This window comes from Peptoniphilus sp. oral taxon 836 str. F0141 (assembly GCF_000179335.1).
Classification (GTDB): Bacteria; Bacillota; Clostridia; order Tissierellales; family Peptoniphilaceae; genus Peptoniphilus_A; species Peptoniphilus_A lacrimalis.
Map to the genome: position 1 here is coordinate 1 of NZ_AEAA01000144.1, position 40,916 is coordinate 40,916.

Genomic DNA, 40,916 nt, shown 5'->3' on the forward strand with positions numbered 1-40,916 from the left:
TCCATCACCTGTTGAACCAGTTTCTTATAAGATATTCCACCAGTAGCTATAATAACTTTATCAAAACTATACTTACCATTAATAATAAATTTATCTTTTTATCTATGGTTTTGCATAAAGTGTTTAAGAAAATTTTTACATTTCTATCTTTTAACATTTTTTCATAAGTTTTTATAACATCAGAGGCTTTATCAGACATTGGAAAAACCCTATTACCTCTTTCGACTTTTAATTGTAAACCATAAGAGTTAAAAAGATCCATGGTCATAAAAGGGTCAAGAGAATAGATTGATGAATATACAAATTTTTTATTAGAAATAACATTTTTAAAAAAATCAGACGCATCGACATTATTTGTCAAATTGCATCTTCCTTTTCCTGTTATATATAATTTTTTACCAAGTTTTTCATTTTTTTCAAAAATAGTAACATCATGATTTGAAGCTGCTGCAAAAGCTGCCATCATCCCAGAAGGTCCTGCTCCTATTACTGCTATTTTCATTATTTTTTCTCCAAAACATAGACTATAGGTGGATTATTAATTTGATTGAAAAATTCTCTTTTTTTCAACAATAAACTTTTTTTGATCTAATGATTTTAAAAATTTTTCCAAAGAATCCCTTTCTTCTTGTGAATTTTCATGTCCCAAGTATGAAACAACAATAATGATTCCACCCTTATTAATTAATTGTGTAGCTTTCATTAAGGAAATAACAGTAGACATAGCCATTGTTGTAACACTTTTATCAGAACCTGGTAGATAACCCAAATTATAAATTGCCAAGTCAAAATTTTCTAATATGTCAATAAACTCATGACTTATTTTTAATATTTCTAAATTACTTATATTTTTGAATTTTTCCTTACAATAATTTATCGACTGGTCTTGTACATCAAAAGCAAAAACTTTTCCCTTTTCACCTACAACTTTTAAAAGTTTTTCAGTATCATTACCCATACCCATGGTAGCATCTACTGCTGATTTACCTTTAAAATCATTTTTTAAAATTTTATCTACAATTTCGTAATACTTTTCTTTTGCTATCATTTTAATGCCTTTAAATATTTAACTTCTTCATTATTTAAATATCTATAATTTCCAATTTCCAAATTACCTAATTCAATTTTTCCAATCGAAATTCTCTTTAGTTTTTTTACTTCATGACCTATATAAGAAAACATTCTTTTTACCTGATGATTTTTTCCTTCGTGAATACTTATCTCAATAATTGAATCCTTATCAAAATTTTTTAGAATTTTTACTTTAGCTTTTGAGGTTTTTAAATCTCTTAAACTTAGCCCATTTCTCAAAAGATTAAGCTCTCTTGCATTAGGTTTACCTTCAACTGTTGCAATATAAGTTTTATATATATTGTTTTTTGGATGCATCAAAATATTTGCAAGAGTCCCATCATTAGTTAATAAAACAAGTCCAGTAGTATCTATATCGAGCCTTCCAACTGGATAAACTCTTTTAGTTTCATCCACTAAATCAACAACATTTATCCTGCCTTTTTCATCTGAACTTGTAGTTACAACTCCAATAGGTTTATTTAAAATTATATAAATATTTTCATTCTCTAGGTTAAGTCTTTTACCATCGAGATATACCCTATCTTTATTTGGGTCAACTTCAAGTCCCATCTCAGTAACTATATTATTATTTACCTTTACTCTGCCTTCTTTTATAAGTTCTTCAGATTTTCTTCTTGAAGCAGCTCCAGCATGAGCCATAAATTTTTGCAATCTCATTAGTCTCTCCTTAAGTCTTCAAGACTTGGTAATTCTTCTAAATTTTTTATGCCAAATTTTTTTAAGAAAAAATCAGTCGTAACATAAAGATTTGGATGTCCAATTCTATCAAGTGTACCTGAAATTTCAATTAAAGAGCTATCTAAAAGTCCTTTAATTGTTGAATCGCAATTTACTCCTCTGATATCTTCAATTTCCATTTTAGTTACAGGTTGTTTATAGGCAATAATAGATAAAGTTTCTAAGGACGGCTTAGTTAAATTTTTCTCTGCAGATTCTCTGACAAAATCTTTTATAAAGTCAAAATTTTCCGGTTTTGTTGATAATTGGTAGGATTCATTAACCTCTATTAATCTTAAACCACTAGATTCAATTTCATATTCACTTTTCATCTGGTCTAATACCATTTTTAAATCTTTCTTATCAACTTTTAGACATTTCTCTATATCCTTAATTGAAATGGGATCACCCCATAAAAAAAGTAAAGATTCAATTATAGATTTCAATTTATCCTTATTCATCTAAATTCCTTAATTCAATAAAAATATCAGTAAAATTCTCAGTTTGCTTAGCAGATAAAATTCCATTTCTGATTAATTCTAAAAGTCCCAAAAATAAGCTAATTAGCTCCTCTCTTGAAGGATAATCCTCTAATAATTTTGTGAAATAAAATTTATTATTTATTAAGAGTCTTGATTTTAAAACATTTATAGCTGTTTCAACGGAAAAATTTTCTCTATAAATGCTTTTAACGACTTTATTTTTATTTCTTATTAAAATATTCATGAAGGCTTTAGAAAGATCATTTACTTTTAAATCTTTAAGCAAATCTTTATCAGAAAAATCAGGCATCTCACTTTTCTTTCTATAAAAAGCACGAGTTTCATACTCCTCATTTTTCTTTAATAATCCCGAAAGTTGTTGATATTTTTCATATTCCAACAATTTTTCTACAAGCTCTTTCCTAGCATCTTCTTCATCTTCTTCTTCATCAGCATCAAATTTAATTTTAGGAAGAAGCATTTTTGACTTAATTTCTAATAAAGTTGATGCCATTAAAATAAAATCAGATGTGAGTTCTAGATTAATTTTATTTGCTTTTTCCATATAATCTAAAAATTGTTCGGTTATTTCAAATATAGGAATATCATAAATATCTATCTCATTTTTTCTTATTAAGTCCAATAATAAATCCATTGGACCTTGATATCTTTCTAAAACAATATTATATTCCATATAATAACACCTAATTTTAAAATCTCTTCCATAATAAAATCTATAATAGGACCAATTACTTTTGAAACAGTCCCATTAAAAAGTAAAACAACAAGTATCAGATAAAAATATTTTTCGTATTTATAAAAATAATGATGATACTTATAGGGTAGAAAACTCAATAAAACTTTTGAACCATCAAGAGGTGGCAAGGGAAGAAAATTAAAAACTCCTAACATAATAGAATACCAAAAGATAGCTTCAAGTAAAGGTCTAATAAAAAGATTTTTGTAATAAACATAAACGAGAAAAATCCCTGCAATTAAACCCATTAAAAGATTCATACAAACTCCAGCTATTGAAACAAGAAAAGTGGATAATCTCTTATTTTTTGTGAAATTTGAAGTATTGATTGGGACAGGTTTAGCCCAACCAAATCTTAAAACCACCATACAAATAAGACCAATTGGGTCTATGTGCTTTAAAGGATTTAGGGATAACCTACCATCGTATTTTGCCGTGTTATCTCCACACCAATAAGCAACATAACCGTGACTTATTTCATGAGGTATAATTACTATCATTAACGCTAATATATTAATGATTATAGAGCTAAAATTAATGTTTGAAATTTGGAATTTCATTAATTATATTCTTTACAAGTTCTTGAAAGTTTGTTTCTACTTTTTTAGCAGATTCCATTACTTCTTTATGATTTAATGGTCTATCCAATATTCCAGAAGCCATATTAGTTATACAAGAAATTCCCAAAACCTTTAATCCTAAATGTCTAGCTACAATAACTTCAGGAACTGTACTCATTCCGACTGCATCTGCCCCCATAACTCTTGCCATCCTAACTTCTGCAGGAGTTTCATATGTGGGACCTGTGAAATACATATATACGCCAGATTTTAAATCAATATTTAATTTATTTGCACAATTTTTTGCTATCTCTTGTAAATTTTTGTCATAAGTATAAGTCATGTCAGGAAATCTAGGACCGTCATTGTCATCGTTTGGTCCAACTAAGGGATTAATTCCAGCGAAATTAATATGATCATTAATAAGCATCAAATCAGATGCTTTAAAAGATTTATTTACTCCGCCACTAGCATTTGTAACGATAAGATTTTTTATTCCCAGTCCCTTTAAAACCTTTGTTGGAAAAACAACCTTATCCATGCCCATTCCTTCATAATAATGTATTCTGCCTTTCATAGCTATAATATTCCTAGAAAGAATTTTCCCAAAAATAAGTTTTCCTTCATGACCCTTAACAGTTGAACTAGCAAATCCTTTTATTTCTTTATAGGGAATTTCAGTTTTGTCTTCAATTAAATCAGCAAAATTACCCAAACCTGAACCTAATATTATTGCTATATCAGCATCGGTATCAATTTTACTTTTTATTGCATCAACTGCATCCATTACATTTTTATCCATAATTAACCTCTTAAATTTTTGTACATTAATAAACCAATCATCGTCTTAGCATCGACAATATCTCCAAATTTAATCTGCTTTAAAGCCTCATCTAAAGTAATTTCTTCTACAGCAATATTTTCAAAATCATCTAATTTTTGTTCTTTTTTTTCTAAATCTTCAGCTAAAAATAAATATATTTTTTCATTACAAAATCCTGGAGATGTAAAAAATTCACCAATATATTCACATTTTTTGGCATAGTATCCAGTTTCTTCTTCTAATTCTCTTAAAGCCGCCTTGACAGGTTCTTCATCAACCTCAACAAGTCCGGCTGGTAACTCAAAAAGTTCTTGGTCTACAGGCTTTCTAAATTGCCTTACCATTAAGATTTTGCCCTCATCAGTAAGAGCTAATATACAGACAGCAGGATCATGTTCAACAATCTCTCTTTTTGTATATTTTTTCCCTTCCATTTCTACTGTGTCAACTCGTAAATTAAGAATTCTACCTTCGTAAATACTTTGGGAACTCATAGTACGCTCAATCTGACTCATCAATGTTTCACTCCTAACATTTCTTTTGCTGCATTTATTGCAGCATCTGTTATATTTATTCCCCCAACTAATCTTGCAAGTTCCATTACTCTCTCATCTTGATTAAGCATTTTTATTTTTGATATTGTCTTTTTATTTTTAATTTCTTTTTCTATTAACAAATGACAATTTGCTAATGATATTATTTGTGGCAAATGGCTTATTACAATAACCTGTCTATCTTTAGAAAGTTTTTTTATTTTGTTGCCAACAATTTGAGCAGTTTTACCACTTATACCAGTATCAATTTCATCAAATATCAAAGTTTCTATATTGTCCTTGTTTGCAATAATGGACTTGAATGCTAACATAATTCTAGACATTTCACCGCCTGAAGCTATTTTAGAAATGGGCTTATATTCTTCTCCTAAGTTAGAGGATATGAGAAATTCCACATTATCAATTCCATCATATGATAATTTTTTTGGACTTAACGAAACTTTAAATTTTGCATTTTTTATATTTAATTCCTCTAATTCATTAGAAATTTTTTTTCTTAAATCTTCAGCAAGCTTTCCTCTTGCTTGTGATATATTTTGTGCAAGATATAAGGCTTTTTCTTCCTTTTCTTGAATTATCTTTTTTAATTGTTCTAAATTTTTTTCTGAATTTAACAAAAAATCCAATCTTTTTTGGGTACTTTCAAGAAATATATCTATTTCATCTATACTTTTACCATATTTACTTTTAAGTCTGTTTACAAGGTCAAGTCTACTTTCAAGCTCATGTAATTTTTGTCCGTCAAAATTCAAATTATTCATGTAAGATTCTATGCTATTAATTAATTCTTTTAATCTAAACCTCACATCTTCTAGCTCATCATAATCATCTTTAAGCTCGTTATTATATTTTAATATAGAATTAACTTCTCCTATAGCACTGTCTAAACCATCTTCCACATTAAAACCCTCATAATTTGATTTTAAAATATTTATAGTTTTTGATAGAGCTTCAGCAGTACTTGTTACATTATTTAGTTTTAAATAATCTTCTTCAAGCTCTTTATCATCATAAGAAGTTAAGTTTGCCTCATTTATCTCATTTATCTGATAATTTAAAATGTCAATTTCCCTATCTTTATTAGTTGAAGAATCAAGCTTATTTTCGTAATCTTTTTTTAATTCATTAATTTCATGTACAAGATTTCTTAATAATAGCAGATTCTCTTTGTGTTTATTGTCACAAAAATCATCTAATAAATTCCTTTGATTATCATGATTCATTAGAGATATTGACTCATGTTGAGCAAAAACATCAATAATTTTTGGAATTATTTTTAAAAGATTAGAACTTGTTATAACCCTGTTATTTATCCTTGTAATACTTGGACCATTTTTGCTTATGTCTTTTGTTATAATAAGATAATCATCAACTTCAATACCCATACTTTCAAGCAGATCTTTTATATCTTTATCATATGTAGTAAATATTGCCTCAATATGGCAAAAATCTTTGCCAGCTTTTATTACATCTTTATTTGCACGTCCTCCTAAAACCATACCTAAGGCATCAATAATTATGGATTTACCACTACCTGTTTCACCAGTAATAACATTTAAACCTTTTTGGAAATTTATCTTCATATCTTCAATTATTGCATAATTTTCAATATTTAATTCCAATAACATAAAACACCTTTATTTCGTAAGTTTTACCTTTGCTTCATTTACAATAGCTTTTAAATCAAAACTCTTATTGTCTTCACTATAATTGTCCATATATATTAAAAACTCAATATTTCCTTCTGTACCAGTAATAGGAGAATAAGATATATCCCTTATACTTAAATTTAAAGATTTTACAAATTCATATATTTTTTCTAGTACTTGCAAATGAACTTTAGAATCTCTTATTATTCCACCCTTACCAACCTTGTCTTTACCTGCTTCAAATTGAGGTTTTATTAGAGCTACAAATTGACACTTTTCTCCAGCTAATTCCACAGCTTTAGGAAGAACGAGCTCTAAAGATATAAAAGAAACGTCTATGGAGATAAAATCAATATTATCCATGATTTTTTCTCTATCTAAAAATCTTATATTAGTTCTTTCCATGACTACAACTCTTTTATCAATCCTAATTTTATAATCGAGTTGATTATATCCCACATCAATTGCATATACTTTTTTACTTCCATTTTGTAACATACAGTCAGTAAAACCGCCCGTAGAAGAACCAATGTCCATACATATCTTATCTTTTAAATCTATATGGTGCTTTTGAATCATCTTCTTCAATTTATATCCGCCTCTTGAAACAAATTCAATTGAGTCTTTTTTAATGTGGATATTACTGTCAGGTTCTAAAAGTTGACCTGCTTTATCAATCCTATTAGTACCTACAAAAGCTTTGCCCTCCATAATGATCCTTTTAGCTTTTTCTCTTGAAGAAACCAGCCCTTTTTCAACTATTAATAGGTCTGCTCTGATCTTTGACATTAATATTCCCTCTTAATTAATGCAAGGCAAAAATCCTTTAAAATATCATCTTTAAATTCAATATCTTTTATGCTTTCAAGGCCTTTGTTAGTAAGAGATTTAATTTCATTCTCTATTTCTTCGGCAGAATAGAAATCAAGCATTGTTTTTTGTCCATTCTTTAAATCTTTATTCATATCTAATAGGTCATCTTTATACTGATATGCAAGTCCAATATATTGACCAAATTCCTTTAATTTAGTTATAATTTCACCATCACACCCTGCCATTATAGCACCTGTGACAATTGAAGCTTTCAAAAGAGCTGCCGTTTTTAAACTATACATATCCTCGCAAAGTTCTTCATTGTATTGTTCATTTAAGTAATCAATATCAAGCAGTTGCCCACCAATCATACCCAAAACTCCGGAAGAATTATAAATAAACTTTAAAGCTTTTATACACTTCTTTAATTCATCAATATCGTCAAGACTTTCCATGTACTTACTTATAACTTCCATAGACATATTTAGAAGACCGTCACCAGCTAAAATGGCCACGGCCTCAGAATATACTTTGTGATTAGTTGGTTTATCTCTTCTCAAATCATCATCATCCATCGCTGGTAGATCATCATGAATAAGAGAATAAGTATGAATCATTTCAAGGGTTGCTGCAAAGGGCAAAATCTTATCTAAAGTTGGATTTTCAGCTAGTTCATTATAAGTAATCATACAAAGAAGGGGTCTAATCCTTTTACCACCAGAAAATAAAGAATATTTCATAGATTCGTAAATTTTTGCTAATGAATCATCTACATAAGTAAAAGTATTACTTAAATAAGAATCAAGCTCTCCAATTATTGTATTTAATTCTTCTAAATTTTTCATATCAATCGCCTTCTAATACGTCTTTATTCTCTTTAATTATGGTTTTTACCTTACCTTCATATTCTTTAAGAACATTATCTAAGTATCTGTATAGTTCAATTCCTCTTTCATATTTTTTTATAGATTCTTCTAAACTGATATCCTTAGATTCCAAATCTTTAATAATAGATTCAAGTTCTTTTAATGAACTTTCATAATCTCTTTGCATAATTTTTCCCCTCAATATCTTTAATTTGAGCCTTAGCTACTCCATTTTTTAAATGAATATTTAAAAAATCTCCCTCATTAATCTGCCTTATGTCTTTTAATAAACTTCCATCTTTTAGATAAACTTTAACCTTATTAATATCATTGTATAAGGTGTTTAAATTATAAATTAAAGTATTTAACTTATTTCTTTCATTTTTGATTATATTTAAAGTGAGATTATTTAAAATATATTTTTTGTTATATAGATAATCTTTCTTATATCTAAAGTCTGTTTTAAAATCCATAACCTTAAGTCGTGATTCTAAAGCGTGTAAATATAAATTTTTTTTCAAAATCTCATCACTTACTTTATAAGTTTTCAAATAATATTTAAAATTTTTCAAACTTATAGAATTTGACCTAAGAAGTTGGAACATATTATAGTTAAGTAGCTTATAGTAGTAATTAAGTTTATTGGTTTCAATATTTATTTTTTGACTTAAACCGCTAACTAAGGTCAATTTTTTATCTTCTAAGTAAACTTTTCTCTCTTCAATTTTAAAATCATAAGATTTTATGGATTTCACTCCATATTCTAATATCTTCTGATTATTAAAAACTGAAGATTTTAGTGAAATATTTAATCTATTAAACCTATCTTTTAAATTATCTTTATTGACCAATATATCCTTTAAGGGGCAAAAAATCCTCAGCAAATTCCCATAATTAGCAAGCTTTTCTCTCATATCAAAAATAATTTTATTAAGCGAACTGTTCAAAAGTTCATAATTGCTTTTTAAATTTTCACTAAGCTCTTTTTTACTAATTATAGCAATTTCAGCGGCTTTTGTAGGAGTTGCTGCTCTCATATCAGCTACAAAATCTGAAATAGAATAATCAACTTCATGACCCACAGCAGAAATTATTGGTATATTTGAATTATAAATAGCTTTTGCAAGGTTTTCATCATTAAAACAGAAGAGGTCTTCAAAACTGCCTCCCCCTCTTCCTAAAATTATTAAATCAATATCTTCTCTATCATTGAAATATTTAATACCTTCTATTAAGTCACTAGGAGCATCATCACCTTGAACCAAAGACGGAAAAATAATAATATTAGCTAAATTATTTCTCATTTTTAGCATATTTACAATATCTTTAACAGCAGCTCCAGAAGCTGATGTAATTATCCCAATGGTTTTAGGAAAAGTTGGAATCTTAAGTTTATGCCCTGGATCAAAAAGTCCTTCCTTTGAAAGTTTTTTCTTTAATCTTACAAATTCAGCATATAAATTTCCTGATGAATGGCTAATAATTTCACTAATATATAAGGTTATCTGCGAATCTTTTTCATAATAATTTACAGACCCTTTAGCAATAATTTTTAACCCATCTTCCATTTTAAAATCTAAATTTATAGCGTTTTTATAGAAAATAATTGCATTTATACGGCTAAAATCGTCTTTTAATGAAAAATATAGATTGCCATTTTCATGTGCCTTAAAATTAGAAATTTCTCCTTCCACCGCAATATTTGAAAGAAGAAAATCCATAGATACAATTTTTTTTAGGTAGGAATTTAATTCCTTAACTTTTATCGCTTTCATCTTTTAAGTTTTTAAGTATAGAAGCTAATATACCATTTACAAACTTTGGCGATTCTTCCGAAGAATATTTTTTAGCAATTTCGACAGCCTCGTTTATGGAAACCTCAACTGGAATATCTTTTCTGTATAAAAATTCAAATATGGCAACTCTCAATATTTCCCTATCAACTGTAGCTAGTCTTGGTATAGTCCAACCCTGTAAATTATCAGACAAAACCTTATCAACAGAATCAAGATTATTGACAAGTTCAGAAATCACACTATTTATATAACTTTGTTCACTTTCTGAAAAATCATAATTTTCGAAAAATTTTTCTATGTTTTCTTGTGAAAAATCTTTATTTAATTCCATTGAATAGAGTAACTGCATTGCCCCTACTCTAGCGTTTTTTCTTCCCATTATGTTACGCCCTTAATTTCTCCTCTTTTTCTACAGCAATTCCTGAAACATGAACATTTACTTCAACAACTGAAAGATCAGTCATATTTTCAATCGCTTGTTTAACAACTCTTTGAACTTCCTTGCATATATCTACAATTTTTTTTCCATATTCTACGGTCACATATATATCAACAAGAGCTTCTTTTTCTCCCAAATTAACTTTGGCCCCTTTATTAAGGTTTTTTGCAGAAAAAATATCAGAAACTTGTGATTTTAAATTTGATTGCATTTTAACAACACCGTCAACTTTTTCAGCTGCAACAGATGCTATTGTTGCAATTACTTGATCAGAAATCTTTACATTTCCTTCAACGGAGCTTTCATCAATTAGATATTTATTGTCCATAAGCCCACCTCCATTTTTTCTATATTATATCAAATTTGCTTATCAATATCAATTTTAGACCTTTCAATAAAAAATACCCTGCATAAGAGGGTATAAAAAATTCATATTAAAATTTATATTTTTCTGGAAGAATGTTTAAATATTCTTCTGGAGATTTTCTTATATAATAGGGATCTTTAAAGAAATCTTTTGTCATAAGTAAAACAACTTTTGAAAGCATTATTAATCCAATTAAGTTTGGTAGTGCCATCAAACCATTTAGAGTATCAGATAAATTCCAAATTATTTGAAGACTTCCTGTAGCTCCTAAATAACAAGTTAATACATAAGCATATTTGTAATATTTGCCAATTTTTTCACCAACTAGAAATGAAAAACATTTCTCTCCATAAAAAGCCCAACCTAAAATTGTTGAAAAAGCAAATAAAACAAGACCAATTGAAACAATATATTTCCCACCTGTAAATCCACTTTCAAAGGCGGCTGCTGTCAAATCTACACCTTGAAGTCCACTATCCCAAAGTCCTGAAACAATAATTGTTAAAGCAGTAATTGAACAAACAACAATTGTTACTGTAAAAACTTCAAAAATTCCCCATAATCCTTGCCTTGCCGGGTGGTCAGTATTTGATGCTGCGTGAGCTATTGGAGCTGAACCCAGCCCTGCTTCATTTGTGAAAAGACCCCTTGCAATACCCATTTTTACAGTTTCTTTTAAACCAACACCAATTGCCCCACCAAAAGCAGCTTTTGGTGAAAAAGCAGACCTAAAAATTAAGGAAAAGGCAGCGGGAATTTTATCAGCTTCTATAATTAAAATAATAATTCCACCTAAAATATAAAACAGTGACATGAAGGGTACGAGTTTTTCAGTAACTTGAGAAATTCTTTGAATACCACCTATGACAACAATTCCTATAATCAAAACCAAAACAATACCAGTTAATTTTTCGTTTACATTAAAAGTTGTATGCAAAGTTTGAGAAATTGCATTAGATTGAGTCATATTTCCAGTACCAAAGGATGTGCATGCTGCAAATAAAGCAAAGGCACAGGCAAGCCACTTATTTTTTAGACCATTTTTAATATAATACATGGGTCCACCAGAATATTGACCCTTAGAATTAACTTCCCTGTAGGTAACAGCTAAAACCACTTCTGAAAATTTAGTGCACATACCGAATATTGCAGAAAACCACATCCAAAAAATAGCACCTGGTCCTCCAGTAGCTATAGCAAGTGAAACTCCAGAAATATTTCCAGTTCCAACAGTTGCCGCTAAGGCAGTTGATACCGCTTGAAAAGCAGTTATATCTCCCTCTTTTTTATCATTATCCTTAACAAATACTTTTAGCAAAGTATTTTTCATTGTAAAATTAAACTTTCTTATTTGAATAAAATTCAATTTTATAGTGAGAAATACTCCACAACCTACTAAAAGTATGATCATGGGCCAACCCCATACTATGCTGCTTAAAAAATTATTAATTGTGTCTAACATCTTCTAATCTCCCTTTATTTTTTTATATTTTTCGATTGTAATTTTAAAAATTTGCCCATAAAAAATATCCACTTAAAAAAATGGATATTTTTTAAGGCTTTTATAAGTCTATGATATTTTATATTTTTCAGGCAATATGTCAAGATATTCACTTGGATTATTGCGAATATAATCCGGATTTTTAAAGAAATCTTTAGTTAATATAACTACTACCTTAGATAATAAAATTAGTCCTACTAAGTTTGGAATAGCCATAAGACCATTTAAAGTATCTGAAATATTCCACAATAATTGTAAACTTCCAGTAGCTCCTAAATAACAAGTCGGCACATATAAATATTTATAGTACTTACCTATTTTAGAACCAACTAAAAATGTAAAACACTTTTCTCCATAATATGCCCAACCTAAAATTGTTGAAAAAGCAAATAACAATAAACCGATAGAAACAATATATCTTCCACCTGTAAAACCACTTTCAAATGCAGCAGCAGTTAAATCTGCTCCTTCAAGACCACTGTTCCAAAGCCCTGATGTCATTATCGTTAAAGCTGTTATTGAACATACTAAAATTGTATCGGTAAATACTTCAAATATTCCCCACAATCCTTGTCTAACTGGATGGTCTGTGTTTGAAGCCGCATGGGCAATTGGAGCAGAACCTAGACCAGCTTCATTTGTAAATACACCTCTAGCAATACCCATCTTCATTGTCAGTTTAAGTGAAGTACCTACTGCCCCACCAAAAGCAGCCTTTGGATTAAAAGCAGAATTAAAAATAAGGCAAATGGCTGAAGGCACTTTGTTAGCTTCAAGTATTAAAATTATTAAACCACCAATAATGTAAAAAATAGACATGAAAGGAACTAATCTTTCAGTGACAAGTGCTATCCTTTTGATACCACCAATAACAACAATTCCTGTTAATATTACAAGAATAATACCTGTAATCTTGGTATCAATATGAAATGTTGTAGACATAGCTTGAGAAATTGCATTTGCTTGTGTCATGTTTCCTATACCAAAGGAAGCAAATGCACCAAAAAAAGCAAATAATATAGCAAGCCAATTCATTTTCAGACCATTTTTAATATAATACATAGGTCCGCCAGAATATTCTCCGTTAGAGTGTTTTTCTCTATAGGTAACGGCTAAGATTACTTCTGCAAATTTAGTACACATTCCAAAGAATGCAGATATCCACATCCAAAATACAGCTCCTGGACCTCCAGTTGCAATAGCTAAGGCTACACCGGCTATGTTTCCTGTTCCAACAGTTGCTGCTAAGGCAGTTGATACTGCTTGAAATGCAGTGAGCTCTCCTTTTTTTGCACTTGTATCTTTCCTAAATACCTTAAACATGGTATTTTTCATTGTGAAATTGAATTTTCTCAGTTGAATAAAACGCAACTTAAAAGATAATATTATTCCACATCCAACTAAGAGAATCAGCATAGGCCATCCCCATACAATTCCATTTACAAAGCCATTGAGCTTCTCTAACATTAATTGCACCCCCTAATTATGCAATTATTACACTAACAAAATTTTTTACAAAATTAAAAATAAAATAATGTTATTGAGTAATAATATTGAGTGAAAATTAAACATTTACTTTACTTTATTATATTTTATCTAACAAAGCGAGATAATATGTCTTATTTTTTAATTATTATAGCATAATTAAAATAATAATAAAAGATATTTTTAAAAAAAGCCAAGTTATTTAAATAACATTGGCTAATATACTTAAAAAATATCCTTTGAAATCTCTGTAAATCTGTCTAAATCCTTTATAATCTGCATTAAAGCACTTCTAATAATTAGAGTATCATAATCTTCAGAAAAAGATAAATTTTCCATATTTTCCTTTATTGTTTTAATATTTTTTCTAATCTCTTTTATTGCATCAGATTCTGTTAATTGGATAGATGTAGTTTTAAGCACATGGCTCATTATATTTCCCTCCTTAAATTCAGGTGGAATGTCTAAAATATTATTATACATATCTGACAAGATAAAAGCTTGATCATTTCTGAGCTTTAACTTTAATAAAATCTCCAAGGATCCAATTACTATATTATCTCTTTCTATGCTTGCTATTTTTATAGCCTCTTCTATATCTAATTTTAATCTTTGAAAATGCTGGTCATAAAATCTAATATTTAACTCTTCTGTTAATACTCTTCCAAATAAATTTAAAATAAATTTCATTTGTTCATCAATATCTTTAATAAGTTTGTTTAACCTTTTTCTTTCACTTGGTGCATATATATTTGTTAAAATAGCAAATGAAGTCCCTATAACCATAAGAGCAATTTCATTCGTTATTATTTGAGCATCTATATGTCCATGTGCTAATAAATGTGTAACAAGAACACTTGACGGACCTATGCCAAGTTCTAATTTCAACAAAAATGAAACTGGTACGAAAAGTAATAAATATAAGGCAAATACCCACGTATTATAAGCAAAAACTTCAAAACATATAGCAGAGATTGTTAATGCAATTGCGGCAGATAAAGTTCTTTTTAAACCACCTATAAGGGTTTCTTTTCTAGTCGCAAAAACATTTAATATGGCAATAATTCCAGCAGCTGCTGAATATTCAAGTCCTATTTCTTGTGCCAAGATAATTGAAAATAATGCTGCAAAGGCAGTTTTTAAAGTTCTGATAAGCACTATCTTATTCATAAATCCACTCCTTACTATAAATATATCCTAAATTAAAAAAAAATATCCTAAAATTATCTTCAAAATTTAATTTTAGGATATTAGTATAATATATTCATTAGGTATAGTCCGCAGGATGGAGCTGTTGGACCTGCATATTTTCTATTTTGTTTCTCTAGAACTTCTTTCATGAAAATTGGATCTTTTTTACCCCTGCCAATTTCAATGGCAGTCCCCATTATTATCCTTATCATATTTTTTAAAAAAGATTTACCTTGAAAATCAAAATAAATAAACTTATTGTCTTTTTTTACTTTTATAGAGTATATAGTTCTTATTGTATCCTTAACAATCGCATCCCTGCCCATGAAAGACTTAAAATCTTTTTGACCTATTAAATACTTAAAAGATTCATTCATCAAAGATAAGTCTAAAGAGAATGGATATTGATAAGCTCTATTGTGATATATTGCATTTCTGTATTTATTATTATAAACCACATACCTGTAGATTTTTTCTCTAGCAGAAAATCTTGCGTGAAAATCAAAGGGAACTTCTTTGGCAGATATTACAGATATATCATCAGGCAGGTGAAAATTTATTACTCTTGGTAAGTTTCCAAGATCAATTGTCGTGTCAGTATAAAAATTGACGTATTGACCTAGGGCATGAACTCCCCTATCAGTCCTACCTGCAGAATAAATTTTTGTTTCCTTTTTTAAGGTGTCATTTATAGCTTTAGAAAGTTCACCTTCTATGGTTTTCAATTTATTTTGTATTTGGTAACCATGATAATTAGTTCCATCATAGGTAACTTTTATTAATATATTCATAATCTTGCTGCAAGAATTAAAATTAGGAAAAACACAATATTCCCTAAGAAAATTGCATAATCATATTTTTCTAAAACTAAAACTTTCATTTTAGTTCTTCCTACTCCACCTCTGTAACATCTTGATTCCATGGCTGTTGCAAGTTCATCTGCACGCCTGAAAGAATTTACAAATAAAGGCACAAGTAAAGGAACTAAATTTTTAGATCTCTTTATAATATTTCCAGACTCAAAATCTGCACCTCTTGCCATTTGAGCCTTCATAATCTTGTCAGTTTCTTCAATTAGAGTTGGTATAAATCTAAGAGCAATTGTCATCATCATTGCAATTTCATGACTTGGCACACCTATCTTCTTCATTGGTTTTAAGAGAGCTTCTATACCATCTGTAAGTTCAATTGGAGAAGTTGTATAAGTTAGTAAACTTGTACCCAATACCAAAAACATAAGCCTTATTGCCATTAAACAAGCTGTTTTTAAGCCTTCCTTAGATATTGTTAGAAAACCTAATTTAAATAAGGGTTCGCCAGGTAAAAAGAATATATTAATAACAAAAGTAATTAATAAAATCCATCTCAATGGTTTTAAACCCTTTAATACTACTTTTAAAGGCAAATTTCCAATTTTTATAATTATGAATAAATATATAGCAACAAATATATAAGGAATAAATGTATTTATAAAAAATAATGAAATTATAAAGAAAATCATTGTAATGATTTTTAATCTAGGGTCAAATCTGTGAACTATACTTTCTCCTGGAAAATATTGTCCTATTGTTATATCTTTAAACATCTTTACTCCTTAAATATTCTACTAAAGCAATATTAGCTTCTTCAACGGTTATGCAATCAGTATTTACGTCAAGTCCCTTTCTTTTAAGAGATCTCATAAATGAGGTTATTTGAGGTATTCCCAATCCAGCTTTTTTTAACTCTTCTTCTCGTGTGAAAATTTTTCTAGGCACATCATCCATCAAAACATGTCCCTTGTCCATAACTATTAATCTTGTTGCAATTTTTGCCACATCTTCCATAGAATGAGATACTAAAATAATAGTTATATTTCCTTGGGCATGAATATTCTTAATTTCCTCTAAAATTTCATCACGTCCTCTAGGGTCAAGACCTGCTGTTGGTTCGTCTAAAATCAATACCTTTGGTTGCATAGAAAGAACTCCAGCTATAGCTACTCTTCTTTTTAAACCTCCTGAAAGCTCAAAAGGTGATCTATTTTTATATTTTTCATAATCTAGACCAACGGAATTCATAGCTTTCCTTACTCTTTTGTCAATCTCAGCATCATCAAGTCCCAAATTTCGAGGACCAAATTCAATATCTTTAACTACCGTTTCTTCAAAAAGTTGATATTCAGGATATTGAAAAACTAATCCAATTTTTCTCCTCAAATCAGTAAGATTTTGAGATTTACTTGTAATAGTTATATCATCAACTTTAATAGAACCTCTTGAGGGCATTAATAAACCATTGAGATGTTGAATAAAAGTAGATTTACCTGAACCCGTATGACCGATTAAGCCTATAAACTCCCCTAATTCTATATCAAGATTTATATCATCAATTGCTAGCTTTTCAAAAGGAGTATTAGGTGAATATAAATGTTGTAAATTTCTAACTTCTATAAATGACATACTTGTTCCACTAACTCCTCTACTGTTAAAACATCATTTCTAATATTAAATCCTTGCTTTTTTAAATCAAAAGCCAATTCAGTGACCTGTGGCACATCAAGACCAATTTTTTTAATCTCATCTACATGAGAAAATACTTCTCTAGGCTTGCCTTGAAGAATTATGCTTCCCTCTTCCATAATAATCAACCTATCTGCCATAGCTGCTTCATCCATATAGTGAGTGATTAAAATTATAGTTTTTCCCTGCTCTTTATTTAACTTTAAGACTGTGTCCATAACTTCTTTTCTGCCACTTGGGTCAAGCATGGCTGTAGGTTCGTCTAAAATTATATAAGTGGGACTCATTGCCAAAATTCCAGCAATTGCTACTCTTTGTTTTTGACCACCCGAAAGCAAGTGAGGTGAATTTTTTTTGAAATCTTCCATATTGACTGATTCTAGTGCCTTGTCTACTCTTTTTCTTATTTCAGAAGATTCAATTCCTAAATTTTCTGGTCCAAAAGCGACATCATCTTCAACTACAGTTGCAACTAATTGATTATCGGGGTTTTGAAATACCATTCCAGCTCTAGACCTGATATCCCATACAGATTTATCATCTTTTGTATCAAAACCATCTACAAGCACTTGACCTTTTTTAGGAATAAAAAGTGCATTAATAAGTTTAGCTAAAGTAGATTTTCCTGAGCCGTTATGTCCTAATAAAGCAACAAATTCTCCCTCTTTTATATTAAGATTAACACCATTTATTACATTTCTTGGATTTTTATTTTCTCCCTCATTCTCATAAGAGAAATACAAGTCCTTAATTTCTATCATGTTTGTTCCTTTCTATACTCTGGGTCTTATTATAAAATAAAAGTTATTAATTATCTACATATTTTAAAATTTTGTTTACAATTTTTAGAAACATAAGGATTATCTATATAAAGTCTGTAGGGATAGTCCCTTGCCTCCCTGGCTTAATCAATACCAATACACTCGCAAGAAAAAATTACCGGCATAATTTCTTTTAAGATATTTACCCGGTAATTCTCTAGCTACTTGCGCTGAATCTTTATTAAAGAAATCACTATTAAAAATTTTACAATTATAATATTTAATAATTTCTTTTTTAACACTTAATCCATCCAAGATGGATCGCTTGGATTGATTTTAAATTTTTGTAATTTCTTTAAATCTTCTTCCTTTATATATGCTCTTTCAAGTGCAATAGATAATAACTCATCGTAATCAGTAAGAGAAGACTTTTTCAAATTATAATTTTGAAAATTTTCTTGGCAGGATTTTAAATTATAGGTGAAAATCGAAACAATTCCTATAACATCAAATCCACTTTCTTTTAAGGCTAAAGCCGCATCTATTGAAGACTTACCCGTAGAAAATAAATCCTCAATAACAAGAGTTTTTGCTCCCTTAACTATATTACCCTCAATTTGATTTTTCTTACCGTGGTCCTTTCCTTTAGATCTTACATATCCCATGGGTAATTTCATTATATCACTGACAATAGCAGCATGACCTATGCCAGCACTTGCTGTACCCATGATATATTCAGTTTGAGGAAATTTTTCTCTAATTAGTTCAACTAATGAATTCTCAACAATAGTTCTTTCTTTAGGATAAGAAAAAATTAACCTGTTGTCACAATAGATTGGACTTTTTATTCCACTAGCCCAGGTATATGGCTTTTGTGGACTTAAAGTAACGGCATTTATATCTAGAAGTATTTTAGCTATTTCTTTCAATTTTACTCTCCTAAAAATTCTTTTTTTATTTTTCTATAAGCATCTAGAGGATTTTCTGACTTAGTGATAGGTCTACCGACAACTATATAATCACTTCCCAAATTTCTTGCATCACTTGGACTCACTACCCTTTTTTGATCATCACTTTGAGAAGACTTGGGTCTTATTCCTGGTGTAACTGTTACAAAATTATCTCCCAAATTTTCCTTAATTTTTGGAACTTCTAAAGCTGAGCAAACAATACCTTGTAAACCTGCATTTTTCGCTAAATTAGCATAAGATAAAATTACATCGTTTAAAGATAAATTATTGTCAATTTTTATTTCCTTATGCATAATATTTTCATCATTAGAAGTGAGCATAGTAACTCCCAAGGCAATAATATTTTTATTTGAATTTATAATTACCTCATTTGCTTCTTTTAACATATTGAATCCACCTGAAATATGAAAATTTATCATATCTACATCTAAATCAATAAGAGATTTAGTAGCTGATTTAACTGTATTTGGTATATCGTGTAATTTTAAATCCAAGAAAATTTTATGACCTAATTTCTTATATTCTTTAACTATTTGAGGACCTTCCTTATAAAAAAGTTCCATACCAATTTTTAAAAATAATTTTTGTCCCTTAAAATTAATAAGGAATTCATCAGCTTTTTCTTTGGATGGAAAATCCATAGCAATTATTAAATCTTTCAATTTTTACTCCTTAGTAGCATTAGATTGCAGATAAGCATTAATAAAGGGATCTAAGTCCCCGTCCATAACTTTATTAACATCTCCAACTTCACAGTTAGTTCTGTGGTCTTTAACAAGAGTGTATGGTTGAAAAACATAAGACCTTATTTGAGAACCCCAAGCAATCTGTGAATAGTTACCTTGAAGGTCATCAATTTTTTCTTTTCTTTCTTCTTCAGCCAAGGCAAGAAGCTTAGCCTTTAAAGTTTGCATAGCTCTTTCTCTATTTTGAATTTGACTTCTTTCATTTTGACATTGAACAACTATACCTGTAGGAATATGAGTGATCCTTACAGCAGAATCAGTTGTGTTAACGTGTTGACCACCTGCACCACTTGATCTATAAGTATCAATCTTTAAGTCCTCATCCTTTATTTCTATATCAATATCGCCATCAATATCTGGGAATACATCTACAGATGAAAATGAAGTATGTCGTCTTTTATTTGCATCAAAAGGAGAAATCCTTACAAGTCTGTGAACTCCTTTTTCTCCCTTTAAAAAACCATAGGCATGTTCACCTGATATTTTTAAAGTAACTGATTTTATTCCCGCCTCATCTTCTTTTAAAATATCTAAAGTTTCTACCTTAAATCCCTTGTTAGTAGCATATCTTACATACATTCTTAAAAGCATTGATGCCCAGTCTTGAGCTTCAGTGCCACCAGCACCCGCATGAATAGATAAAATTGCATCATTTTCATCAAATTCACCATTTAATAGGGTTTCTAATTTATATTCAGAAACTTTTTTCTCTATATTTAAAATTAACTTCTTAAACTCATCATAAGAAGAATAATCATCTTCCATTTCCATAAGCAGTAAAATATCATTGGCATCTTCTATAAGGTCTGAAATTTCATCATAAGGATTAACTTTTCTTTGGTAAGAGTTGAGTTCTTTAATGATTTTTTGGGCTTTTTCGTTGTCATCCCAAAAATTCTGTTCCATTTGTTTTTTATTAAGTTCTTTAATTTTATCTCTTAAGCCATTTACGTCTAAAGATAAAGCAAGTTCATCAAGGCTTGAAATTGCATTTTCAAGTTTTTCTTTATCTAAATAAATATTTTGCTCCATAAATCCTCCTTATCTTTTTTATTATAACATATAAGGACTTAATATATAAAATATAAAAATTAAGGAATATGTACAAACTACACTTAAAGAGGCTTTTTTAATATTTTTATATTACAAAATATAAAAATAAACACTTAGTAATACTAAATGCTTTAAAGTAAAAATAAAATTTATAAAATTTTAATAAAATTTTAAATTTATAGTTTCTAAAATAAAATAATTATTGTATAATATTGCTTTAAAAAATTTCTTATACATTTTGTATGCAATACATTTTGTATATAGGACTGTTTATATCAATAAAATATTTAAGGAGATGAATTGAATTTGAAAAATTATTTAAAAAGAACTGCAACACTTTTACTATCAGCATTTATGGTTTTAACTATTCCCTTGCAAGCTTTTGCATATAGTGCAGATTTAATTCTACTATCAAATAAAAGTGATCCTATTAATACTTTAGCTGTTACACCTTATAAACTTAAGGATAATCAAAAGGCAGCAGACTTATTAATAGAAAAAGGTCAACCTGACATTTACACCTATCGCACAAATTATAAGGTACAAAAGGACGATAAATATAAGAAAAATTACCAGCCTTATGTTGCAAGTGTTGGTGCAGATATAAGCGAAGAAGATAAGGCTAAGGTAAATAAAGAAATTAAACTACCTGATCTTAAAGGTTATATAAAACCGCAAGATACATTTTCAATTAGTTATGATGAAATAAAAAGTAAAGCAGAAAAAGGAACCACAATAAAAAAAGATGATGTGAATAATCACCAAGCGGAACAAGACTTTGAATACAAGGCTAAAAAATCAAAAGTTAAAGTTAAGCATTTATTCCAACAATTAAAAGATTTTAATAAATATGGAGACAAAGATGGTAAAGAAAATTATTTTATAGGAGAACAAACTGGTGACACAGGTTCTATAATGAGGGTTCAACCTTTGGATAAGGAACATACAATTGGATTTGAACCAGAGACAGACTTTATTATGACACAAGTTCCTGAAGATACAGACGATTTTGAATTGGAGTATCGTTACAATCGTGCATACTTTGATCTTGTGTTCGACTGTGGTGATGGTACACCAATACCTGCAAGAAGCCTATATTATGAACAAAAAATTCCAAAGATTGCTGATGGGGATATTCCAACTAAGGCTGGAATGATTCTCAAAGGATGGAAGCCTTCTGTTGATTTAAAGAGAAATATAAATGGCGTAGATACTATTTTCAAAAAAGATGAAATTATAAAGGATTCATCAGGTAATCCAAGTTTAAATCTAGACCTCAATTTAGAGATGCCTGCTGAAAAAGTAACCTTTATTGCAGTTTGGGAAAGAAAAAAACAAGCAGACTATACTGTTTTATTTTGGGCAGAAAAGTCGGATTACCCAAAAAATGCTAAGCTTTTGGATAGGTATGACTTTGTGGGAACCCATGTATATAAGGATCAGTTAGTAGGTATGCGTCCAGAACTCGAAAAAGAACCTGTAAAAGGCGTAGAGTTTACAGATTTGGATAGTGCTAGATTAAAAAGGATTTACGACGGAGAAAAAGTAAAGGTCAATGATCCGAAAAACACAGAAAAAATGGAAATCCCCTACCTTAATAAGTTTTTTGTCTACAATAAAGAACTTACCAATAAAGAGAATGTCGATTTAAAGAATCCTAGCCTTGTAAAGGAAGTGTCTGCTACAGGAGAAACTGTTTATAACATCTACTATGACAGGCAAGTCTACAATCTTTGGTTTACTAAAGGTTCATTTCAGGACAGTTTTTATCCGACACTTACAAGAAATGGAGAAGTGCTGGGAAAACCGGGAGCTCCTTATCACTTTAAGGCTCGCTTTAACCAAAGCCTTGTGGGCATGTGGCCCAATGATATCTTGGAAGTCAGTGGTTTTAAAGATGGCTACAACTCTTTAGGATGGTCTATCTTGCAAGATGTAAATAAACGAAACTATCGTGATACCCCTCCTTATAGGCTCACTGCCAACGAATTTGTGGATTACCCAGATCTTAGTAAAAATGGATTAGCAAAGGAAATTCCTATGGGTCAAGGAGTGCCTGCAAAAAAAGCTGGTCCCTTTGATATAGCCTTTGGCATTGACCAACATTATCAAGTTTTTCCAATTCACGTTGACTTTTTGCTGGACGGTTTTGAAGAAGGTCAACAAAACTATGACTATGACCTCTATATGGTAAAGTCTGATACAAATAATAGCGATTATGATTTTACACCGCCAGACCTTCAAGGTTTTAGGGGCAAGGGGAAAAAGAAAGCTGAAAGATTCGATGAACCTGACCTGCAAGATGACAAGAATGAAGAAAGAAATGAAAAAACGTCATTTCCTAAGGTTTACTACAGATTCAATGGTAAGAAAAGACAAAAGGGCAAGATGTATTTTATGTGGGCCTTTCCTAAAATAAACTCGCTAAATGAAGATGAGAAGGAAGATCCAAAGAAGCCTATTGAGGACCTAGAGGATGATGAAAACGGTGATAGTGGTGACGAAAGTGAAGATTTCGATGAAAATGGTTATATAGCCTTTGAATACTCAAGAAATAAGTATGAAATAAAACTTAACAATGACCCATCAAAAGAAAAGGATGATGCAGCCTATAAAGATAAGGATAAAATTAAGGTTTACTACCAATACCCTCTAAAGAAATTGAATCTCGATAAAGTTCATAAGCCTGAAAAACCAAAAGGAATCCCTGAGCAATGGGAATTTAAAGGTTGGGCATTGGATACTAAAGGACAAAAGCTTATATGGAAAAACAATGAAACCATGCCAGCGAGAAATTTAGTCTTATATGCTCAATGGGGCGAACCTGATTACAAATGGAAAGTTACCTTTGATGCTAATGGTGGTACCTTACCAAATATCGACACAGATAATCTAAGCCTTGAGAAAAAAACAATTAAAGAGGGCGATATTGGACAGGAAAAAGAAGTAACTTATCCCTTAGGTGGAGAAAAAGATGGCGACAAAGAAGTATTTACAGTAGTCCAACATCAAAAATTAAGATTGCCAGAAAAGCCAAGACGAAAGGGATATGAATTTCGAGGTTGGGAACTTATCCGTTATAAAAAAGATCATGACGGTAATTATACTGATGTTTTGGACAAAGATTACAGCAAAAAATACCGTAATATTTCAGGAGCTCCTGAACTCTATGCCTTTGGAAATGATGTTGTAAGTCCAATTTATTTAAGAGCCATTTGGCTGCCAACTGACACCGTTGATGTGAAGATTAAACATTATTTCTTAGATGAAGATTTTAATCTTGATAAGTCTATTTTGAGAAATCCTTTAGAGGAAGAGCTTGAAAACAAGCGTGTCAACTATTTAGCAGCAACAATAGGTGACCAACAAAACGAAGAATGGATTTTAGCAACTGATGAAGAGTTTATGCAACATAGCAATTCTGATATTTACAAGGAATATAAGGATTATAACGATAGGGTTAAATTCAACAACACCTACTTCCAAACTTTCCGTGTAGAACCTGAAAATATTGTTGATCAAAAAACTGGCATATCAAGTAAAAATCCAAAATTTGAAAATAATATTTTTAAATTTTTCTACAGAAGATATAAGACGCGTAAATATAAGGTTAATTATGTTGATGTAAGGGCAAAAAAAGATATTGATACAGCTACAGAACCAAGTCAAAAAGAAAGGCTTATTAGAGAAAATAGCATCATTGGACAAGAAAAAGTTATTAGCCCATGCCGTGATTTTGATGTCAGAAATTACAGACCTATACCAGGTTGGGTTTTGGCAAAGGATGAAAAGCCACAGAAAGAACTTTTTTATGATATTGACGAAAATACAAATAAACTCTTAGGTATTAATGGAAGTGGTTCCGATGAAATCAACTTCTACTACCAAGATGCTCGTGTAATTGAATGTCAAAATCCTAATGACCCTGTACCAGATGGATATGTAAGAGTAATATTTAAGGCTTCTGATGGAGGTTGTTTCGGTAAGGATGTTCAAGGTAAAGAAATTAAGGAAATTAATTACGACGTTATAAAGGGTCTTAAATTTGGTCTATTATCAGTGCCTGACTTATTAAAAGATGGTGAAGATATATCTGATAAGCACCATATAAGACCAGACCTTGGAAGAGAATTTATCAAATGGGACTCTCCCCTATTAGACAAGAATACACCAATTGATGAAAATTACACATTTACTGCAAAATTTGATTGGTCTGAAATTGATGCAAATAGTCTAACTACAACAGAATCCTTTATGGATCCTAACAGTAAATGGACTAATAGCTTTGCACCGAAAATTTCTGATATTATGAGTCTTGTTACTTGGTCAGGAAAAGATAGTGGAACTATTGCAAATGTAGAGTTTGTAGATGAAAATGGAACTAGCTTAAGTGATGAAAAACTTTTTAACCTCTGCAGCGAAAAAAATACATCTGATAAGGATGAACTTGTCCGTACAGTAAAGATTAGGGCATTGGTGCAATTTGGTACTAGCGAAGATAAAAAAGTACTTGAAATACCAATTAAGGTTTACAAAAATGTTTATGAAGCAAATACATCAGGAGAAAAGCCATTATTTTTAACTGAGGCTGAAAAAAATTACCTAAATAATATCAACTATGTAAAAGTCACAGTTGATCCAACGGGAAAGGCAAATAATAAAGTTAGTAAAATTTACTATGTAAATCCAAATGCTTGGGTTAATATTTCTGAAATTGGCATAAATAATAGCGAAGAAGAACCTAAATTAGTTAAGTGGTTAAGTGATAGCCAAGCTGGTGAAGATTTTGATTTTAATAAACGTCATAAATTTACAAAAGACACAACTATTACTGCTCAGTTTGATGACCAAAAGCCTAAAAAGAAAAATAAAATAGAAAATCCACTTACACCGGACAAACCTATAGTGCCAGATATTCCATCTATTCCAGATACACCGGATAAACCAGAAAATCCAGGAACAAAAGAAAAACCAGAATTACCGGAACAACCTGATAAGCCAAGTGATAAACCAAAGCCAAATGAATCAGATGATAATAAACCAAATCCCTCAAATAGACAAAAACCTGAAGACTCAGATGATTCAGAACCTGACTTTCCACTAACTCCTGGTGATGACAAGCCAAATTATCCAGAAGATTTAGAACCAGAAATTCAATTTATTCCAAAAGATAATGATCCTAATCATCCTGTGATTGATAAAGATAATAATTTTGGATACTCTGTTATTGCGGATAGTTTTAATAATCAAAAATATGCAGAAGTAAATAAAGAAGCAAATTTTCAAAATAAAGTCGAAAAAAAACCTACAGATAATTCTTATTTCAAAGAAGTTGGATATATTCAAGGTTTCAATGGTAATTTTAGACCTAAGGATGGTCTTACTCGTGCAGAAGCTGCACAAATACTTGCCAATGTCTTAATTGAAGATGGCTACAAGTACCATAATGATTTCAAAATTTCTTATAAGGACATTGGAGAAGCTTGGTACACCAAAGCTATTAAAATTGTAAGCCAAGCAAAAGTATTTTCAGGTTATAATGATGGAAATTTCAAACCATAAAATAAGATTACAAGAAATGAATGGATTTCAACTCTAAAGAGATTTCAAGAACTTGGAAATTCAAATGGCAACCATATGAATTTAAAGACTGGACACTGGGCAATTAGTGATGTGGAAGCCGCATACAAGGAAGGCTGGCTAGAGATTTATGAAGAAGGAAAGGTTAAGTATGAGGGTGATAAATTTATAACAAGAGAAGAAGTTGTATCTATTTCTAACAAGGCCTTTAAAAGATTTGTTGATAAGGACTACATTGCAAAGAATAGTAAGAACCTAATAAACTTCAAAGATGTCAATGAAAATATGTGGTCTTATGCTGATATTATTTGTGCAAGCAATACTTTCTTGTACCAAGGCAATGCTATAAAGGCACACGCGAATAAGGATAGCAAAAACTCATTTAATATTGATACTAATGATTTTGAAATCAAGCAAAAAAAATTCGAAAGAGTGCTTAGGTAAAATTTAATATGCTAAAAAATAAAGGAGGCTCAATTTATAAGCCCCCTTTATTTTTATTTATTCAAAACTAAAATTTTTAATAGTTTTTGATAAGGTTTAACAAAAGCTAAATTTCCATCTTTACTTAAATCAGCAAAAATTTTTAAATATTTTTATTCTAGTTCTTTTAAATCTTGAACCTTATAAATTTTAAGCTTTTTATGGAAAATCACCCTTGCAAAAAATTCTCTTTTTTCTAAATTTATCTTGGTTAAGTTACATGTAATAATTATCACATAGAAAGATTTGCGATGATTATTGTTACCACCAAAGATATATAGAGTGTTCTTAAAAGTTTTTTCCAATACGCTTTCATCCATTGTTGACCTTAACTTATAACCATCAAATTATAATTTTTCTATTAAAAATTAATCTTATTTTTTATTTTTCCCCTTTACCTTGTTCAAGTTTTGCATGGAGTTCTCTTAAATTTTTCATTGATTCTAAGATAGCATTAGCCATAGTATCAATATCATTTAATTGAACGGCATTTAATGAAGTGTTAAGAGTAATTCTTTCTGGAAGAACATCCATCAACTTGCAATTTTCATCAAGGAATTCTTCAAGTTTATCTCCAACAGTACAAGCCCAAGAACCATTTTCAATTATACCAACGGTTCTATTTTGTAAGTTTAAGGCAGCCATATCCATTATAAAATTCTTCATGTTAGGGTAAATTCCCAAGTTATAAGTTGGACTAGCCAAAACAATATGAGAATATTTGAATGCTTCACTTATTAAATAAGAATAGTGAGTTTTTGAAACATCATAGCACTTAACATTAGTCATTCCTTTTTCACAAAGTGCTGTAGCTAAAGATTGAGCAGCAAATTCGGTATTTCCATACATTGAACCATAACAGATTAGTACACCTTCAACTTCAGGAGTATATGATGCCCATGTTGCATATTTGTTGATGAACCATCCCAAATCTTTTCTCCATACTAGACCGTGAAGTGGACAAATAACTTTAATATCAACAGTTGAAGCTTTTTTCAAAACATTTGTTATGAAAGGACCATATTTGCCAACAATATTTGTTAAATATCTTCTTGCGTCATCAAGCCAATCTCTTTCAAAGTCAACTTCATCAGCAAATATTTGTCCGTCTAATGCTCCAAATGAACCAAAAGCATCGGCTGAGAATAACACTCCGTTTGTTGTATCAAGTGACATAATTACTTCTGGCCAGTGAACCATAGGTGCTTCTATAAAGAACAATTCGTGTCTACCAAAGGAAATTGTGTCGCCTTCTTCAACAACTATACAATTTTCTTCCTTTACGTGGTAACCGATTTGTCTCATAATTTGGAAACCTTGTTCAGAAGAGATAATCTTTAGATTAGGATATCTTAAAATCATTTCATCAATAGTTCCGCAGTGGTCAGGTTCCATATGGTGTATTACTAGATAATCTAGTGGACGACCATCTAATACTCTTACAACATTATCGATATATTGACGTGCTATAGACCAGTCAACTGCATCTAAAAGCACTGTTTTTTCGTCTAACAATAGGTAGGAATTATAAGCAATTCCTCTAGGAATCGGGAATAAATTTTCAAAAAGTTCAAGTCTTCTGTCGCTTCCGCCTACATAATATAAATCATCTACAACTTTTCTTACAGTAAACATAACTCCTCCTTACTTTCTATCTTCAGTAAATTCAGCTTCTATAAAGTTTTCTTTAGGTTCTAGGCAATCTGGGCAAGACCAATCATCTGGAAGTCTTTCAAATTCAGTACCAGGATCAATTTCACCATTTGGGTCACCAAGATCAGGATCATATTCATATCCACAACCTGGACAAACCATTACTGAATAGTTTGGTGCAAGTTTTCTCGGTTTAGACCTTCTAACTTTTTTCATTGGTGGAGCTTCCTTTTTATCTTCTGTTCCTAAAGCTTCAGTTAATAGAGGCATAATTTCAAACATATCTCCAACGATACCGTAGTCACAATTCTTAAATATTGGAGCACCTGCATTAGTATTAATAGCAACAATAGTTGATGCATTTTTGATACCTTTTAAGTGTTGAATAGCACCTGAAATACCACATGCAATATATAAGTTACCATTAAATTTTTGTCCAGACATACCAACATATCTTTCAAGTGGTAAAATTTTCAATGCTTCTGCAGTTGGTCTTGAACAACCTATAGCAGCACCGGCAGCTTTAGCTAATTGTTCAGCCATTGGAAGATTTTCCTTAGAACCTATTCCTTTACCGATTGAAACAACTCTTTCAGCATCATAAATTGGTGTATCCATTGGAATACCAACTGAAAAATCATAACCATCTTTCTTAAGATTTTGTACTAAAATATCAACCGCTTCTTTTGCTGAATCTGCAGTAATTATTTCTCTTTTTCTAACACCTGTAATTGGTTCTTGTGATTTTTGAATTACTGCAGCTTTACCCTTTTTTCTCTTTGTTTTCCCGATGATATTATTAGCAACTACTACTCTTTGAACTTCACTTGTACCTTCATATATAGTTGTAATCTTTGCATCTCTATAGAATCTTTCAACTTCCATGCCCTTCATATAGCCTGAACCACCGTGAATTTGTAGTGCTTCATTTGCACAGAATAGTGCAGTTTCAGAGGCATAAGTCTTAGCCATAGCAGCTTCCATAGAATATTTTTCATGATTTGTTTTCATTTCAGCAGCAGAATAAATCAATAGTCTAGCTGCACGAATTTTAGTAGCCATATCTGCAATCTTAAATGCGACTGCTTGTTGTTGAGCTATAGGTCTACCAAATTGGATTCTTTCCTTAGCATATTTAAGTGCTGCTTCATAAGCACCTTGTGCAATACCTAAAGCTTGAGAAGCGATACCTATTCTACCACCATCAAGAGTTTGCATAGCAATTCTGAATCCTTGACCTTCTTGACCAAGTAAGTTTTCTTTAGGAACTTTAACCTTATTAAAAGTAAGTTCAGCAGTAGAAGATGACCTTATACCCATTTTGTCATAATGGTCTCCAAATGTAAATCCGTCCCATCCTTTTTCTACAATAAAAGCAGAAATTCCATGAGTTCCAATTCCTGGTGTAGTTACAGCGAAAACTACATAGAAATCTGCCTTAGGAGCATTTGTGATAAAGATTTTTCCACCATTTAAAATGTAATAATCTCCATCAAGTTCAGCAGTTGTTTCAGTCCCACCTGCATCACTACCTGCATTTGGTTCAGTCAAACCAAAAGCACCCAATTTTTCACCTTTAGCAAGAGGTACTAAATATTTTTTCTTTTGTTCTTCAGTACCAAAAGCTTCTATTGGATAAGATCCTAATGAAGTATGTGCAGAAAGGATAACCCCACATCCAGCATCTACTCTTGATAACTCTTCTACAGCTATTGCATAGGAAATTGCATCAAGACCTGCACCACCATACTCTTTGCTGTAAGGAATACCCATCCAACCGTTTTCACCCATTTTCTTTACAATTTCATCAGGAAATTCATTTGCTTGATCCATTGCAAAGGCATTAGGCTTAATTTCCGCTTCAGCAAATTCTCTAATAGATTTACGAAGGGCTTCATGTTCATCTGTTGTCTTATACATTATTTGCCTCCTTAAAATTAAAATGTTTGAAAAATATCATTTTAAAAAATAAACTATACCAGCTCGGTATACTATGTGCATAATATACCACAACTAACATCATTCGTCAAAGTTTTTTTACATTATCTAAATAATATTTTATAAAGACCTAAAATTAAAAAATATTGTCTTTCAAGAATTCTTATACCCATAATATTTCTTTATAAATAATTATTTTTACAAATTAAATTTTAATAAAAAAATTAATAATATTTAACTTATTACTTATTAAGTGATATAATTGTAAACGTGTATTTAAATATAGGAGGTAGAAAAATTATGATATCCTTTCTAAGGAGAAAGAATGTTTCACTTTCTCCAAAGACATATTTCGTGGATGCCTTGGGTGCTATGGCCTTTGGTCTATTTGCTACTCTTTTAGTTGGAACTATTCTTAATTCCATCGGCACTTCACTAAATATTAAATTTTTATCAGAAACTATTTGGCCTTTAGCTAAAGAAGCAACAGGCCCTGCTATTGCAGTTTCAATAGCTTATGCTCTTGGAGCTCCAAACCTCGTTATTTTTGCTTCTACCATTGTCGGAATCGCAGGTAATGAGTTGGGTGGACCAATGGGAGTTTACATAGCAACTTTATTTGCTGTTGAATTTGGTAAAATTGTATCAAAAGAAACAAAAATTGATATTGTTATTACTCCAGTCGTAACAGTTCTTGTTGGTGTTTTCCTAGCGAATTTAATTGGTCCGACAATAAATGCAATAATGACAGGTATTGGAAATATAATAATGATTGCTACTGAACAACAACCCTTTATTATGGGTATTGTGGTTTCTGTTATAGTTGGTATTGTTTTAACATTACCAATTTCATCAGCCGCACTTTGCATGATGTTATCACTTTCAGGTCTTGCTGGTGGTGCCGCAACAATTGGCTGTTGTTGTCAAATGATTGGGTTTGCAGTAATATCATTCAGGGATAACGGCTTTGAAGGGCTTGTAGCTCAAGGTTTAGGCACTAGTATGTTACAAATGCCTAACATAGTGAGAAATCCAAAAATTGCAATTCCACCAACTTTAGCCTCTGCCATTTTGGGACCTTTAGCCACTGTTGTATTTAAAATGACAAATATTCCAATAGGTGCAGGTATGGGTACTTGTGGACTTGTTGGTCAAATTGCAACTTTCACTTCCATGCCTGAAGTTCCCTTTTTTAATTTATTATTCTTAATAATATTACTTCACATTTTATTGCCAGCTTTAGTTTCTTATATAATATATATACCATTAAGAAAAATTAACTGGATAAAAGAAGGAGATTTAAAATTAGAACTTTAATATAATTAAATAAGCTGTAGTGGAAATTAATCTGCTACAGCTTTTATTTATCATATCAAGTGATATTTATTTAGTTTTTTATTTATTTAACTTACATATCTTTATTAAAGACTTCGCTTTTTATTGTATCCACGTAAAAAAACAAAAATATATCAATAAAAAGATAAGACTTTAATTTTAGTTATGCCTCATGAATTATATAAAAAATCAGAATTTAGTCATAAAGTGCGATTTAAGTAAATCTAATGTTTGAATCAAAAAAAGCAAGACAAAAGTCTTACTTTTTAGCTATTTCTCTCAATGAACTTTTTAAATTTTCTTCAATTTTTGCAAGTTCTTCTTCTGCTTGAATTCTTCTCTCGTGTCCTTGTTCTTGAATTTTTCTCACTTCTGTTAAGGCTGAAATTAACTGATCATTTGTGTATTTTATTGTTTCAATATCAACTATTCCTCGCTCGGAAAGATTTGCCGTTTCGATGGATTGTTGATTTAGGCTCTGTGCATTTTTTCTTAATAGTTTATTTGTCAGATCGGTTACTTCTTTTGTAGTCTTAGCAGCTTCTTTAGAGTGATTAGCTCCCATAGCTATAACCATTTGTGATTTCCATAGGGGAATTGTATTAACCATAATAGATTGAATTTTTTCGACCATTATAGTGTTTGAAGATTGAACCATCCTTATTTGGGGTGCCATTTGTATTGAAACCATTCTTGTTAAATCAAGATCATGAAGTTTCTTTTCAAATCTATTAATTAAATTAACATAGTCATTAGCTTTTTGTGCATCTATGGGTAGGTTAGAATTTTGTGCTTCTTTTTGCAATTTCGGAAGTTCAAGCTCTCTAGCTTCTTCAAGTTTTTTCTTACCAGCCAATATATACATTGAAAGTTCCTTGTAATATGATTCGTTCAAATCATACATTTGGTCCAAGGTTGCAATATCTTTCATAAGAATCATTTGATGATTTTCCAAAGCTTTAATAATGTTATCTACATTTTTTTCAGCATTATCATATTTTACTCTTATTGAATTAGCTTTATTAACTTGTTTTTTAAAAAAAGATACTAATTTATTATCCTCTTCATCAATTTCAAAATTTTTAAGCTCAGTAACAACATTTCCTAAGAGTTCTCCAATCTCTCCTAAATCCTTAGTTTTTACAGAATCTAAAGTTTTTTCAGAAAAATTAGCAATCTTTTTTTGAGCTCCTGCACCATATTGTAAAACTAAATTGGAGTCTGAAATATCAATTTGTTTTGCAAATTCTTCAACTTGTTTTGCTTCTTCAGGACTTAAATTCACTTTTCTTTTTGCTACTTCCTTTTCCGGTATTATTTCAAGCTTATCTTCTTCATTATTTTCTAAACCATCTAAGGATAGCTTAATTTCTCTTTGCATTATTTCCTCCTAACATAAAATCATCATCGAGTAGACCTTCCTGTTTCAACATAGTTTTTAAAACAGAAATATCTGAGGATATATCAATCACTTTATCTTCATACATATTATCTAAAAGCTTTAAAAAAGCTTCGTTAATAATATCCATTGTTTTGTCAATTTCTTTTAGGGAAACTTCAACTGATTGTGTCGGTGAATCCTGCATCTCTTTATAAGTTTCTACAAGTTTAGTTGTTGTTGGTAAATAATAATCAATGAACTTTGAAAGATCTTTTAAATCAACATCATTTTCTTTAACGATGGAAAATATCCTTCTTAAAGTTCCTAGAAGTTTTGTTATCTTAAATTTCATAGGCTCTTTTAAAGCATCTACAGAATTTGCTAACTTTGTTATTTGAATTTTTGCTTTTGAAAGTATTTCTTCCCTATCTGATGCTTTAAAATCATTAACTTTTAGATCTTCATTTTCTTCATTAAAATTATTAAGTTTTTCTTTTTTATATAATTTGTAAGTTTTTGAATCGAGAATCAACAATTCTCCATTTTCAACAATTCTAGCTTGTCTAAAGAAATCCTTATCTATTAAATCTAATAAATCATTTATAGTAAAGTCTTTTGCCTTAGATGTAGCTACAGCAAGATCCATTACAGGTATAACTGTATTGTTTCCTATTTCTCGTTTATATTTTCTAAATCTTATAATTTGCTTTTTTAATTTATCTGTTCTATACAAAATATATAAAGAAAATATAATAGCTGGTACAAAATATAAAGCAAAAACCATTAATGAATCTAAATAAAATCTAGATACTCCATCTATTAACATTGCAATTGCTCCAATACCATGAAAAATTAAGGATAGTTTTGCTAAATTTGACCAAGCACGAACTTTTTTTTCAGCTTTAGGCTTTTGGTTTATAATATTATCATCCTCACAAACTCTATATGGTCTGTTATCATTGGTCTTATTAAAAAGCTTGTTGATAGATGATTTAGTTATATTTACAGCCGAATTTAAGCTTTGTGATATAAATTCATTGATTTCTTTAAAATTTTCTTCTTTTATAGCATGGTCTATTAAGTTTTCAAAATCTTCTATGTGATTATTATTGTGATTATTATTTTTTGCCATAAATCTCCTTAAAAAGCTATTACAATTCCTCCAATATCTGCATAGCCAGCTGATAATCCGTTTGTTTGACGTACAACTATATCCTTAAAATTATAAAGTTCCTTGGCTTTTTGAGCAAAGCTTTCCGCCCTTTCTTTTGCATTTACATGGGAAATAGATAAAACTCCATTTTCTTTATTTTTATTCAACTTTCCTATTGCTATCATCAGCTTATCGAGGGATTTTTTCATTCCCCTGTTCATTTCATAAAGCTCAATTTCGCCATCATTTGACATCATAATGGGTCTGATATTTAAAACATTTGCTATTAAGCCAGCTGACTTTTTAATTCTCCCATTTTTTATTAAATTTTGCATTGATTCCAAAACAAACATTGTAATTTGCGAATCAATATATTTTATGATTTTATCCATTGTTTCTTCAAAAGAATTATTCTCTTTCAAATATTCAAGCAATTTTAAGACAACTCTAGTTTGTCCAGCAGATGCTGATTTTGAATCAATAAGTCCAATATTAATATCAGGATATTTTTCCTTAGCCCCTTTTGCAGCAACCTGAGCAGCATTGAATGAACCGGAAAGTTTTGAAGAAATTGTTACAAGATATATATCCCTATCCTTATTTTTTTCTATCTCTTCCATATAATCAAAAGGTGACGGACAGGATGTAGTAATCGGTTTTTTTGTATTTTCCATATCAGTAAGAAAATCATTCAAATTAAAATCATAATCGTCAATAAATTCTTTTCCATCTATTGTTATCTTAAATGGTACATAAGAAACATCGAGGTCATTAATTTCTTCTTTTGTTAAATCACAGCTTGAATCACTTATTATCTTAAACATATTTACTCCTAATTAAGTTTCTCTTCAATAAAATTTTTTAATTCTATAGCATCTTTTCCTATAGAAACTATATCTTCACCTTCTATCATAACACGAACCAAAGGTTCTGTGCCTGATGGTCTTATTACTATTCTACCATTACCTTTATATTTTTCCTCAATTTTATTAATTTTTTCTTTAATTTCAGGAACTTCTAAAACTTTTCTCTTAAATTCGTCTGGAACTTTTGCATTTTCTAGAACTTGTGGGTAAGATGTCATAAGTTCATTTAAAGTGGAAAGTTTTTTACCAGTATCTTCCATAATATTTAAAAGATTGATACCTGTTGCAAGACCATCTCCTGTTGTATTGTGTTCTAAAAATATAACATGACCTGATTGTTCAGCTCCAACTATATAATCACTTTTACGCATTTCTTCAATGATATATCGGTCGCCAACTTTAGTTGCGACAAAATTTACACCTATTGATTTTAAATATTTTTCAAGTCCCATATTAGACATAATTGTACCGACACAAGCATTATTTTTTAACTTGTTTTTTTCTTTTAAATAGCTAGCACATATGGCTAATATATGATCACCATCAACAATGCTTCCCTTTTCATCAACTGCAATTATCCTATCTGCATCTCCATCAAAGGACATACCCATTAGAGCTTTTTCTTTTATTACTAATTCTTTTATGAGGTTCGGATTGGTTGAACCACAATTATCATTAATATTTTTACCATTGGGTTTGTCGTTAATAACAATTACCTCTGCCCCATAAGATTCTAAAACTTCTTTAGCTATATCATAAAGAGCACCGTTACCTATATCAAGAGCAATTTTTTTGCCCTTTAAATCCATTTTGACTAAATTCTTTAAATAATTTTTGTATATGCTTACAAATTTATCGCTCCTATTAATTCTACCAATTTTATCACCAGTTAAATCTTTATAAAGTTTTATATCATCTAAAATAATAGATTCAATTTCATTTTCCACTTCATCAGGAAGTTTAAAACCTTGGCTGGAGAAAAATTTTATACCATTGTATTCATAGGGATTGTGAGATGCTGAAATTTCTACTCCCAATAAATAATCATAAGTTTTAGTTAAATATGCAATACCAGGAGTTGGAATAACTCCTGCAATATCAACATCAAATCCTATACTTAAAAGTCCTGCTACTAAGGATGATTCTATCAAATCTCCTGAATATCTTGTATCTCTACCTACAATAACTTTACCTTTTTTTTCTTTTGAAAGAACAAATCCGGCTGATCTTCCCAACTCAAAACATAAATCAGGAGAGAGGAATTTATTTGCTATACCTCTAACACCATCTGTACCAAAAAGTTTACCCATTTCTATCACCGCTTATAAAATTATTTTTAATCTTTTCTAAAAGTATTTCTTTTTTATTTAAACTTGTATCGCTGAGGACTAAATTTTCAGCATATTTTAAAATTTGACCTATTATTTTTCCATGAAAACCAAGTTCAATTAAATCATATCCATTAATTTCGAGAAACTTTTCTTTTTTCATTTCTTTTTCATCTAAAAGTTCCTCTATTCTTTTTTTTCTATTTAAAATAAAGCTTCCATCTTGATCATATCTTGTGCATACACAATCTGCATATAAGAGTTCGTATAGGTCTAAAATATTTTCTCTTCCTACTCTTTTAATCTGTCGTCTTAGTGCTTTATCTGTCATTACTTCTTGAACTTTCATATGTTCCTTAATTAAAATAGAAACTTTTTCAATTAATGCCTTAGGTGCCTTATAATATTTTAAAATATCTTCAGCCATTGTAGCTCCTAGTGCATCATGACCTAAAAAATGTCCTGTGCCGTCACCATCTATTTTAAGAGTTAGAGGTTTAGCGATATCATGAAATATGGCAGCAAATCTTAAAGATAAATCATTAGGAACATTATCCATTACGCACAGAAGATGATCAAAAAGATTTCTATCGTGCCATGGAGTTTTTTGATCAAAGCCGACAGTTTTTCTTAGACTTGGAAATAATATATCAAGGATTCCTGTTTCCTCCATTAGCAAAAATCCATAAGAAGGATTATCATAAGTAATTATTTTACAAATTTCACTAAAAATTCTTTCCCTAGCTATGTTTTTTAATAAATTTCTGTTCAAGCTTATGGCATCAAATAATTCTTCGTCAAGATAAAATTTAAACCTAGTGGCAAATCTTATTGCCCTTAAAATTCTTAATGCATCCTCTTCAATACGTTTGTTAGCATCTCCACAAGCTCTGATTATTTTATTTTTTAAATCCCTTATACCATTGAAAGGGTCATAGATATTATAAGACTTATCCATTGCCATAGCACTAATTGTAAAATCTCGTCTAGCTAAGTCATCATCAATAGAATCTAAAAATAAAACCCTATCAGGTCTTCTGTTATCACTATAAGTTCCTTCTGATCTAAAAGTTGTTATTTCATACAATCTATCTCTATATTCTACTGTAATCGTTCCGTATTTTATGCCATAATCAAATATTTTATATTCTCTGAACACTTCTTTTACTTGACTCGGTCTAGCATTTGTCGTTATATCAAAATCATTAGGTCTTATTCCCAGAAGTATATCTCTAAGACAACCTCCAACAATATATGACTTATAACCATGATTATCTAATTTTTCTAATAAATCAAATACATCCTTATCCATAATAACAGTTTTATTATATCATGTAGACACGATAAATAAAATAATTTACTGTTTTCACCCAAGTAAATCAGAAATTTTAAAAGTATTTAAAATAAGAGGTTTATATGATAAAATGAAAAAAAGGAGGTCTATATGAAAGGCAAATTATTAATCTCTGTTTTGGCTTTATCTTTATTTTTGAGTGCTTGTGGCAAAAAAAACGAAAGTAAAGATTCAAATGTTAAAATTGGTAGCTCCACCAATAAAGTTGTTGTAAATAGCAACGCATCCTCAAACAAAGAAAGTGAAGATTCTAAAGAATCAGCAAATACTCCTATAACCTCAGCTTTTGATAAGGAATTTGTTGATAATCTGATTGAAAACTCAAATTATATTTCAAGAGTTAGAATACAAAATTCCTCTACAAATGGTCTTGAATCAAACTTCTTAACAGATTATGTAGGAGATTTGTCAAACGTTGAAATTGAATTACCAAAATCACTAATCCCAAATAAAGAATATATAATTTTTTATAAGGATGGAGATAATGGAAAAATTGAACCAACTAGAGGAAATGATTCTTTTATTGAAATAAAAGATGAAAATGATAGCAATTTAATATATTTAAATGAAAAGTTTGTAACAACAGGAAGTAATTAGGAGGTAAATATGAAAAAAATAATAACTTTAGTTCTTGCTTCATTGCTACTTATAAGTACTACGGTATTTGCAAAAGCACCTTCAATAGAAATTGATGGTAAAATTATTAAAACTGATGCCGCACCCTTTATAGAAAAAGATAGGACTTTTGTTCCCATCAGATTTATTGGTGAAGCCTTGAATTATAAGGTGGATTGGAATAAGGATAAGAAGCTTGTTACTATAAAAAATAATGATAGACAAATCCTTATGACAATTGGCGATACAAATATCACAGTAAATAATGAAAAAATTAAAAATGACGTTGCCCCATTAATAAGAAAGGACAGAACCTATGTGCCTCTGAGATTTGTTGCAGAAAATATGAATCTTAAAGTTAATTGGGATGGAAAAGAAAAAAAGGTCATTATAAACTCACAAAAAGATAACATCACCGATGGAATAACTGGTTTAAGTGCTGACGAAAAAGAATTTTTAAATAAATTTCAAAGTAAACAAAAAATAATTGAAGACAATATGACTTCTTTAAAAAAATCATTCTTTGAAAAAGCTAGCACTTTATCAAAAGAAGATTTAGAAAAAGAATACAATAGGGCTAACAAAGAAATTTCAGATGCAGTTTCAGAGCTTAAAAAATATAAATGTTTCTGATAAATTTAGAGATACTTATAATAAAGCTATGGAAGCCAATGAAAGAGCCTTAACAATGCTTCCCGACTTAAAAGAAGCTATTATAAATAAAGATGAAGATGTCGCAAAAAAAGTAGTTAATTTATTTACAGATTTTCAAATAAAAATGACTGAACTTCAAGATGCCTATAATGCTAATCTTAAGGGTGAAAATTATAAGGCAAGAGAAGATATCAAAGCCTATACTGATGGTGCTGATAAAACAATAGAAAATCTTATGAAACAAATTGGTAAATAAAAAATTAATATAAAGGGACGCTCCCATTAAATATGTAATTTACTTAATATTTTCGCTAAATCATATTTAAGGAGCGTCTTTTTTTATACAAATTTTAAATTTACTCTTTTTTTGCCTTGTTACCCAAAATCCAAAAATCACAAATATCATCACCCTGTGCAATAGTATGCTCTCTTATAAGAATACCATTACTTGGAGCAATTTTGATATAATCTAAATTGCAAAAAAGCTCAGTGTACTCTTCATAATTATTATCCTTAAAAAACTTTGCAATAGGACACTTAGTAAAATAATAAGCACAGCCTTCTCTTGGCTTATCATAAAAATTAAATTCCCATGTTTGTGGATACTTATCTTTATTTTTCTCTGCCCATAAAGCCGATTTTTTAATTTTTTTATTAATCATATTCATTGTCTTATCATTATTAAGGTCACATTTAGTGAAAAATAAAATAAATGGATGGTTCAAAACATAATTCATTAAATCTTTAAACATATCTAGTGAAATATTAGCTTTATTTGGCAAAAAGAATGAAAATAGCAATAAAGCAAAATAGAGATTACTAGCCATGGGATTTTTTTCACCAATGTCATCAGCCTTTGCCAACAAATCTTTATAAAAGCTTTTGGCTTTTTTAGTAAATTCTTTAGTTTGACTTTTACTAAAATGTATATTCAAATATGATTTTATAAATGGTGAAAGGATAAACCAATAAATAGCTTTGTATTTCATATATAACCTCCACTGTCCTAATATCAATATGTAAATTTTAATAATTTTGTTATTATTATCAACTATCTACTTTTTTCATTTTATAACAATTATTTTTTACAATTTTTAAAAAATTACATATATATTATTAAAAATGAGACTAATTTAAAATTAGTCTCACTTAAAAATTCTTATAAATCAATATATTTTAGCACCTGCTGGTATCTTAGAATCAAGCATAATAAGATTTAAAAGCTCTTCACCTTCATATTCACATACTGCTGATAAAAGCATACCACAAGATTCTAATCCCATCATTTGTCTTGGGGCTAGGTTTGTGATGGCAAGAAGTGTCTTTCCTACTAATTTTTCAGCATTATAAAAATTCTTTATTCCTGATAAAATAATCCTTTCTTTTCCACTACCATCATCTAATGTAAATTTCAATAGTTTTTTTGATTTTGGAACTTCTTCGCAGTTT

The 40,916-nt window shown here is 29.9% G+C and carries 38 protein-coding genes and 2 pseudogenes; 6 read left to right on the forward strand and 34 right to left on the reverse strand.

Going from position 1 to position 40,916, the window contains the following annotated elements:
- From HMPREF9131_RS07900 to prfB, 25 genes and pseudogenes are all read right to left on the reverse strand, one after another.
- Window positions 1-502 (reverse strand): annotated as a pseudogene (locus tag HMPREF9131_RS07900) (NAD(P)/FAD-dependent oxidoreductase); the annotation flags it as partial.
- Window positions 503-538: 36 nt separating this feature from the next.
- Window positions 539-1,048: a class I SAM-dependent methyltransferase gene (locus tag HMPREF9131_RS07905; RefSeq protein WP_009346352.1), complete on the reverse strand. Its 510-nt coding sequence runs from the start codon at window positions 1,046-1,048 to the stop codon at window positions 539-541.
- A complete protein-coding gene (locus HMPREF9131_RS07910) occupies window positions 1,045-1,752 on the reverse strand; it encodes a pseudouridine synthase (RefSeq protein ID WP_004824097.1) in 708 nt (235 codons plus the stop codon). The genes HMPREF9131_RS07905 and HMPREF9131_RS07910 overlap by 4 nt, the downstream gene beginning before the upstream one ends.
- A complete protein-coding gene (gene scpB / locus HMPREF9131_RS07915; protein WP_004824111.1) occupies window positions 1,752-2,273 on the reverse strand; it encodes an SMC-Scp complex subunit ScpB in 522 nt (173 codons plus the stop codon). Before scpB ends, HMPREF9131_RS07910 begins: the two co-directional genes overlap by 1 nt.
- On the reverse strand, window positions 2,266-2,988 hold the full coding sequence (locus HMPREF9131_RS07920) for a ScpA family protein (protein ID WP_009346382.1): 723 nt from the start codon (window positions 2,986-2,988) through the stop codon (window positions 2,266-2,268). The genes scpB and HMPREF9131_RS07920 overlap by 8 nt, the downstream gene beginning before the upstream one ends.
- Window positions 2,967-3,611: a site-2 protease family protein gene (locus HMPREF9131_RS07925; RefSeq protein ID WP_009346386.1), complete on the reverse strand. Its 645-nt coding sequence runs from the start codon at window positions 3,609-3,611 to the stop codon at window positions 2,967-2,969. The genes HMPREF9131_RS07920 and HMPREF9131_RS07925 overlap by 22 nt, the downstream gene beginning before the upstream one ends.
- Entirely contained in the window at window positions 3,586-4,413 is an 828-nt protein-coding gene (locus tag HMPREF9131_RS07930) for a purine-nucleoside phosphorylase (RefSeq protein WP_009346364.1), read from the reverse strand. The genes HMPREF9131_RS07925 and HMPREF9131_RS07930 overlap by 26 nt, the downstream gene beginning before the upstream one ends.
- Window positions 4,414-4,415: 2 nt before the next feature.
- The gene (locus HMPREF9131_RS07935; protein ID WP_009346355.1) at window positions 4,416-4,949 is read right to left on the reverse strand and encodes an NUDIX hydrolase; all 534 of its coding nucleotides are present in this window, start codon (window positions 4,947-4,949) and stop codon (window positions 4,416-4,418) included.
- On the reverse strand, window positions 4,949-6,616 hold the full coding sequence (gene recN / locus HMPREF9131_RS07940; RefSeq protein ID WP_009346358.1) for a DNA repair protein RecN: 1,668 nt from the start codon (window positions 6,614-6,616) through the stop codon (window positions 4,949-4,951). Before recN ends, HMPREF9131_RS07935 begins: the two co-directional genes overlap by 1 nt.
- Window positions 6,617-6,625: 9 nt before the next feature.
- Entirely contained in the window at window positions 6,626-7,426 is an 801-nt protein-coding gene (locus HMPREF9131_RS07945) for a TlyA family RNA methyltransferase (protein ID WP_009346365.1), read from the reverse strand.
- Window positions 7,426-8,295 carry a polyprenyl synthetase family protein gene (locus tag HMPREF9131_RS07950; RefSeq protein WP_009346374.1) on the reverse strand — a complete coding sequence of 290 codons (870 nt, stop codon included), beginning with the start codon at window positions 8,293-8,295 and terminating at the stop codon, window positions 7,426-7,428. The genes HMPREF9131_RS07945 and HMPREF9131_RS07950 overlap by 1 nt, the downstream gene beginning before the upstream one ends.
- 1 nt (window position 8,296) lies before the next feature.
- The gene (xseB, locus tag HMPREF9131_RS07955; RefSeq protein WP_009346367.1) at window positions 8,297-8,503 is read right to left on the reverse strand and encodes an exodeoxyribonuclease VII small subunit; all 207 of its coding nucleotides are present in this window, start codon (window positions 8,501-8,503) and stop codon (window positions 8,297-8,299) included.
- Window positions 8,487-10,091: an exodeoxyribonuclease VII large subunit gene (gene xseA, locus HMPREF9131_RS07960; RefSeq protein ID WP_009346360.1), complete on the reverse strand. Its 1,605-nt coding sequence runs from the start codon at window positions 10,089-10,091 to the stop codon at window positions 8,487-8,489. Before xseA ends, xseB begins: the two co-directional genes overlap by 17 nt.
- Window positions 10,072-10,491, reverse strand: a complete 420-nt coding sequence (nusB, locus tag HMPREF9131_RS07965) for a transcription antitermination factor NusB (RefSeq protein ID WP_004824118.1) — start codon at window positions 10,489-10,491, stop codon at window positions 10,072-10,074. Before nusB ends, xseA begins: the two co-directional genes overlap by 20 nt.
- A 4-nt stretch (window positions 10,492-10,495) precedes the next feature.
- Entirely contained in the window at window positions 10,496-10,879 is a 384-nt protein-coding gene (locus HMPREF9131_RS07970) for an Asp23/Gls24 family envelope stress response protein (protein WP_009346385.1), read from the reverse strand.
- Between the two features lie 106 nt (window positions 10,880-10,985).
- Window positions 10,986-12,380, reverse strand: coding sequence for a sodium:alanine symporter family protein (locus HMPREF9131_RS07975; protein WP_009346378.1), 1,395 nt, complete (start codon window positions 12,378-12,380; stop codon window positions 10,986-10,988).
- Between the two features lie 108 nt (window positions 12,381-12,488).
- Entirely contained in the window at window positions 12,489-13,886 is a 1,398-nt protein-coding gene (locus tag HMPREF9131_RS07980) for a sodium:alanine symporter family protein (RefSeq protein ID WP_009346392.1), read from the reverse strand.
- Window positions 13,887-14,129: 243 nt separating this feature from the next.
- Complete coding sequence (locus HMPREF9131_RS07985; protein WP_009346383.1) at window positions 14,130-15,074, reverse strand: aromatic acid exporter family protein; 945 nt, start codon at window positions 15,072-15,074, stop codon at window positions 14,130-14,132.
- A gap of 80 nt (window positions 15,075-15,154) precedes the next feature.
- Window positions 15,155-15,886, reverse strand: a complete 732-nt coding sequence (truA, locus tag HMPREF9131_RS07990) for a tRNA pseudouridine(38-40) synthase TruA (protein ID WP_009346366.1) — start codon at window positions 15,884-15,886, stop codon at window positions 15,155-15,157.
- A complete protein-coding gene (locus HMPREF9131_RS07995) occupies window positions 15,883-16,680 on the reverse strand; it encodes an energy-coupling factor transporter transmembrane protein EcfT (protein ID WP_009346362.1) in 798 nt (265 codons plus the stop codon). The genes truA and HMPREF9131_RS07995 overlap by 4 nt, the downstream gene beginning before the upstream one ends.
- The gene (locus HMPREF9131_RS08000; protein ID WP_009346361.1) at window positions 16,673-17,536 is read right to left on the reverse strand and encodes an energy-coupling factor transporter ATPase; all 864 of its coding nucleotides are present in this window, start codon (window positions 17,534-17,536) and stop codon (window positions 16,673-16,675) included. Before HMPREF9131_RS08000 ends, HMPREF9131_RS07995 begins: the two co-directional genes overlap by 8 nt.
- Window positions 17,524-18,357: an energy-coupling factor transporter ATPase gene (locus tag HMPREF9131_RS08005; protein WP_009346370.1), complete on the reverse strand. Its 834-nt coding sequence runs from the start codon at window positions 18,355-18,357 to the stop codon at window positions 17,524-17,526. Before HMPREF9131_RS08005 ends, HMPREF9131_RS08000 begins: the two co-directional genes overlap by 13 nt.
- A 302-nt stretch (window positions 18,358-18,659) precedes the next feature.
- A complete protein-coding gene (gene pyrE / locus HMPREF9131_RS08010) occupies window positions 18,660-19,286 on the reverse strand; it encodes an orotate phosphoribosyltransferase (RefSeq protein WP_009346396.1) in 627 nt (208 codons plus the stop codon).
- A 2-nt stretch (window positions 19,287-19,288) separates the two neighbouring features.
- A complete protein-coding gene (gene pyrF / locus HMPREF9131_RS08015) occupies window positions 19,289-19,990 on the reverse strand; it encodes an orotidine-5'-phosphate decarboxylase (RefSeq protein WP_009346376.1) in 702 nt (233 codons plus the stop codon).
- Window positions 19,991-19,993: 3 nt separating this feature from the next.
- Window positions 19,994-21,106 carry a peptide chain release factor 2 gene (gene prfB / locus HMPREF9131_RS08020; RefSeq protein ID WP_004824047.1) on the reverse strand — a complete coding sequence of 371 codons (1,113 nt, stop codon included), beginning with the start codon at window positions 21,104-21,106 and terminating at the stop codon, window positions 19,994-19,996.
- A 321-nt stretch (window positions 21,107-21,427) separates the two neighbouring features.
- Between prfB and HMPREF9131_RS08025 the strand changes: the two genes are divergently transcribed.
- Window positions 21,428-26,689 (forward strand): S-layer homology domain-containing protein, encoded by a 5,262-nt coding sequence (locus HMPREF9131_RS08025; RefSeq protein ID WP_009346390.1) that lies wholly within the window; start codon window positions 21,428-21,430, stop codon window positions 26,687-26,689.
- A 75-nt stretch (window positions 26,690-26,764) separates the two neighbouring features.
- The gene (locus HMPREF9131_RS08810; protein ID WP_009346379.1) at window positions 26,765-27,151 is read left to right on the forward strand and encodes a hypothetical protein; all 387 of its coding nucleotides are present in this window, start codon (window positions 26,765-26,767) and stop codon (window positions 27,149-27,151) included.
- 420 nt (window positions 27,152-27,571) lie between these two features.
- Here HMPREF9131_RS08810 and HMPREF9131_RS08040 read toward each other — a convergent pair whose 3' ends face one another.
- The gene (locus tag HMPREF9131_RS08040) at window positions 27,572-28,825 is read right to left on the reverse strand and encodes an FprA family A-type flavoprotein (RefSeq protein WP_009346395.1); all 1,254 of its coding nucleotides are present in this window, start codon (window positions 28,823-28,825) and stop codon (window positions 27,572-27,574) included.
- Window positions 28,826-28,834: 9 nt separating this feature from the next.
- On the reverse strand, window positions 28,835-30,763 hold the full coding sequence (locus HMPREF9131_RS08325; protein ID WP_009346369.1) for an acyl-CoA dehydrogenase family protein: 1,929 nt from the start codon (window positions 30,761-30,763) through the stop codon (window positions 28,835-28,837).
- A gap of 318 nt (window positions 30,764-31,081) precedes the next feature.
- Between HMPREF9131_RS08325 and HMPREF9131_RS08050 the strand changes: the two genes are divergently transcribed.
- Window positions 31,082-32,098 (forward strand): PTS transporter subunit IIC, encoded by a 1,017-nt coding sequence (locus tag HMPREF9131_RS08050; protein ID WP_009346387.1) that lies wholly within the window; start codon window positions 31,082-31,084, stop codon window positions 32,096-32,098.
- A 277-nt stretch (window positions 32,099-32,375) separates the two neighbouring features.
- Here the strand turns inward: HMPREF9131_RS08050 and HMPREF9131_RS08055 are convergent, their stop codons facing one another.
- The 5 genes from HMPREF9131_RS08055 to HMPREF9131_RS08075 are packed head-to-tail and all read right to left on the reverse strand — an operon-like array spanning window position 32,376 to window position 38,156.
- Window positions 32,376-33,497 (reverse strand): toxic anion resistance protein, encoded by a 1,122-nt coding sequence (locus HMPREF9131_RS08055; RefSeq protein WP_009346380.1) that lies wholly within the window; start codon window positions 33,495-33,497, stop codon window positions 32,376-32,378.
- The gene (locus HMPREF9131_RS08060; protein ID WP_009346384.1) at window positions 33,481-34,629 is read right to left on the reverse strand and encodes a 5-bromo-4-chloroindolyl phosphate hydrolysis family protein; all 1,149 of its coding nucleotides are present in this window, start codon (window positions 34,627-34,629) and stop codon (window positions 33,481-33,483) included. The genes HMPREF9131_RS08055 and HMPREF9131_RS08060 overlap by 17 nt, the downstream gene beginning before the upstream one ends.
- An 8-nt stretch (window positions 34,630-34,637) precedes the next feature.
- Entirely contained in the window at window positions 34,638-35,474 is an 837-nt protein-coding gene (locus tag HMPREF9131_RS08065) for a DegV family protein (protein WP_009346357.1), read from the reverse strand.
- Between the two features lie 8 nt (window positions 35,475-35,482).
- Window positions 35,483-36,826, reverse strand: a complete 1,344-nt coding sequence (glmM, locus tag HMPREF9131_RS08070) for a phosphoglucosamine mutase (protein ID WP_009346394.1) — start codon at window positions 36,824-36,826, stop codon at window positions 35,483-35,485.
- The gene (locus tag HMPREF9131_RS08075; protein ID WP_009346371.1) at window positions 36,819-38,156 is read right to left on the reverse strand and encodes a CCA tRNA nucleotidyltransferase; all 1,338 of its coding nucleotides are present in this window, start codon (window positions 38,154-38,156) and stop codon (window positions 36,819-36,821) included. The genes glmM and HMPREF9131_RS08075 overlap by 8 nt, the downstream gene beginning before the upstream one ends.
- 132 nt (window positions 38,157-38,288) lie before the next feature.
- Between HMPREF9131_RS08075 and HMPREF9131_RS08080 the strand changes: the two genes are divergently transcribed.
- From HMPREF9131_RS08080 to HMPREF9131_RS08815, 3 genes are read left to right on the forward strand one after another with little or no spacing between them, the layout of a single operon-like run.
- On the forward strand, window positions 38,289-38,795 hold the full coding sequence (locus HMPREF9131_RS08080; protein WP_004824472.1) for a hypothetical protein: 507 nt from the start codon (window positions 38,289-38,291) through the stop codon (window positions 38,793-38,795).
- A 9-nt stretch (window positions 38,796-38,804) separates the two neighbouring features.
- Window positions 38,805-39,446, forward strand: coding sequence for a copper amine oxidase N-terminal domain-containing protein (locus HMPREF9131_RS08085; protein ID WP_009346354.1), 642 nt, complete (start codon window positions 38,805-38,807; stop codon window positions 39,444-39,446).
- Window positions 39,409-39,723: a hypothetical protein gene (locus HMPREF9131_RS08815; RefSeq protein WP_009346389.1), complete on the forward strand. Its 315-nt coding sequence runs from the start codon at window positions 39,409-39,411 to the stop codon at window positions 39,721-39,723. The genes HMPREF9131_RS08085 and HMPREF9131_RS08815 overlap by 38 nt, the downstream gene beginning before the upstream one ends.
- A gap of 100 nt (window positions 39,724-39,823) precedes the next feature.
- On the opposite strand, the gene HMPREF9131_RS08090 is transcribed toward HMPREF9131_RS08815, so the two are convergent.
- Both HMPREF9131_RS08090 and HMPREF9131_RS08095 read right to left on the reverse strand, forming a co-directional pair.
- Window positions 39,824-40,456, reverse strand: a complete 633-nt coding sequence (locus HMPREF9131_RS08090; RefSeq protein WP_009346353.1) for an L-2-amino-thiazoline-4-carboxylic acid hydrolase — start codon at window positions 40,454-40,456, stop codon at window positions 39,824-39,826.
- Window positions 40,457-40,633: 177 nt separating this feature from the next.
- Window positions 40,634-40,916, reverse strand: a pseudogene (locus HMPREF9131_RS08095) (methionine--tRNA ligase subunit beta); the annotation flags it as partial.

Excerpts from the sequence above, each read along its gene's own strand:
- HMPREF9131_RS07995 (WP_009346362.1), bottom strand. The coding sequence starts at position 16,680 with ATGTTTAAAGATATAACAATAGGACAATATTTTCCAGGAGAAAGTATA.
- HMPREF9131_RS08080 (WP_004824472.1), top strand. The coding sequence starts at position 38,289 with ATGAAAGGCAAATTATTAATCTCTGTTTTGGCTTTATCTTTATTTTTG.
- HMPREF9131_RS07920 (WP_009346382.1), bottom strand. The coding sequence starts at position 2,988 with ATGGAATATAATATTGTTTTAGAAAGATATCAAGGTCCAATGGATTTA.
- HMPREF9131_RS08000 (WP_009346361.1), bottom strand. The coding sequence starts at position 17,536 with ATGTCATTTATAGAAGTTAGAAATTTACAACATTTATATTCACCTAAT.
- HMPREF9131_RS07930 (WP_009346364.1), bottom strand. The coding sequence starts at position 4,413 with ATGGATAAAAATGTAATGGATGCAGTTGATGCAATAAAAAGTAAAATT.
- HMPREF9131_RS08810 (WP_009346379.1), top strand. The coding sequence starts at position 26,765 with ATGAATTTAAAGACTGGACACTGGGCAATTAGTGATGTGGAAGCCGCA.
- xseA (WP_009346360.1), bottom strand. The coding sequence starts at position 10,091 with ATGAAAGCGATAAAAGTTAAGGAATTAAATTCCTACCTAAAAAAAATT.
- HMPREF9131_RS07910 (WP_004824097.1), bottom strand. The coding sequence starts at position 1,752 with ATGAGATTGCAAAAATTTATGGCTCATGCTGGAGCTGCTTCAAGAAGA.
- glmM (WP_009346394.1), bottom strand. The coding sequence starts at position 36,826 with ATGGGTAAACTTTTTGGTACAGATGGTGTTAGAGGTATAGCAAATAAA.
- HMPREF9131_RS07905 (WP_009346352.1), bottom strand. The coding sequence starts at position 1,048 with ATGATAGCAAAAGAAAAGTATTACGAAATTGTAGATAAAATTTTAAAA.
- HMPREF9131_RS08090 (WP_009346353.1), bottom strand. The coding sequence starts at position 40,456 with ATGAAATACAAAGCTATTTATTGGTTTATCCTTTCACCATTTATAAAA.
- HMPREF9131_RS08005 (WP_009346370.1), bottom strand. The coding sequence starts at position 18,357 with ATGATAGAAATTAAGGACTTGTATTTCTCTTATGAGAATGAGGGAGAA.
- HMPREF9131_RS08815 (WP_009346389.1), top strand. The coding sequence starts at position 39,409 with ATGCAGTTTCAGAGCTTAAAAAATATAAATGTTTCTGATAAATTTAGA.
- HMPREF9131_RS08055 (WP_009346380.1), bottom strand. The coding sequence starts at position 33,497 with ATGCAAAGAGAAATTAAGCTATCCTTAGATGGTTTAGAAAATAATGAA.
- HMPREF9131_RS07950 (WP_009346374.1), bottom strand. The coding sequence starts at position 8,295 with ATGAAAAATTTAGAAGAATTAAATACAATAATTGGAGAGCTTGATTCT.
- HMPREF9131_RS07970 (WP_009346385.1), bottom strand. The coding sequence starts at position 10,879 with ATGGACAATAAATATCTAATTGATGAAAGCTCCGTTGAAGGAAATGTA.
- HMPREF9131_RS08065 (WP_009346357.1), bottom strand. The coding sequence starts at position 35,474 with ATGTTTAAGATAATAAGTGATTCAAGCTGTGATTTAACAAAAGAAGAA.
- HMPREF9131_RS08085 (WP_009346354.1), top strand. The coding sequence starts at position 38,805 with ATGAAAAAAATAATAACTTTAGTTCTTGCTTCATTGCTACTTATAAGT.
- HMPREF9131_RS07980 (WP_009346392.1), bottom strand. The coding sequence starts at position 13,886 with ATGTTAGAGAAGCTCAATGGCTTTGTAAATGGAATTGTATGGGGATGG.
- truA (WP_009346366.1), bottom strand. The coding sequence starts at position 15,886 with ATGAATATATTAATAAAAGTTACCTATGATGGAACTAATTATCATGGT.
- HMPREF9131_RS07985 (WP_009346383.1), bottom strand. The coding sequence starts at position 15,074 with ATGAATAAGATAGTGCTTATCAGAACTTTAAAAACTGCCTTTGCAGCA.
- HMPREF9131_RS07945 (WP_009346365.1), bottom strand. The coding sequence starts at position 7,426 with ATGTCAAAGATCAGAGCAGACCTATTAATAGTTGAAAAAGGGCTGGTT.
- HMPREF9131_RS08050 (WP_009346387.1), top strand. The coding sequence starts at position 31,082 with ATGATATCCTTTCTAAGGAGAAAGAATGTTTCACTTTCTCCAAAGACA.
- HMPREF9131_RS07925 (WP_009346386.1), bottom strand. The coding sequence starts at position 3,611 with ATGAAATTCCAAATTTCAAACATTAATTTTAGCTCTATAATCATTAAT.
- recN (WP_009346358.1), bottom strand. The coding sequence starts at position 6,616 with ATGTTATTGGAATTAAATATTGAAAATTATGCAATAATTGAAGATATG.
- nusB (WP_004824118.1), bottom strand. The coding sequence starts at position 10,491 with ATGGGAAGAAAAAACGCTAGAGTAGGGGCAATGCAGTTACTCTATTCA.
- HMPREF9131_RS07975 (WP_009346378.1), bottom strand. The coding sequence starts at position 12,380 with ATGTTAGACACAATTAATAATTTTTTAAGCAGCATAGTATGGGGTTGG.
- HMPREF9131_RS08060 (WP_009346384.1), bottom strand. The coding sequence starts at position 34,629 with ATGGCAAAAAATAATAATCACAATAATAATCACATAGAAGATTTTGAA.
- prfB (WP_004824047.1), bottom strand. The coding sequence starts at position 21,106 with ATGGAGCAAAATATTTATTTAGATAAAGAAAAACTTGAAAATGCAATT.
- HMPREF9131_RS08325 (WP_009346369.1), bottom strand. The coding sequence starts at position 30,763 with ATGTATAAGACAACAGATGAACATGAAGCCCTTCGTAAATCTATTAGA.
- HMPREF9131_RS07935 (WP_009346355.1), bottom strand. The coding sequence starts at position 4,949 with ATGAGTCAGATTGAGCGTACTATGAGTTCCCAAAGTATTTACGAAGGT.
- HMPREF9131_RS08075 (WP_009346371.1), bottom strand. The coding sequence starts at position 38,156 with ATGGATAAGGATGTATTTGATTTATTAGAAAAATTAGATAATCATGGT.
- HMPREF9131_RS08040 (WP_009346395.1), bottom strand. The coding sequence starts at position 28,825 with ATGTTTACTGTAAGAAAAGTTGTAGATGATTTATATTATGTAGGCGGA.
- scpB (WP_004824111.1), bottom strand. The coding sequence starts at position 2,273 with ATGAATAAGGATAAATTGAAATCTATAATTGAATCTTTACTTTTTTTA.
- xseB (WP_009346367.1), bottom strand. The coding sequence starts at position 8,503 with ATGCAAAGAGATTATGAAAGTTCATTAAAAGAACTTGAATCTATTATT.